General features: G+C 71.1%; 37 protein-coding genes and 2 riboswitches (1 of these 39 cut by a window edge). Of the genes, 27 read left to right on the plus strand and 10 right to left on the minus strand.

Going from position 1 to position 41,214, the window contains the following annotated elements; all coding sequences use genetic code 11:
- From ACIA6A_RS16570 to aztD, 3 genes are all read left to right on the plus strand, one after another.
- Positions 1 to 485: the end of a hypothetical protein gene (locus tag ACIA6A_RS16570; RefSeq protein WP_396098490.1), read on the plus strand. The gene continues 679 nt to the left of window position 1, outside the view; the window shows 485 of its 1,164 coding nt (coding positions 680–1,164); its start codon lies beyond the left edge, outside the window; it ends in the stop codon at positions 483 to 485.
- A complete protein-coding gene (gene aztC / locus ACIA6A_RS16575; RefSeq protein WP_396098491.1) occupies positions 482 to 1,387 on the plus strand; it encodes a zinc ABC transporter substrate-binding protein AztC in 906 nt (301 codons plus the stop codon). The genes ACIA6A_RS16570 and aztC overlap by 4 nt, the downstream gene beginning before the upstream one ends.
- A 78-nt stretch (positions 1,388 to 1,465) precedes the next feature.
- Positions 1,466 to 2,629 (plus strand): zinc metallochaperone AztD, encoded by a 1,164-nt coding sequence (aztD, locus tag ACIA6A_RS16580; RefSeq protein WP_396098492.1) that lies wholly within the window; start codon positions 1,466 to 1,468, stop codon positions 2,627 to 2,629.
- Positions 2,630 to 2,756: 127 nt separating this feature from the next.
- Here aztD and ACIA6A_RS16585 read toward each other — a convergent pair whose 3' ends face one another.
- Both ACIA6A_RS16585 and ACIA6A_RS16590 read right to left on the minus strand, forming a co-directional pair.
- A complete protein-coding gene (locus ACIA6A_RS16585; RefSeq protein WP_396098493.1) occupies positions 2,757 to 3,947 on the minus strand; it encodes an FAD-binding domain-containing protein in 1,191 nt (396 codons plus the stop codon).
- A gap of 153 nt (positions 3,948 to 4,100) precedes the next feature.
- A complete protein-coding gene (locus ACIA6A_RS16590) occupies positions 4,101 to 6,095 on the minus strand; it encodes a hypothetical protein (protein WP_396098494.1) in 1,995 nt (664 codons plus the stop codon).
- Between the two features lie 86 nt (positions 6,096 to 6,181).
- Between ACIA6A_RS16590 and ACIA6A_RS16595 the strand changes: the two genes are divergently transcribed.
- Positions 6,182 to 7,345 carry a sensor histidine kinase gene (locus ACIA6A_RS16595; RefSeq protein ID WP_396098495.1) on the plus strand — a complete coding sequence of 388 codons (1,164 nt, stop codon included), beginning with the start codon at positions 6,182 to 6,184 and terminating at the stop codon, positions 7,343 to 7,345.
- Entirely contained in the window at positions 7,342 to 7,998 is a 657-nt protein-coding gene (locus ACIA6A_RS16600) for a response regulator (protein ID WP_396098496.1), read from the plus strand. Before ACIA6A_RS16595 ends, ACIA6A_RS16600 begins: the two co-directional genes overlap by 4 nt.
- 34 nt (positions 7,999 to 8,032) lie before the next feature.
- On the opposite strand, the gene ACIA6A_RS16605 is transcribed toward ACIA6A_RS16600, so the two are convergent.
- The gene (locus tag ACIA6A_RS16605) at positions 8,033 to 9,058 is read right to left on the minus strand and encodes an RNA polymerase subunit sigma-70 (protein ID WP_396098497.1); all 1,026 of its coding nucleotides are present in this window, start codon (positions 9,056 to 9,058) and stop codon (positions 8,033 to 8,035) included.
- A gap of 147 nt (positions 9,059 to 9,205) precedes the next feature.
- Between ACIA6A_RS16605 and ACIA6A_RS16610 the strand changes: the two genes are divergently transcribed.
- From ACIA6A_RS16610 to ACIA6A_RS16635, 6 genes are all read left to right on the plus strand, one after another.
- Complete coding sequence (locus ACIA6A_RS16610) at positions 9,206 to 9,799, plus strand: dihydrofolate reductase family protein (RefSeq protein ID WP_396098498.1); 594 nt, start codon at positions 9,206 to 9,208, stop codon at positions 9,797 to 9,799.
- Positions 9,800 to 9,845: 46 nt separating this feature from the next.
- The gene (locus tag ACIA6A_RS16615) at positions 9,846 to 10,385 is read left to right on the plus strand and encodes a DM13 domain-containing protein (RefSeq protein ID WP_396098499.1); all 540 of its coding nucleotides are present in this window, start codon (positions 9,846 to 9,848) and stop codon (positions 10,383 to 10,385) included.
- An 83-nt stretch (positions 10,386 to 10,468) separates the two neighbouring features.
- The gene (locus ACIA6A_RS16620) at positions 10,469 to 11,122 is read left to right on the plus strand and encodes a fasciclin domain-containing protein (RefSeq protein WP_396098500.1); all 654 of its coding nucleotides are present in this window, start codon (positions 10,469 to 10,471) and stop codon (positions 11,120 to 11,122) included.
- Positions 11,123 to 11,317: 195 nt separating this feature from the next.
- On the plus strand, positions 11,318 to 11,734 hold the full coding sequence (locus tag ACIA6A_RS16625) for a hypothetical protein (protein ID WP_396098501.1): 417 nt from the start codon (positions 11,318 to 11,320) through the stop codon (positions 11,732 to 11,734).
- Positions 11,731 to 12,444: a GAF domain-containing protein gene (locus tag ACIA6A_RS16630; RefSeq protein WP_396098502.1), complete on the plus strand. Its 714-nt coding sequence runs from the start codon at positions 11,731 to 11,733 to the stop codon at positions 12,442 to 12,444. The genes ACIA6A_RS16625 and ACIA6A_RS16630 overlap by 4 nt, the downstream gene beginning before the upstream one ends.
- Positions 12,441 to 13,190: an ANTAR domain-containing protein gene (locus tag ACIA6A_RS16635; protein ID WP_396098503.1), complete on the plus strand. Its 750-nt coding sequence runs from the start codon at positions 12,441 to 12,443 to the stop codon at positions 13,188 to 13,190. The genes ACIA6A_RS16630 and ACIA6A_RS16635 overlap by 4 nt, the downstream gene beginning before the upstream one ends.
- A gap of 47 nt (positions 13,191 to 13,237) precedes the next feature.
- Here the strand turns inward: ACIA6A_RS16635 and ACIA6A_RS16640 are convergent, their stop codons facing one another.
- Positions 13,238 to 15,484 (minus strand): discoidin domain-containing protein, encoded by a 2,247-nt coding sequence (locus ACIA6A_RS16640; protein WP_396098504.1) that lies wholly within the window; start codon positions 15,482 to 15,484, stop codon positions 13,238 to 13,240.
- Positions 15,485 to 15,922: 438 nt separating this feature from the next.
- Between ACIA6A_RS16640 and ACIA6A_RS16645 the strand changes: the two genes are divergently transcribed.
- The 9 genes from ACIA6A_RS16645 (at position 15,923) to ACIA6A_RS16685 (ending at position 23,523) form a co-directional block, all read left to right on the plus strand.
- Positions 15,923 to 16,483, plus strand: coding sequence for a DUF3291 domain-containing protein (locus ACIA6A_RS16645; protein WP_396098505.1), 561 nt, complete (start codon positions 15,923 to 15,925; stop codon positions 16,481 to 16,483).
- Entirely contained in the window at positions 16,480 to 17,526 is a 1,047-nt protein-coding gene (locus ACIA6A_RS16650; protein WP_396098506.1) for a hypothetical protein, read from the plus strand. Before ACIA6A_RS16645 ends, ACIA6A_RS16650 begins: the two co-directional genes overlap by 4 nt.
- A gap of 25 nt (positions 17,527 to 17,551) precedes the next feature.
- Complete coding sequence (locus ACIA6A_RS16655; RefSeq protein WP_396098507.1) at positions 17,552 to 17,899, plus strand: cupin domain-containing protein; 348 nt, start codon at positions 17,552 to 17,554, stop codon at positions 17,897 to 17,899.
- Positions 17,896 to 19,548 (plus strand): class I tRNA ligase family protein, encoded by a 1,653-nt coding sequence (locus ACIA6A_RS16660; protein ID WP_396098508.1) that lies wholly within the window; start codon positions 17,896 to 17,898, stop codon positions 19,546 to 19,548. Before ACIA6A_RS16655 ends, ACIA6A_RS16660 begins: the two co-directional genes overlap by 4 nt.
- Positions 19,545 to 20,615: an NAD(P)/FAD-dependent oxidoreductase gene (locus ACIA6A_RS16665; RefSeq protein ID WP_396098509.1), complete on the plus strand. Its 1,071-nt coding sequence runs from the start codon at positions 19,545 to 19,547 to the stop codon at positions 20,613 to 20,615. The genes ACIA6A_RS16660 and ACIA6A_RS16665 overlap by 4 nt, the downstream gene beginning before the upstream one ends.
- Positions 20,612 to 21,103: a DUF4178 domain-containing protein gene (locus ACIA6A_RS16670; protein WP_396098510.1), complete on the plus strand. Its 492-nt coding sequence runs from the start codon at positions 20,612 to 20,614 to the stop codon at positions 21,101 to 21,103. The genes ACIA6A_RS16665 and ACIA6A_RS16670 overlap by 4 nt, the downstream gene beginning before the upstream one ends.
- A gap of 189 nt (positions 21,104 to 21,292) precedes the next feature.
- The gene (locus tag ACIA6A_RS16675; RefSeq protein ID WP_396098511.1) at positions 21,293 to 22,282 is read left to right on the plus strand and encodes a hypothetical protein; all 990 of its coding nucleotides are present in this window, start codon (positions 21,293 to 21,295) and stop codon (positions 22,280 to 22,282) included.
- Positions 22,279 to 23,178, plus strand: coding sequence for a DMT family transporter (locus tag ACIA6A_RS16680; protein WP_396098512.1), 900 nt, complete (start codon positions 22,279 to 22,281; stop codon positions 23,176 to 23,178). Before ACIA6A_RS16675 ends, ACIA6A_RS16680 begins: the two co-directional genes overlap by 4 nt.
- A 15-nt stretch (positions 23,179 to 23,193) precedes the next feature.
- A complete protein-coding gene (locus tag ACIA6A_RS16685) occupies positions 23,194 to 23,523 on the plus strand; it encodes a cupin domain-containing protein (RefSeq protein ID WP_396098513.1) in 330 nt (109 codons plus the stop codon).
- A gap of 40 nt (positions 23,524 to 23,563) precedes the next feature.
- Here ACIA6A_RS16685 and metE read toward each other — a convergent pair whose 3' ends face one another.
- From metE to ACIA6A_RS16700, 3 genes are all read right to left on the minus strand, one after another.
- Positions 23,564 to 25,642: a 5-methyltetrahydropteroyltriglutamate--homocysteine S-methyltransferase gene (gene metE, locus ACIA6A_RS16690; RefSeq protein WP_396098514.1), complete on the minus strand. Its 2,079-nt coding sequence runs from the start codon at positions 25,640 to 25,642 to the stop codon at positions 23,564 to 23,566.
- A gap of 53 nt (positions 25,643 to 25,695) precedes the next feature.
- Positions 25,696 to 25,911, minus strand: a riboswitch (cobalamin riboswitch).
- Positions 25,912 to 25,916: 5 nt separating this feature from the next.
- Entirely contained in the window at positions 25,917 to 26,912 is a 996-nt protein-coding gene (locus tag ACIA6A_RS16695) for a ribonucleotide-diphosphate reductase subunit beta (protein ID WP_396098515.1), read from the minus strand.
- Positions 26,912 to 29,221, minus strand: a complete 2,310-nt coding sequence (locus ACIA6A_RS16700; RefSeq protein ID WP_396098559.1) for a ribonucleoside-diphosphate reductase subunit alpha — start codon at positions 29,219 to 29,221, stop codon at positions 26,912 to 26,914. Before ACIA6A_RS16700 ends, ACIA6A_RS16695 begins: the two co-directional genes overlap by 1 nt.
- A gap of 165 nt (positions 29,222 to 29,386) precedes the next feature.
- A riboswitch (cobalamin riboswitch) is annotated at positions 29,387 to 29,596 on the minus strand.
- Between the two features lie 280 nt (positions 29,597 to 29,876).
- Here ACIA6A_RS16700 and ACIA6A_RS16705 point away from each other — a divergent pair.
- The 4 genes from ACIA6A_RS16705 to ACIA6A_RS16720 are packed head-to-tail and all read left to right on the plus strand — an operon-like array spanning position 29,877 to position 33,341.
- Positions 29,877 to 30,938, plus strand: a complete 1,062-nt coding sequence (locus ACIA6A_RS16705) for a FecCD family ABC transporter permease (protein ID WP_396098516.1) — start codon at positions 29,877 to 29,879, stop codon at positions 30,936 to 30,938.
- Entirely contained in the window at positions 30,935 to 31,903 is a 969-nt protein-coding gene (locus ACIA6A_RS16710) for an ABC transporter substrate-binding protein (RefSeq protein ID WP_396098517.1), read from the plus strand. The genes ACIA6A_RS16705 and ACIA6A_RS16710 overlap by 4 nt, the downstream gene beginning before the upstream one ends.
- Positions 31,900 to 32,655 carry an ABC transporter ATP-binding protein gene (locus ACIA6A_RS16715; protein ID WP_396098518.1) on the plus strand — a complete coding sequence of 252 codons (756 nt, stop codon included), beginning with the start codon at positions 31,900 to 31,902 and terminating at the stop codon, positions 32,653 to 32,655. Before ACIA6A_RS16710 ends, ACIA6A_RS16715 begins: the two co-directional genes overlap by 4 nt.
- Complete coding sequence (locus ACIA6A_RS16720; RefSeq protein WP_396098519.1) at positions 32,652 to 33,341, plus strand: class I SAM-dependent methyltransferase; 690 nt, start codon at positions 32,652 to 32,654, stop codon at positions 33,339 to 33,341. The genes ACIA6A_RS16715 and ACIA6A_RS16720 overlap by 4 nt, the downstream gene beginning before the upstream one ends.
- Here ACIA6A_RS16720 and ACIA6A_RS16725 read toward each other — a convergent pair.
- Positions 33,334 to 34,074 (minus strand): class I SAM-dependent methyltransferase, encoded by a 741-nt coding sequence (locus tag ACIA6A_RS16725; RefSeq protein ID WP_396098520.1) that lies wholly within the window; start codon positions 34,072 to 34,074, stop codon positions 33,334 to 33,336. The genes ACIA6A_RS16720 and ACIA6A_RS16725 overlap by 8 nt on opposite strands.
- Positions 34,075 to 34,247: 173 nt before the next feature.
- On the opposite strand from ACIA6A_RS16725, the gene ACIA6A_RS16730 reads away from it, so the two are divergent.
- Positions 34,248 to 35,072 (plus strand): MucR family transcriptional regulator, encoded by an 825-nt coding sequence (locus ACIA6A_RS16730; protein WP_396098521.1) that lies wholly within the window; start codon positions 34,248 to 34,250, stop codon positions 35,070 to 35,072.
- 5 nt (positions 35,073 to 35,077) lie between these two features.
- Here ACIA6A_RS16730 and ACIA6A_RS16735 read toward each other — a convergent pair whose 3' ends face one another.
- Complete coding sequence (locus ACIA6A_RS16735) at positions 35,078 to 35,560, minus strand: hypothetical protein (RefSeq protein WP_396098522.1); 483 nt, start codon at positions 35,558 to 35,560, stop codon at positions 35,078 to 35,080.
- Between the two features lie 158 nt (positions 35,561 to 35,718).
- Positions 35,719 to 36,942 carry a pectate lyase gene (locus ACIA6A_RS16740; protein WP_396098523.1) on the minus strand — a complete coding sequence of 408 codons (1,224 nt, stop codon included), beginning with the start codon at positions 36,940 to 36,942 and terminating at the stop codon, positions 35,719 to 35,721.
- 196 nt (positions 36,943 to 37,138) lie between these two features.
- Between ACIA6A_RS16740 and ACIA6A_RS16745 the strand changes: the two genes are divergently transcribed.
- Both ACIA6A_RS16745 and ACIA6A_RS16750 read left to right on the plus strand, forming a co-directional pair.
- Positions 37,139 to 39,484: a glycoside hydrolase family 9 protein gene (locus ACIA6A_RS16745; protein ID WP_396098524.1), complete on the plus strand. Its 2,346-nt coding sequence runs from the start codon at positions 37,139 to 37,141 to the stop codon at positions 39,482 to 39,484.
- A gap of 13 nt (positions 39,485 to 39,497) precedes the next feature.
- Positions 39,498 to 41,099 carry a cellulase family glycosylhydrolase gene (locus ACIA6A_RS16750; protein ID WP_396098525.1) on the plus strand — a complete coding sequence of 534 codons (1,602 nt, stop codon included), beginning with the start codon at positions 39,498 to 39,500 and terminating at the stop codon, positions 41,097 to 41,099.
- Positions 41,100 to 41,214: the final 115 nt, after the last annotated feature.

The raw sequence follows: 41,214 nt of genomic DNA on the forward strand, positions 1-41,214 counted from the left end.
CGGTCATCGCCTGCGAGAAATCCCTGATCCGCGTGAAGCTCGAGAAGGACGTGCTGACCACCGAGGTCCTCGACTCGCCCGTCACCCCGGTCGCGCGGACCGCGTTCGGTCACCGTCCGCGCAGCAACGAGGCCGCGCTGGCCGGCCGTACCGGCATCTGGTCGGTGAACGCCGCCAAGGCGACGCTGCATCACCTGCCCGTGGACGGCCGGGATCTGGTCGCCGCCGCCTCGCCGGCCGACGACAGCACCGTGCTCGCCCTCGACGCCGCCGGCACGGTGATCAGCTACGACCTGCGCGGCGGCCGGAAGCTCGCCGAGGCCCCGCTGAAGGCCACGACGCTGACGCTCGACATCAACCGGGCGTACGCGGCCGCGCCGCAGGCCGGGGTCATCTACGAACTCGACTATCGGGACAAGCTGCGCACCGCCCGTACGTTGCGCGCCTCGCAGCAGCCCGATCTGGTCGTGGAGGTGGGCCGGTGAGAAGGCTCCTGGCAGTCGTGGCCACCGCGGCGGCTCTGCTCTCCGGCGCCGCCTGTGCGACGACCGGCGAGGCCCGCATCGTGGTGACCACCAACATTCTCGGTGACGTGGTCAGGCAGATCGTCGGCGACCAGGCGACGGTGACCGTGCTGATGAAGCCGGGCGCCGACCCGCACTCGTTCGCGATCTCGGCCCGGGAGGCGAACACCATGCGGACCGCCGATCTGGTCGTCTACAACGGTCTGGGTCTCGAGGAGGGAGTGCTGCACCACGTCGGGGCGGCGCGGGAGGAGGGCGTGCCGGCCGTCGAGGTGGGCGCGCTGATCAAGCCGATGCAGTATCGCGACGGCGACGCGGCGGGGCAGTCCGACCCGCACTTCTGGACCGATCCGGCGCGGATGGGCGTGGCGGTTCGGCTGCTCGCCGCCGAGATCGTGGCCACCGTGGACGGTGTGGACCCGGCGGTCGTCCGTGCGGGCGCACAGGCGTACGCGCAGCAGGTGAGCGACCTCGACGCGGACCTGGCGGCGCGTTTCGCGACGATCCCCGACCGGCGTCGCGTGCTCGTCACCAACCACCACGTGTTCGGCTATCTCGCCGAGCGCTACGAGCTGCGGGTGATCGGCGCTGTTCTGCCGAGCGGGACGACGCTGGCCTCGCCGAGCGCCTCCGACCTCGCATCGCTGGTCACCGCGATCGAGGAGCACCGGGTCCGGGCCATCTTCGCCGACACAGCCCAGCCCGCACGCCTGGCCGAGGTGCTGGCGGCGGAGGCGGGCCTGGACGTACGGGTGGTCGGGCTGTACTCCGAGTCGCTCGGCGAGGCGGGCGGCGAGGCGGCGAGCTACCTCGCGATGATGCGCTTCAACGCCGACGCGATCATCGGCGGTCTGTCCGCCTGACCCGCTCAGCGGTGATCCCGGGCTCTCTAGGTCTGTTTTACTGAAAATGATTGTCATTCAAGGTATGAGGAGAAAGTTGTGCATCGACGCGGAACAAGAACACTGGCCGTCCTGGCCGCGGGCTCCCTGGCCCTGACCGCCTGCGGCGAGCCGGAGGCGTCCTCGGCACCGGCGGCACCGGCCGTCGCCGAGCCGATCGCGGTCACCTACGACGGCGGGATCTACGTCCTCGACGGCAGGACGCTGACCGTGGAGCGCACCATCGCGCTGGAGGGCTTCAACCGGATCAACCCGGCCGGCGACGACAGCCACATCGTCGTCTCCACCGCCACGGGCTTCCAGGTGCTCGACGCCGCCGCCGGCGAGCTGACCGACATCACCTACCCCGGCGAGAAGCCCGGCCACGTGGTCCGGCACGGCGAGCGCACCATCCTGTTCACCGACGGCACCGGCGAGGTCAACAGCTTCGACCCGAAGGGACTGGCGAACGGCAAACCACCGGGCCGGCAGTACCGGGCCGCCGTACCCCACCACGGCGTGGCCGTCGAGCTGGCCGACGGCACCATGATCGTCACCCTGGGCACCGAGGAGTCCCGGACCGGCGCGATCGCCCTCGACCGCAGCGGCAAGGAGATCGCCCGTAACGAGAAGTGCCCCGGTGTGCACGGCGAGGCCGTCGCCCGGGGCGACGTCGTCGGACTCGGCTGCGAGGACGGCGTGCTGCTCTTCAAGAACGGCGCGTTCGTGAAGGTGCAGAGCGACCTGGCGTACAGCCGCATCGGCAACCAGGCGGGCAGCGATGCCTCGTCCGTCCTGCTCGGCGACTACAAGACCGAACCCGACGCGGAACTCGAGCGGCCCGGCCGGTTCTCGCTGATCGACACCGCCACGGACGAGCTCACCGTGGTGCCGCTGCCGAAGGGCGTCAGCTACAGCTTCCGCTCGCTCAACCGCGGCCCCGGTGGCGAGGGCCTCATCCTCGGCACCGACGGCAGGATGCACGTCGTCGACCCGGCCACCGCCACGATCACCAGGTCGTGGCCGGTCGTCGCCGCCTGGCAGGAGCCGATCGAGTGGCAGCAGCCGCGCCCGGCGATGTTCGTCCGCGGCGACCTCGCCTACGTCACCGAGCCGGCCGCCCGCAAGGTGCACCAGCTCGACCTGACCAGCGGTGCGATCGTCGCCTCCGTCACCCTCGAGGCCGCCCCCAACGAGATCAGCGGAACGCTCGCGAGCCACTGAGCGTCGGTGACCGCGACGCCGGGTCCGGCAGGCCGGGCAGTGTGCTGGTGCAGGTGGGTGACCACGGCACCGGCGCACCCCGGCTGGCCTTCCTTCGATCCGGGCCGGCCGGACCGTCGTGCGGGAATCACCCGTGATCGTCCGGCGCCACGCCGAGGCCCTTGCGCCACGCCGAGTATGATCCGATCGCTCCCGCGTGCGGCCGGTAGAGCCAGCGCCAGGGATACACCATGGCGGGCGAGAGAGCTTCGGCGCGGCGACGAAATCCAGGCACCGGAGCGTAGGTGACGGCCACCGTGCGGCCGGACAGTTCGTCGGCCACCGGTCCTCGGCGGATCTCGACGGCACGCCGGGTGGCCAGGTCGGTGAGGGTTTCGGCGAGGAAGATCAGCCGTTTGCCCGACAGTTGCAGTCGTCTCAGCAGCGGCTCGTCAAAAACGAACACCACGGGTAGCCCGGAGTGGGCGGCCAGCGCGGGATCGGCGTCGCCGAGGGACTCGGCGGTGAGCCACACCGCCGACGGTTCGCCCCGGCCGACGGGGACACGGGGTCCACCGGTGGATTCCGGGTCGGGGTCGTGGCGCAGCAGCGGTTCGGGCTCCGGTGTCCCGGCCGAGGGGGTGGTGTCCGGCCAATCCTCGATCGGGCAGTTCGCGTTCAGGGCGCAGTCGCGGCACAGCTGCGGCGCCCGCTTGAGCACCTGCCGCCGGGAGAAGCCGTACGGTCTGCCGGTCCCCGCACCGATCGTCCATTGCCAGCCCAGGCGGTTGGCGGCGCGGGAGCCGTCGAGCAGGTGAGTGAAGAATCGGTCCTCGCCGCTGGTCCATTCCGCGCCGGCCCGTACGGTCCACTGCGACGACAGCCACATCCGGGTCTGGTTGACCAGCCAGCCGTCCTCCTCCAGTTCCCTGACACACGACGTCACACAGTTCATCGTCTCCGGCCACGGCCGGTCCCAGCGGTGAGCCGGGTGGGCCGGTGCGGCGCGTAGGGCCGCTGCGTTGCGTCGTCCGATCCGCGCGTAGAGGTGCCGGGCGTATTCCTGCCAGGTGAGCTCGTCGCGGAACTTGGTGCGATCGCGCGGCGGCGCGGTGGCTGCGGCCTGCCATGCCGCAGGCAGATCGATCAGACCGTGCCGGACGTACGGTGAGATCCGGCTGGCGCCGCGCCGGGAGCGGGGCAGGACGTCGTTGCGGCGTGCGGCGTACCCGGTGAGATCGAGACCGGCAAGGACGACATCTGCTGCCGCCTGCCCACCCCGGAACTCCGGAGACGCGACAGGGACGTCACCACAAAGGTCACCGAGGTGCTCGCGCACCCACGCTGCGGCCGCATCAGGTCCCGGGCCGGGTTGGGGAAGCATCACCACCCGAGTCTGCCGGGTCAGCCGGTATCCCCGCAGGACAAAGCACCATCGGGGGTACGGGCGGGCCCGGCCGCTCGCCCGCGACGCCCGCGGCACCGAGTTCGATCAGACGCTCACCGGCACGTGACCCTCCGGGGTCCCGGCCGTGCTCCGGAGGGGCCGGCGGAGGTCAAGGATCACCAGGGCGAGGTTCACCGCCGCGGCGGCTCCGGCGATCGCGGTCAGCGGGGCGGTCAACACGGCACCGGCGGCGTGGCCGAGCAGGGCGCCGCCGACGGCCGCGCCGAGCACCACGGCCAGGGCGCGGCGGTGCGGACGGTCGCCCCGGGTCCAGGTCGCGTAAGCGCCGAGGCCGACGAACACGCTGACGGCCGGGACCACCACGGTGGTCCCGGCCACGAAAGTGTCGAGGCCCAGGGTCCAGACCAGCAGGGTGGCCAGGAACCAGCCGCCGAGCCCGAGCGGAATCGGGGTCAGGATCCGCAGCCACATACCGGTCCGCGGCCGGTAGCCACCCCGGCGGGCCCGGCGGATCAGGGCGGCGAGCAGCGCCAGGGCGATCAGTGAGCCGCCGACGGTGAGGCCGGCCAGGACCGCGGCGATGGTGGACATGCTCAGCGGTCCGGGGTCGAAGGTGACCGGGCGGGTGCCGAACGTCGAGTCGTCGGCCGTGCCGGTGTTGTAGAAAGTGGTCAACAGCTGGCGGCTCGCGTCGGCGTCGCCCCAGAAGTCGGCGGTGTGGCCGAGTTCGGGCAGGATCACCTGGCGGCCGTTGGGCAGCAGCGGCAGCAGGTCGCCGGTGGCCAGCTCGGCCGGGGTGGAGAAGTCGACGCTGCCGCTGACCAGCAGCGTCTCGACGGAGCTGGACCGCGGGGTCCGGTACTCCGCGTTGTCCGGGCTGTCCGGCCAGACCGTGGCGTATCCGGACGGGCCGCCCCAGAGGAAGTTGGTGCCGTCGCTGCGCAGGATCGAACCGGGGTCGCCGCCGGCCTTGTAGAAGGCGTCCGCGGCGGGGGCGTCGAGCATGGCGAACGAGGCGAACTCGCCCCAGACGATCGAACCGGGGAGTTGCAGGTCGCCGAGCACGGACATGGCCCACAGCGAGCCCGGCCCGCTGAGGTAGGCGTCGATGACGGTGGGCGCGTTGAGCGGGGCGGAGCTGCGGCCGTTGTGGTGCATGGCGAACATGCTGGCGGCCCGCACGGTTCCGGCGTGGATGGTGAACGGGCCCCACCGGTCCGGGACGTCGGCGGCGTCGCGCATCGAGGCGGCCAGGTCGCCGGTCCGGGCGGCGCATCCGGCGTCCGCGGTGCACAGTTCGGCGTACCGGGAGATCTGCTTGTCGGTGATCGCCGGGTCCCAGACCATGTGGCCGGGCGGGTTCACCGAGACCATGGCCGAGCGGAACAGCGAGCCGGGATGCCGCCAGGAATAGACCATCGCGGTACGGGTGCCCGCGCTCGAGCTGAGCAGGTTGATCCGGGGGTAGCCGAGCGCGGTGCGGGCAGCCTCGATGTCGTCGACGCGCTGGGCGGCGGAGTATCCCGTGAGGTCGACACCGTCGCCGGTCAGGCGCTTGGCGCAGGCGGTGAACGCCAGCGTGGTGGCCCGCTGGGACTCCGCACCGGTGAGGTCCCCCTTGGCGTACCTCATCCCGGTGACCTCGGGGCAGTCGAGCCGCCGTGATCCGTCGACGCCCCGGTAGCCGACGAGCACCACGTCACGGTCGGCGGTGAGCCGGCCGGCCTGGGGGAACGTCATGTTCGTGGAGCCGGGGCCACCGCCGAGCCGGAAGACGGGCTCGCGGGGCTGCTCCGTGGCGGCGGGGATCCGGACCACCGGCAGGGCGATCAGCTCGGACGCCGGGTCACTGCGGTTCTCCGGGACGACCAGGGTGCCGCACTCCGCCCGTACCGTGCCTGATTCGGTCTTGTAGTCGCACTTGTGCATCGAGAGCTCACCGGCCCGCGCGCCGTCCGGCACGGCCATGGTGCCGTGCGGCCACAGGGCCAGGACGGCCAGTGTGATGATGATGCCCGCGGTGACGACCAGGGCGATCGTCCGGGGCAGGGTGAGGCGTCGAGGGCCGATGTCTTCCATGACAGCCGAAGGTAGGTGCTCGCGTGGCCGGTAACCTCCCTCACGCGGGGGAGGCGCGGAGCACGGGGACCGGCCATGATCACCCGGTGAGTCGTTCCGAGCGGGCCCGCCGCTTCCTGGCCGGCCAGTCGCTGCTGGTGGCCGGTGCGTGCGGGGTCGTCGACGTGCTGACCTTCGGCCTGCAGAGCCGTTCGCACCTCGGCACCGTCGCGTGGTTCGTGGCGCTGGCCGGTGTCGTCCTGGCCGACGCGCTGCTCGCCACCCGGGCCCGATGGGCCGGCTGGGTCGCCGCGGCCGCGGTGGCGATCAACGCCGGCTGCGGCCTGCTGCTGGGCGGGCCGTCGAGCCTGCGGTTCAACGAGGCCGGCATCTTCGTCGCCTCCTATCGGGCCGGCGCGTGCCTGCGGGGGATCCCCGCCGTCGTCTCCCTCGTGGTCGTGATCGCGGGTCTTGTGCCGGCGTTCCTCGCCCGGCGGTACCCGCTCGACGCGAACCTCGCCCTCGCCGCGATCAAGACCGGCCTCGTGTCCTGGGTGGTGGGCCGCTACACCACCGCCCGGCGGGAATACCTCGACGAGGTGCGACGGCAGAGCGAGCAGGAGGAGCGTGACGCCCGCGAGGCGGTGCGGAGCGCCATCGCCGCCGACCGTGCGGCGATCGCGCGCGACCTGCACGACGTGGTCACCCACCACGTCAGCGCGATCAGCGCGCACGCCGGTGCCGCCCGGTTGCGGCTGACAAAACCGGGCACCGATCCGTCCGCGCTCACGTCGCTGCGCTCGGTGGAGGAGGCCAGCCGCTCCGCGCTCGGCGACCTGCGCGACATGCTGGACGTGCTGCACGGCCGGGGCCCCGCCGGCCACCTCGGCCTGGCCGACATCGACAACCTGCTGCACGGCTTCCGCACGGCCGCCATCCCGGTCCGGCTGGACATCACCGGGAAGCCGTTCGTCCTGCCCGTCGCGGTCGACACCGCGCTCTACCGCGTCGTCCAGGAGATGCTCACCAACGCGCTGCGCCACGGCGACGGCGGCGTCATCACCGTCACCGTCCGCTACGCGGTCACCACGGTCGAGGTGGGGACGCTCAACCCGTACCGGCCGTCGCTGCCGGTGAGCCGCGGCGGCCGGGGACTGACCGGCATCCGCAACCGCGTCCACGCCCTCGGCGGGCGGGTGCACGCCGGCCCCGGGGCGGACGACCACACCTGGAACACCACGGTCTGCTTCGATCTGCGGGAGCGCACATGACGATCTCGGTGCTGATCGCCGACGACCATGACGGGTTCCGCTCCGGGTTCCGGGCGATCCTCGACACCCAGGACGACATCGCCTGCGTGGCCGAGGCCCGCGACGGCGAACAGGCCGTCACCGAGGTCCAGCGGCTGCGACCGGACGTGGCGGTCCTCGACATCCGCATGCCGCGCCGCGACGGTCTGGGCGCGGCGCAGGCGATCCTCGCCCTGCCCGGCAACCGCACCCAGGTCGTCGTGCTGACGACCCACGACACCGACGAGTACGTCCACCGCGCCGTCAACGCCGGTGCCCGCGGCTTCCTGCTGAAATCGATGCCCCCGGAAGAGGTCATCGCGGCCATCCGTATCGCGGCCCGCGGTGACGTCCTGATCGATCCCTCCATCGTGCGCCGGCACCTGACCCGGTTCGCCGACGCCCTGGGCCCGGTGGTCCTGCCCGTGGAGCTGGAACAGCTGACCGCGCGCGAACGGGAGGTGCTGCAGTCGCTGTCGCGGGCCTGCAGCAACGCCGAGATAGCCCGCCAGCTCCACATCGGCGAGCAGACCGTCAAGACCCACATCTCCAACATCCTGCACAAGCTGCAGCTGCGCGACCGGACCCACGCGGTCGCGTACGCCCACCTGACCGGATTCGCCGAGCGACCCTGATCTGCCGACGGTTCACCCGGGCCTGCCGAACGGTTCACCCGGGCGACGACCCGGCGACGATCGAAGCGGGAAGTCCGAACGACGGCAGAACGGTGTGTTCGAAGCGGGTCAGGGCACGGATCCGATCGCCGTCGACGGCCAGGACGTACAGGCCCGCGCCGTGACTGATCCCGCCGGGACGACGCAGGTAGGCGCCGAACGCCGGTTGGCCGTTGGCCCGGGTCGCGACCAGGTCGAAACGGCGGCCGGCGTCGACGATGCGGGCGAAGAAGCGGGCCACGACGTCGCGACCCTCGTACTCGAACGGCATCGGTGGCATCGAGATGAAGACGTCATCGGTCAGCAGGGACACCAGCAGGCCGATGTCGGCCGACTCCCAGGCTTGTACGAACCGTGCCACGACCGCGTCCTCGGATCGCCGGCCGGGCGGGGCCGGCGAGCCGTGGTGAGCAGCCGGAAGCCCTCGGTGCCGCAGTCCGGCACGCGCCCGGGCGAGGGCGCTCTTGACCGACTCGACGCTGGTGCTCAGCATGGTGGCGACCTCGTCCGCCCGGAATCCGAGGACGTCCCGGAGGACCAGCACCGCGACCTGTCGCGGCGGCAGTGTCTGCAGAGCGGTCACGAACGCCAGGGAGATCGACTCCCGCTGCTCGTACCGGGCCTCGGGGCCGAGCGGGGTGACGGCGCCGCCGAGGACGGAGTCGGGGAGCGGCTCGAGCCACGGGACCTCGCCGAGCCGGGTCGGGGTGGGCGGTGCGACCCCGTCGATGTCCCACTCCCCGGCCCGGCGCCGGCCGGCCGACCGCCGGGCATTGAGGCACCGGTTGGTGGCGATCCGGTACAGCCAGGTCCGTAACGACGAGCGTCCCTCGAATCCCGCGAGGCCCTGCCACGCGGCCAGGAGGGTGTCCTGCAGGATGTCCTCGGCATCGTGCAGCGAGCCGAGCATGCGGTAGCAGTGCACCCACAGTTCACCGCGGAACGGCTCGGTGAGATCCCGGAACGCGTCGCCGTCCCCGGCGCGCGCCCGCGAGAGCAGCGGTGCTGCCGGTTCGCCCATCCTCGTCATCCTCTCCATCAGCCCCTTCACGCCCACCGTGTTCAGACACCGGCCGGCCCGTGAAGGAGCCGGTCGGCGGACGATCCCTTCATCGGCGGGCCGGTGTCGGTATCGGTGACAACTCCGAGCTTCGACAGGGGAACAGCGATGGGAAAGATCGTCATCAGTACGAACATGTCGCTCGACGGCGTCGTCCAGGACCCGGACGGCGCGGAGGGCTTCGACCGGGGTGGCTGGTTCGGCCGTTTCGGGGGTGCGGACCTGCCGGCCTGGACGAAGGTCGCGTTCGACGAGGCACTGGATGCCGGAGCGTTGTTGCTGGGCCGGCGCAGCGACGAGTGGTTCGCCGCGCGGTGGCTGTCGCGCGGCGGCGAGTTCGCGGACCGGCTCAACGGCATCCCCAAGTATGTCGTTTCCGGGAGTCGCCGAGGGCCCGCCTGGAGCAACGCGACGCTGCTGGAAGGAACACTGACCGACGCCGTCATCCAGCTGAAACGCGATGTTCCCGGCGATGTTCTCGTGTTCGCCAGCTACCGGCTCGGCCGGGCGCTACTGGAGCATGACCTCGTCGACGAGCTTCGGCTGGTGGTCTTCCCGGTCGTGCTCGGGGCCGGTGAGCGCCTCTTCGGCGAGACGAGCGGCAGCAAGCCCCTCAGCCTGATCGACGTGCGGACCCTCGGAGCGGGCCTGACCCACCTCACGTACGCGACGGCCGGGACCGGCGCGTCAGTCAAGCGGTAAGTGGTTCGTAAGACCCGGACATCTGTCGCCGGGCGCCAGGACGTCGTTGACTTCTCAGGTGTCCCGCAGACCTCGCCTCAAACCTGTCCTCGCCGCCTTCTGTGCTCTCGTCGTCCTGGGGGTGTCGTTCGGGTTGTACTGGTTCCAGCCCTGGCGGCTGCTGACCGACACCACGGTGACCGAGGAACTGGCGGTGGTCCCGACGGCGGGCCCGGGCTCACCCGTGGCGCGTGGGCCGGTGGTCCTGGCGCAGGGCTCGTTCGTCACCCACGAGCACGCGACCACCGGCGTCGCCCGGGTGGTGCGTGCCTCCGACGGCACCCGCCGGCTCGAGCTGGTCGGGCTGGACACCAGCGACGGCCCTGACCTGCGGGTGTGGCTGTCGGACCAGGAGGTCCGCCCGGACGTCGCCGGGTGGCGGGTCTTCGACGACGGCGTCCATGCCGAGCTGGGCCGGCTCAAGGGCAATCGCGGCGACCAGACCTACCGTATCGGTGCGGAAGTGGACCTCGACGAGATCCGTAGCGTCAGCATCTGGTGCAAGCGTTTCTCGGTGTCGTTCGGCGCGGCGGCCCTGTCCGCGTGACCGAGGTGCATCCGTGCGGCCCTGTCCCGACGAATGACGAGGTGGTGGTGCTCCCGCCATCTCGTGATCGAAAGGATGTCCTCATGAGGTTCACCCGATTCGGTAAGCGGACGGCCGCTGTCGTGGCCGCCGCGGTTGTCGCCGTGCCCCTGGCCGCCGGTCCGGCCGGCGCGACCGGCCGGACCAAGCCGCTCGGCACCAGGTCGCTGGCCGCGGTGCTGACCGCGGACACCGGCGGATTCGACCGCAACGGCTGGGACTACGACATCGTGACCGCCGCGGTGCTGGCTGTCCTCAAGGCCAAGCCGGGGAGTGCGGTCGGCGTCCTGACCGACGGCACCACCGCGCTGACCGCGTTCCTGCCCGACGACACGGCGTTCAAGAAGCTGGTCGCCGACCTTCAGCACAGCCGGCGGCTGCCGAGTGAGAAGGCGGCGTTCACGGCGGTCGCCGGTCTCGGCATCGACACCGTCGAGACGGTGCTGCTCTATCACGTCGTCCCCGGCGCCACGATCGACCGCAGGGCGGCGCTCAAGTCTGACCACGCAGCCCTGACGACCGCCGCCGGCGCTGCCGTCACGGTGGACGTCTACGGGTGGCGCCGGAATTCCGTCAAGCTGATCGACGCCGACCGGAGCGACCGTGACCCCCGGGTCGTCCGGTTCGACCTGAACAAGGGCAACCGGCAGATCGCCCACCGTATCGACCGGGTGCTGCGCCCCGTCGACCTGCCCTGACGTACGGAACGGCCATCGGTGCACCCGCACCGGTGGCCATTGCGTCAGCCGCACTAAAGAGTGAGTGAACTCGCGGACGCGGCGATGTGCCATAAGGTGTCATGGCGGTGGTTCGTCCGCCGTCGCTTGCTGCCCCAGACCCCCGGTAGCGCACACGAAGTTCGCACCAGGTGCCTCATGGGGAGCAGCGATGCCATGTCTTTTCTTCTGCAGCCAAGCCTCGCCCTGCCGGGATACCCGGGTGGGGAAGCAGCGGAACCGGTGGCCGAGGTCGCGGTGCACGGCAGATGGTCGCGCCGCCTCGGCCTGGACGTGTCGGCAATGGTGCGTGACCGCCTTTCCCGTCGGCCCGCCGCGGTCATCATCGACCTGTACGGACTGATCGATGAGGACGCTGCCAGCCTTCCCCTGTGGCTCGCGGTCCGCCGTGCCGCGGCCGCGGTCCGGCCGCCGATCCACGTGGCCCTGTGCCTGCCCACCACCGCCGCGCTGGACCGCCGGCTGCGGCGGATCGGCGCTCGCCGGCTGCCGATGTTCGCCACCATGGCGCAGGCTCGCGCGGCGATGACGGACCGTGCGTGTGCCGTGCCCGGCGAACGGGGGCGGGTATGAGCTCGTCACCGGAGCACATGTCCCGGCCCGGCGACGTCGCCGGGCTGGTGGCCCGGCTGCGCGCCGGGGGTGGCACGGCGGCGATCTGCGCCGACTGCCACGCCCAGCTCCCCTCGGTCTCGGGAGTCGGCCTGACGGCGTTCGACGCCGCCGGCCGCCGTTTCGTGCTGGGCACCTCGGGACGGCTGATCGACCGGATCGAGGACCTGCAGATCCGCCTCGATCAGGGGCCGTGCCTGACCGCGCTCGCCGTCCAGGCGCCGGTGCTGGTCGAGTGCCTCGCCGATCCTGAGGCCCGGCGCACCTGGCCACGATTCACCGAGGAAGCGCGCCGGGTCGGCGTCGCGGCGGTGTTCGCCTTTCCCGTGCTGGCCGGCCCGGATCCCGTCGCCGTGCTGAACCTGTGCCGCGACACCCCCGGTCCGCTTCCGGACGACGCCTACCGAAGCGCGGTGACCTTCGCGGCCGCGGCGATGACATTGCTGGTGGACGACCTGCATCTCGGCGGCAGTGCCGGCACGGCGGTGTCGATACCGGCGGCCCGGGCTCAGCAGGCGACCGGGATGGTGATGGGCCAGGCCACCATCGGCGCCGTCGACGCGCTGCATCGGCTGCGCGGGGATGCTTTCGGCCGTGACGTGCCGTTGTCGGATGTCGTCGACGAGGTGCTGGACGGCACGTTGCGCTACGGCCCCGGCCTCGAAGCGTGAGCCCTTCCTCCGCGCCGACCCGGAGGCCGCCCCGGGAGGAGCGCGTCGCCCAGGCGTTCGTCTTCCTGGCCGACACCCTGGTGGACGACTTCGACCTGCCCGACTTCCTGCACGACTTCACCGCGTACTGCACCGATCTGCTCGACGCCGACGGCGCCGGGGTGATGCTCGCCGACAAGGACGGGCGGATGCGGCTGCTCGCGTCCTCCGACGAGACCGCAAGGCTGCTGGAGCTGTTCGAGATCGACGGCGACCAGGGGCCGTGTCTCACCGCTTTCCGGACCGGTGAGACCATCGAGCACTGTCATCTCGCCACCGCTGACACCCGGTGGAGCTTGTTCGCCGAACGTGCCTACCGGGACGGTTACCGCTCCGCTCATGCCATCCCGATGCGGCTACGGGGGCAGGTCATCGGTGTCCTCAACCTCTTCAGCCGCAACCCGGATCCGCTCACCGGGCCCCACCAGAAACTCGGTCGTGCCCTCGCCGACGTCGTCACCATCGCCCTGGTGCAGCACCGCATCATCAACGATCACCGGACCCTGGCCGAACAGCTGCAGACCGCGTTCGCCACGCGCCTCGACATCGAACAGGCCAAGGGGCTGCTCGCCGAACGCCATCGCATCGATGCCGCCGAGGCGTTCCAGCGCATGCGCCGGCACGCCCGCCGCACCAACCGGAAGCTCTCCGAGCTCGCTGCCGACATCACCGCCGGCCGGGCCACCCTGCCCGATCCCGAACCGTAGACGGGCCGTCACCCCGGTGAGCACCGGGGTGACGGCCCGTCAGCACGTCAGGGGTAGGACACCACGTTGCGCGGGGTGGTGTTGCCGGCCGGGTTGGGCACGGAGCCGCCGGTGTCGTTGACGACGTTGGCGATGGTGCCGACGTCACCGAGCGAGACGGTGAGCACGCTGTGCAGCCGGACGCCGCTCCGGTTGGGCACCTCGAACGCCCGGTCCACCCGGACGCTGGGGTTGGCGTTGAAGAAGGCGTAGGAGCCGCCGCCCCAGAGCTCGTGGTCGGTGACGGTGTCGGCGACCTTGTAGGCGGCGTAACCGTTACCGCGGGGCCCGATCCAGGCCGCCTGGTTGGGTACGTCGTACGGCTTCTCGTTCTGGAAGAAGATCGTCTTGCCGCGGTTGCCGTTCCAGATCACTTCGTACTTCTGGTAGTGCTCGACAAACAGGCCGGTGGCGAGCACGTCGTCGCCGTTGACCAGCACGCCGGTGTCGCCGGTGTTCACCGCCCAGCCGGTGGGTGCGCCGCCGTGGTCGGCCCGCCAGGCCCAGATGTGGTCGACGAGCGTGTCGTCGCTGTGCACGGCGAGGGTGGTGGTGGCCTTGCCCTGGACGCTGCTGCCGATGCGGAAGAAGACGTCCTGCAGGCTGGTCGGGTTGGCGGCGTGGTCGGTGTGGACCCCGGCCTGGCCGACGCTCAGCAGCGTCGGGCTGTTGGTCGTGCCGGCGTCGAAGGTCAGACCGCTGACCTTGACCCCGTCGACGTCGGCGATGCTCAGGGCCTCGACCCCGTTGTTCGGGATCAGGGTCGGGAAGCCGATGCCGGTCACCACCGTGTTGGGGCGGGTGACCCGGATCGTCTGGTCCAGCGAGTAGGTGCCGGGCGTGAAGAACAGGTTCAGGCCCTGCGCGAGCGCGGAGTTGATCCGGGCGGCGCTGTCACCGGGCTTGGCGACGTAGAACTCCCGCATCGGGATCGAGGAGCCGGCGGTGTTCGGCCAGCTGGCGCCGGTGGAGTTGCGCCGCACCGCGGGCACGAAGACCCGGTAGAGGCCGGCGCTGTCGACGTACAGGTAGGGCTTCTCCCGGGTGACCGGGGTGGTCGCCAGCGTGGTGTGCGGCGGGTTCGGGAACGCGTTGGCCGGGGCGCCCTGGACACCGGAGTAGACCATGTTCCAGACGCCGCCCTCCCAACGGCCGATCCGGCTGTCGCGGGTGTACCACTGCTGCTGGGAGCCGGAGGACACGGTGCCGTCGACCACGGAGTCGGCCAGGTAGCCACCGCTGGAGTAACCCTGCCCGTTGTCCTGGTTGGAGGGCGCCAGCGTCAGGTTGCCCTTGATGTGCACCCGGCGCATCGGGGCGGCCTGGGAGACGGCCCAGCGGTTGGTGCCGCCCTCGGGCACGATGGACAGGTTCTCCATGCTGCGCCAGAAGTTCTGGGTCGCGTTGGACTCGTCGCCGTAGTTCCAGCCGGAGTCGACGTTGACCGCGCCGTTGATCGTCACGTCGTCGGGGTTGAGGCCCAGGCCGGCCAGCGAGGTGTAGAAACCGACGTTGGCCCAGATCCGCCCGTACGTGCCGGGCTTGAAGAGAAACACGTTGCGCTGGGTGCCGAACTGCGCGGTCGGGCTGCGCAGCTGCGCGTTGAACGCCTGGTCGACCGCGGCCTGGATGGTCGCCGCGGGCGTGGACGGGTCGTAAATCTTGACGTTCGCGCCCAGGTCCGGGGTGTCCGAGGTCGGCAGCGCCGGTCCGGTGGGGGTGGGCGTCGTCGGGTTGGTGCCGCCGCCGGCGAAGACCTGGAATTCCCAGAGCGAGTAGCCGTACGGGGTGGCCCGGGTGGTGCCGTTCATCCGCACGTACCGGCCGCTGCCGGTGACGTTCAGGGTCTGGACGCCGGCCTGGCCGGTGGTGACCGGGGTGATGGCCGTCCAGGTGGTGCCGTTCGGCGAGGTCTGGATGGTGAAGGCCGAGGCGTACGCCGCCTCCCAGTTCAGCACGACCTTGCTGATCGACTGGGTGCTGCCCAGGTCGACCTGCAGCCACTGCGGGTCGGCGAACGCGCTGGACCAGCGGGTGCCGGCGTCGCCGTCGACCGCGGCGGCCGCGGTGAAGCCGTTCTCGACCGACGAGGCGGTGGCCGTCTTACCCTGCGACACCGGGGTGTCCGCGGCGCTGGCGGCGGTGGTCACGGAGACGACGGTGAGGCCGAGGGCCGCGGCGAGGACGGCGCCCAGCACGCCCCGGCGGCGCCGGCGTTTCTGCGGGGGTGGGGAGGTCAGTGTCGGAGGTGTCATGTTCCTGCCTGTCAACTGGTTGCCGGGTCTGTGGGGACAGACGCGTGGCGGGCGGGGGTGACCGTGCGGCACGAGCGGAGAGCGCTCTCTGGGATTGTTACTTCGCTGTTGCTGCACGTCAATGTCCTGGCAACAAAGGATGGGCGGGTGAGCGAGATCTTGCCCCTTTTGCCGCGCTCACGGCCGTCAATTTTGATGGTGTGAACGAAAATTCGCGAAATGCTTCACCAAAAGTGTTATTGCGTACGAACGGTGCCGCCCGGCCCCGTTCCCCGTGCGTGACCCTAGGCTTCCGGCCATCGATCGTTGTAAAGTGACGCGCAGTCCAATCACGACGGAATCCTTGTCCATCGGCCCCTTCGCACGTGTTTCCGGTGATTTCCCCGGTCGGGGACACGGAAACCCGCGTCTGGATGGCCGGCCCGCTGAGAGGGACCCGTGCGACGTCTCGCGTTCTCGACCTGCGCCGTTCTGAAAGAGCCGTACGACCATCCGGCCACCGCACCGTTCGACGAGCTGACCCCGCAGGTCTACGCCACGGCGGAGCGGCATCCGGCGTTCGTGTGCCGGGCCGACTACGCCGATGACCGCGACGACCTCGAGGAGTCCGAACGGGACTGGGGCTCCTGGGGGCCGCTGGCCCTGCCGTCCCGCTATCGCACCGAGTTCGGCGACGGGCCGTACCGTGCCGCGCAGACGCTGTCGGTGTGGACGGACCTCCAGGGGGTCCGTGACTTCGTCTACTCCGGTCTGCACCTGAGCACCCTCAAGCGGCGCGACGAGTGGTTCCAGCCGGTGAGCTGGCCGACCTATGTGGTGTGGTGGATCGGCGACGAGCTGCCCACCTGGCAGGACGCCGCCGACCGGCTCGACCTGCTGGCCGACCTCGGCCCCACGCCGCGCGCCTTCGACCTGCGTCACGCGTTCGACTCCCGGGGCCCGGTGACCGCGTCCGGGCGGCCCCGGCGCGATCCGGACCCGGCGGACGTGCCGCGGTGAGCTTGCCCGGCCTGATCGCCGGTCTGCGACCGCTGCCGGACGGGGCGACCTTCGGTGCCGACATCGACGAGACCCACCGCGTCCTGCTGGATCCCGGCGCCGACCCGGAGTCGCGTACGACCGCGCTGAACCGGTGGCTCGCCCGGTCGCAGCCGTGCCTGTTCGGCCGGCTCGCCGCCCGGCAGCACCTGGGCGTCGGCGCGGCCAAGGGACTGGGATACCGCATCGTCTGGGTGCACGAGGACGAGGTGGTCGCGGACCCGGGCACCGTGGCCACCCGGATCCGGCAGGCCCGGCGGCAGTGGAAGGACCAGGCCGAGTACGGCGAGGTCAGCGCGTTCCTGGTGGTGTTCCACGGCCCCCGGCTGGCCGCCGCGAAACCCGGGCCGGACCTGCTGGACATCTGCCGTGGACTGGCCGGGCTGTACCTGGTCGAGTTCGGTGGCATCGAGGCCGACGTCGTCTACACCGAGTCGGTGCCGCTGCGCGACGCCGCGGGCCGGCTCGCCCTCTACAAGGCCAGCACGCAGCTCTTCTACACCGGCGCCCACCTGATGCGTAACCACGACCGGCGGTTCCCGGGCGGGATCGCCGTCGTCACGAACGGCCCGGGGCACTTCGCCCGGTCGCTGGTGCGCCGCGAGCTGCAGGACGAGCCGGGCGCGCTGCGGTTCACGCGGGAGACCGCCTACCGGTCGGTGGGCAACGGCGGGATCGGGCATCCGCACCGGCTGGGCAGCAGCTGGCACCACCATGACGGGCGCCCGGACCCCGGCGCCGACCTGGGCCGGTTCTCCGCGACCTATCAGGTGGACGTGCTGGTGCAGAGCGATGTCGTCACCGACGGCCGGCCGCGCCTGGACGCGCACGAGGACAAGGACGTCTGGCCCGACCTGCACCTGGAGTACATCAGCGACCGGGCCACGCCGGCCGGTGATCCCGATCTCGGCTGGTACAACGGCCTGCCGGTGGACGACGCCGCGAAATACCACAACCCGTGGACCCCGCGCCGTGCCGAGAACTCACCCGACTTCAACTACTGATCACGACGGCCCGAAGGAGTTCGCCATGCTCGTCCGCGACCTCGGCGAGAGTCAGCTCGCCCCGGCGTACGGAATCCTCTTCCAGCAGCTCTACCCGCACGGCGGGGAGGACGCCGCGGACTGGGGCATCGGCCGGTCGGTGATCGAGGCCGGCGGCAGCACCGAGGCGCACGCCCACGAGGAACACGAGATCTTCATCTTCACGTCGGGCACCGCGCGGGTGCTGGTGGACGGCGAGACCCGGGAGGTACGCGCCGGACAGGCGGTCCTCGTGCCGATCGGGTCGCACCACCAGATCACCAACGCCGGTGCCGGCCGGCTGGAGTTCCTCAACGTCTACTGGCCGGCGCCGTTCGGCCCGATCGACCTGTGACCACAATCGTCTCCGGGTCCCCGCCCACCCCCAACGGCGACCTGCACCTGGGCCACCTGTCCGGCCCCTATTCCGGGGCCGACATCCTGGCCCGGGCCCGCCGCCTGACCGGTGAGGAGTCGATCTACCTCGTCGGGTCGGACATCCACCAGAGCTACGTGCCGGAGAAGGCCCGCGAGCGCCGGGTCGACGCCATGGCGCTGGCCACGTCCTTCGACGACGAGATCAGCCGCCTCTTCACCACCATGGGGTTCAGCAACGCCGGCTACGTACGGCCCCGCGAGTCGGACCTGCACGCCGCGGCGGTCGCCGACTTCATCGGGGTGCTGCACGCCTCGGGGAAACTGGAGGAGCGCACCGAGGACTGCCTGTACTGCGCGCCGTGCGACCGGTATCTGTTCGAGGCGCACGTCACCGGCACCTGCCCGTTCTGCGGGGACGACGACTGCGACGCCAACCTGTGTGAGAAGTGTGCGTGGCCGAACGTCGGGACGGACCTGCTGGAGCCGCGGTGCAACCACTGCGGCACGCCGCCGGTCCTGCGGCCGTTCACCCGGCTGATCTTTCCGCTGTCCCGGTACGCCGACCGGTTGCGGGGGTATCACCGCACCGTGGTCATGAGCCCGCAACTCGAGAGCCTCGCCGGTGAGCTGCTCGAGCACGGGCTGCCGGACATCGCGGTCAGTCATGTCACCGACTGGGGTGTCCCGGTCCCGGTCGACGGGTTCCCCGGCCAGTGCGTCTATGTGTGGGCGGAGATGGTGCCCGGCTACTTCGCCGAACTCGCCGAGGCGCTGCGGGCCGCCGGCCGGGACCCGGGCGACTGGCGCCGGGTCTGGGACGAGGCCCGCGTGGTGCAGTTCTTCGGCTGGGACAACGGCTACTTCCACACGCTGCTGTTCCCGGCGCTGATGATGGCCTACGACCCGGGGCTGCGCCTGCCGGCGGCGTGGTGCGCCAACGAGTTCTTCCTGCTGGACGACGAGAAGTTCTCCACCAGCCGGGAGCACGCGATCTGGGGCAGCGAGCTGCTCGAGCTGGTGCCGGCCGACGTGGTGCGCTTCGCGCTGGCCCACGACCGGCCGCAGTTCCGCCGCACCAACTTCACGCTGCGCCGCTTCCACGACCTGGTCGACGGCGTGCTGGCCGGCCGGTGGCAGGGGTGGCTGGCGGGGCTGTTCACCGCGCTCGAGGAGCAGGCCGGCGGCCGGATCCCCGGCGCGGCGCCCACCACCGCCCAGCGGTTGTTCGTCGCCGGGCTCGGCACGATCGCCGCGGACGGCCTGGCGGCGTACACCGTCGAGCAGTTCTCGCCCCGCCGGGCCGCGCGGACCCTGCGGGAGCTGGTGGAACGCGCCACGGACTTCGCCGACGGGCAGAGCCGGCTGCGGCGCCGCGCCCCGGGCTCGCCGGCGGCGCTCGCCGGGCTGGCCGCCGAGGCGCAGGCGGCGAAGCTGCTCGCCCAGCTCGCCGCCCCGATCATGCCCGGCTTCGCGCAACGGCTGTGGACGGCGCTCGGTTGCACCGGCGCCCCGGTGTGGGACGACCTGGCGCCGCTGCGCGCCGGCACCCCGTACGGGACGGACCGGCAGTTCTTCCTGCCGCTGCCGCCGGACCTGGCGAGCCGGTTGGGACGCGACACCCGATGACCCGGCGGGCGGTGGTCGTCGGCGCCGGGGTCCTGGGCGCCTGCACGGCGCTCGAACTGCTCGACCGGGGCTGGTCCGTCGACGTCGTCGACCGCGGGGATCCGGGTACGCCGTCGCGAGCGGACACCCGGATCCTGCGCTTCTCCCACGGGGCCGACGAGTGGCTGACCCGCTCCGCCGTCGCCGGCATCCGGGGCTGGCACGACCTGGAACGGCGCTCCGGAGCCGGCTTCATCGAGACGCGCGGGGTCCTGGTGCTGGCCGGCGACCGCGCTCCCGGCGATTGGGAACGGGACAGCGTCGCGCAGGTGCGGCGATGCGGCGTACCCGTGCGGGAACTGGACCCGGCGGCCACCGCGCGCCGGTTCCCGTACCTCGATCCCCGCGGGCTTGCCTTCGCCGTCTGGGAGCCGACCGCCGGGGTGATCCGCGCCGGGGAAGCGCTGCGCGCGTTGCACGAACTGCTGGCCGGCCACGGCGGCAAGGTGCACCGCGCCGGGTGCCGCCCCGGCCCGGACGACACTGTCCTGGTGGACGGGACACCGCTCGGCGCCGACGCGGTGATCTGGGCGGTCGGCGCGCAGGCCGGGCAGCTGTTCCCCGGGCGGGTCCGGATCCGGGCCGCCCACCAGGACAGTTACCGGCTGGCCGGCGACCCGGCGGCGGACACCCGGCCGGCCTGGCTGGACGTCGGCGCCGAGCTGTACGGCATCCCCGGCGCCCCCGGCCGCACCACCAAGGTTGTGCTCGACGTCGAGGCCACGACGGCACCCGCCCCGGGCCTGCTGCCCTCGCGGCTGGACGAATACCTGCACCGGCGCTTCCCGGACCTGGATCACACCGTCCGGGACCAGGAGCGCTGCACGTACGCGGCGACCGACGACGACGTCCCGGTGCTCGGCCGGCTGCCCGGCACCGGCACGCACTGGCTCATCGGCGGGGACGGCGGCATCGCCTTCAAACACGCGCCGGCCTGGGCGGGAATCCTCGCCGACGCCCTCGACGGACGCCGCGCCCCGCCGCGCCGGCTCGCCGTCGACCGCCCCTCGCCGAAAGGACCAGCATGACCGCACCGGCGCACGTTTCCGGCCCGCACGGGCTCGCCGAGCACGCCGGCGACTTCGCTCCCGGCACCACCGTGATCGTCGACGGCCGGGTCAGCCGGGTCCTCGGCCGCATCGTCGCCACCGACCACGTCGAGACCTGGCTGGAATGCCTGCTCGAGCACGACGGCGAGGAACGCTGGCTGGCGGTCGAGGCGCCCACCGGACCGGTCCGCTACACCCTCTGGCGGCGCGACACCGCGGAGCGGGCCGGGCTCGACCCGCAGGACGGCACGCTGCACGGCGTCGCGCTCACCACGACGGAGCGGGGCACCGCGACGTTCTCCGCGACCGGCCGGTTCGGACGGTTCGCCATCCCGGCCGCCGGTTGTCTCGAGTACGTCGAGTTCACCCACGCCGGCGGCCGGGTGGCCGCCGCGCGTTTCGACCCCGGCCGGCCGTGGCTCGTGGGCCAGGGCACCGGCCTGCCGGTCGCCGTCCGCCGTCCCTGATCGCCCGCACCCGTACCTGATCGCCCGCACCCGTACCTGATCGCCCGCACCCGTACCTGATCGCCCGCACCCGTACCTGCTCGCCCGCACCCGTACCTACTCGCCCGCACCCGTACCTGCTCGCCCGCACCCGTACCTGCTCGCCCGCACCCGTACCTGCTCGCCCGCACCCGTACCAGGAGCTCTCCGATGACGACCGCACTCGACACGATGATCGCGGCGCAGCCCGCCGCCATCGAGGCCCTCGCCGACCCCGCACCGGCCGCCGCGGCGGCGAGCCGGCTCGACGGGGTCCGCCGGCTCTGGCTGATCGGCACCGGCACCAGCCAGCACGCCGCCGAACTCGCCGCCGCCGACCTGCTCACCCTGGGCGTGGACGCGCGCTGGATCTCCGCGTACGCGTTCACGCACGCCCACCGCCCGGTGCGGCCCGGGGACGGGGCCGTTGTCATCACGCACACCGCGAGCACCTCGTACGCCCAGCGCAGCCGGCAGCTGATCCTCGAGGCCGGCCTGCCGCTGGTGTCGATCACCGGCCCGGACTGCGCCTGGCCGGAGGCCGTGCGCACGCCGGTCACCGAGACCTCGGAGACCTACACCGTCAGCTACACCACCGCCCTGACCGTGCTCAGCCAGATCGCCTCCCACCTGGGCGGCCGGGACACCGGCCCGGAGTCCGTCCGGGCCGCCGCCGCGCAGGTGCGGGCGGTGCTCGCCGATCCCGGCATCGACGGCGTCCCGATCCCCGGCCGGGCCATGGCCGTCGTCGGTCCCGGTGCCTGGTCGGTGACCGCCCGCGAGGGGGCGCTGAAGATCCGCGAAGGCGCCCGGGTGCTCTGCGAGGGTTTCGACCCGGACCGGCTGCTGCACGGCGCCGCGGTGCCGTACGGCTCGGCGGACACACTGCTGGTCCTGCAACCCGGGGACGATCCGGACGGCCTCACCGCCGCCCTGGCCGGCGCGGCGGGCCGGGAGGGACTCCAGGTGGCCACGCTGACCAGCCCCGGCGGCACCGGCTCGGCGCTGCTGGATCAGATCCCCATGACCGTACGGCTGCAGCGGCTCGCCGCCCGCTTCGCCGCCCAGCGCGTCCGCGACCCCGACCTGGTGATCACCGGCGCGTGGGGGGATGCCGACCTGTGGCGCCGGGGTGCACCGGGCCGGACGGACACCCCGTGAGCCCACGCGCCGTCCGGCCGCTGGCCGCCCTGGTGACCGCCGCGCTGTTCTGGGGCAGCGCGGGAACGTTCATCAAGTTCGCCCTCGACAGCTGGCAGCCGATGACCCTGCTGACCGTCCAGCTGCTCGGGGCCAACCTGGTGCTGTGGCCGTTGCTGCTGATCCGGGGCTACCACCGCCCGCGGCAGCTCGGCCGGCTGGCCCTGATCGGCGTGCTCGAACCCGGGGTGTGCTACGCCCTGATCACCATCGGGCTGCAGCACACCACCGCCGCGAACGCCGCGGTGATCTCCGGTCTGGAGTCCTGTCTGGTCGTCGTGCTCGCGGCGATCTTCCTCCGCGAGCGGCTGGCCGCCCGCGGGGTGCTGGGTCTGCTGCTGGCCGTCGTCGGCGTGCTGGTGCTGGGCGGCGCCGCACCGGACTCGTCGCTCAACATCGGCGACATCCTGACCTTCGGCGGCATCCTGGCGGCCGCGGTCTATGTGCTCATCGCCCGGGGCATCGCCGACAGCGTCGACCCGCTCACCATGACCGCCCACCAGTTCGGGTTCGGGATGGCGGTGATCCTGCCGTTCGGCATCGGCGAGGCGGCCGTGCGGGGCGCCGGGGTGTACACCGGTCACTCCGCCGGCGACTGGCTGGTCGCGCTCGCGATCGGGGTGGTCGGTTTCGCCGGCAGCTTCCTGCTCTACAACTACGCGCTGGCTCACGTCCGGGCCGCCCGCGCCGGTATCGTGCTCAACCTGTTGCCGGTTTTCGGGCTGGTCTCCGCGATCGTCGTCCTCGGTGAGCGGCCGGGCATCGCCCAGGTGGCCGGCGCCGGCCTCATCGTCGCATCGATCTTCGTCTTCCCGTCCGATGCCGACGCCGAACCGGAAGTCCCTGCATACCGATGAGGCGGTAATCCACCCATGCGGATCCTCGCGGACGCCACCCGTTTCACCTCGCCCACCGACGGCGCGACCCACTGGGTCGAGCATCTGCGCACGGCGGACCTGAGCGTCGGCACCTACTGTGTCGCCGCCGGTGGTGCCGACGACCAGACCCCGCACACCGAGGACGAGATCTACGTGGTCACGGCCGGGCGGGCGGTGCTCGAGGCCGGCGGCGCGCGGGCCGAGGTGACGGCCGGCTCGGTGATCTTCGTGCCGGCGGGGGAGGAACACCGGTTCACCCGGATCACCGAGGACCTGGCCCTGCTCGTGATCTTCGGTCCGGCCGAGTTCACACGTACGGCCTGAGGGCCCCGCCGGGTGACGGCCACCCGGCGGGGCGGTGCGATCAGGTGCCGCGGACCTCGGCGGCGGCCGCGACCAGCCGCTTCAGGGACGCCTCGACCTCGGCGTAGCCCCGGGTCTTGAGGCCGCAGTCCGGGTTGACCCAGAGCCGCTGGGCCGGGACGGCGGTGACCGCACGCCGCAGCGCCGACACGATCTCGTCGTGCGACGGTACGCGGGGGGAGTGGATGTCCCACACGCCCGGGCCGACGCCGCGGCGGTAACCGATCGCGGCGAGGTCGTCGAGGACCTCCATCCGCGAACGGGACGCCTCGATGCTGGTCACGTCCGCGTCGAGGGCGTCGATCGCGGTGATGACCGCACCGAACTCGGAATAGCACAGGTGCGTGTGGATCTGCGTGCTGTCCGCGACGCCGCTGGTGGCGAGCCGGAACGCACCGACCGCCCAGTCCAGGTACGCCTTCTGCTCCGCCCGGCGCAGCGGCAGCGTCTCGCGCAGGGCGGGCTCGTCGACCTGGATCACCGTGACGCCGGCCGCCTCGAGGTCGTGGCACTCGTCGCGCAGGGCCGGCGCGACCTGGTCGGCGGTGTCGGCGAGCGGCTGGTCGGTGCGTACGAACGACCAGGCCAGGATCGTGACCGGGCCGGTGAGCATGCCCTTGACCGGCTTGTCCGTGAGCGACTGCGCGTACGTCGACCAGGCCACCGTCATCGGCGCCCTGCGGGCCACGTCACCGTGGATGATCGGCGGGCGTACGCAGCGGGAGCCGTACGACTGCACCCATCCGTTGCCGGTGGCGGCGAAGCCGTCGAGTTGTTCGCCGAAGTACTGGACCATGTCGTTGCGCTCGGGTTCGCCGTGCACGAGCACGTCCAGACCCAGCTCCTCCTGCAGCCGGATCACCCGGGCGACCTCGTCGCGCATCAGCTGCTCGTAGCCGGCCTCGTCGAGGGCGCCGCTGCGGAAAGCGGCGCGGGCCCTGCGCAGTTCGGCGGTCTGCGGGAACGAACCGATCGTCGTCGTCGGGAGTTCCGGCAGGTGCAGCCGTTCCTGCTGGGCGGCGGCCCGGGTCGGGTACGGCCCGCGCCGGCGGTCCGCGGGAGTGGCCGCGGCGAGCCGGGTCCGGACCTCGTCGTGGTGCCAGGCGGCGGGCACGGCGGGCAGCGGGCCGGGCAGGCTGGCCACACCGTTGCGCAGCGCCAGGCCGAGCAGGACGACCTCGTCGACCTTCTGCCGGGCGAACGCCAGGCGTTCCCGCAGCGCCGGGTCCAGGGCCGTCTCGGCGTCGAGGTCGACCGGGACGTGCAGCAGCGAGCACGAGGAGGACACCGCGACGTTGTCGGCGAGGCCGGTGAGCGTGGCGCCGGTGGTGACGGCGGCGTGCAGGTCGGTGCGCCAGATGTTGTGACCGTCGACGAGCCCGGCCACGATCGTCCGGCCCCGCAGCGGGCCGGCCGCGGCGAGCCGGTGCAGGTTGCCCGGACCGGCCACCAGGTCGAGGCCGAGCGCCTCGACCGGCGTGTCCAGCAGGGCGGGCAGCGCGTCGCCGAGCTCACCGAAGTAGGTCGCGACGAACAGTCCCGGCCGTCGCGGGAGACCTCCCAGCCGGGTGTACGCGGCCCGCAGCGCCTCGATCTCCTCGGCCGACCGGTCGGCGACGTACGCGGGTTCGTCGAACTGCACCCACGGCACGCCGGCCTTGCCGAGCGCGGTGAGGATGTCGGCGTAGACCGTGACCAGGTCGTCGAGCCGGTCGAACGGCCGGAACCCGGCCGGGGCGTCCGCGGTGGCCTTGGCCAGCAGCAGGAACGTGGCCGGGCCGACGAGCACCGGACGGGTGGTGATACCGAGCTCACGGGCCTGGTGATACTCGGCCCGGGCCTTGGCCGGCAGGGCCGCGAACACGGTGTCCGGGCCGATCTCCGGCACCAGGTAGTGGTAGTTGGTGCCGAACCACTTCGTCAGTTCCAGGGCCGGTTCGGCGTCCACCCCGCGGGCCATGGCGAAATATGTGTCCAGCTCGGACAGCCCGAGCCGGGTGAACCGGTCCGGGACCGCGCGGTGCCCTTCCCTCGAAGTGCCCGGCGGCACCCGCGAGGGCAGGAGGGAAGGCGCGGACACAGCTCCGCGCTTCCGCCCTGACCCTCCCGAGAGGCCGTCGGCGGCGCGCACAGGACTGTGCGCGCGGTGTGGGCAGGTCTTCGGACTCGCGGGCACGACCGGTCTCCCGGTCTCCTACCGGCCGTCGCTTCCCAGGCCTCGCGGCCCAGTGCTTGATGACGGCTTTCGTTCCTGCTCACCGCTGCGGGGCAGTCCCGGAATCACACCGGGTTCCCTCTTACGACGCCCCGATCTCACGACCGGGGCGAACCAGCACCACCGACCATCTTAGAGCCTAGAAATCGTCGTCGAAACTCACGCTTCCGGTCACACCGACCTGGTACGCCGACACGCGGCGCTCGAAGAAGTTCGACAACTCCTGCACGTCCTGCAGTTCCATGAACGCGAACGGGTTCTTGCTGCCGTACATGGGATCGATGCCCAGCACCGCGAGCCGGCGGTCGGCGACGTGCTGCAGGTATTCCCGCATGTCGGTCAGCGACATGCCGGAGACACCCTGCTCCAGCAGGTCGGCGGCGAACTGCACCTCGCACTCGACGGCCTCGGCCAGCATGTCGCGGACCTGCTGCTCCATGTCGGCGTCGAACAGGTCCGGCTCCTCGGCGCGGACGGCGTCGACCACGTCGAACGCGAACGCCATGTGCATCGACTCGTCGCGGAACACCCAGTTGGTGCCCGAGGCGAGGCCCTGCAGGACACCGCGGGAGCGCAGGAAATACACGTACGCGAAAGCGCCGTAGAAGAACAGCCCCTCGATGCACGCGGCGAAGCAGATGACGTTGAGCAGGAACGCCCGCCGGTCCTCCTTGGTCTTGAGTTCCCGGAGTTCGTAGACCGAGTCGATCCATTTGAAACAGAACTCGGCCTTACGGGCGATCGAGGGGATGTTCTCGATCGCGTCGAACGCCTCGAACCGTTCCTTCTCGTCGGGCACATAGGTGTCGAGCAGGTTCAGATAGAACTGGACGTGCACGGCCTCCTCGAACAGCTGCCGCGACAGATAGAGCCGGCCCTCGGGCGAATTCACGTGCTGGTACAGGTTGAGCACCAGGTTGTTGGCCACGATCGTGTCGCCGGTGGCGAAGAACGCGACCAGCCGGGACACCAGGTGCTGCTCGGACGGGGAGAGCCGGGCCAGGTCGGCGAGGTCGCCGTGCAGGTCGACCTCCTCGACGGTCCAGGTGTTCTTGATGGCGTCCTTGAACCGGTCGAAGAAGTGCGGGTACTTCATCGGGCGCAGGGTCAGATCCATACCGGGTTCGAGCAGCATTACTGGCAGGCCTCACATGATTCGGGGTTCTCCAGGGAACAGGCGACGGCGTCCTCGGCGGACACCACCGGCGTGACGGCGACCGTCGCCTGCTGAATGCGTGTCGCGGGGCGCGAACGCAGGTAATAGGTCGTCTTCAGCCCGGCTTTCCAGGCGTAGAGGTACATCGAGGAGACCTTGCCGATGGTCGGCGCGCTCATGAACAGGTTCAACGACTGCGACTGATCGATGTACGCGGCCCGCGCGGCGGCCAGGTCGATGAGCGCCTTCTGCGGCAGTTCCCACGCGGTACGGAACAGCTCGCGCACCTCGGCGGGCAGCTCGGCGATGCCCTGCACGGAACCCTCGGCGCGCTTGATCTGCTCGCGGATCGGGGCCGTCCACAGGTTCCGCGACTTGAGTTCGCGTACCAGATAGGTGTTGATCTGCAGGAACTCGCCCGACATGGTCTCGCGCTTGAACAGGTTGGAGACCTGCGGCTCGATGCACTCGTAGCAGCCCGCGATCGACGCGATGGTCGCCGTCGGCGCGATCGCGATCAGCAGCGAGTTGCGCAGGCCGGTCGCCGCGACGCGCTCCTTGAGAGCCGCCCAGCGCTCGGTCTGGGTGACGGTCGCGCCCCACAGATCGGGGTGCAGGTCACCGCCGGCGGCGCGGGTCTGCTGGTACGCCGGGTGCGGCCCGAACTGCTCGGCGAGCCCGGCCGAGGCCTCCAGCGCGGTCAGGTAGATGTCCTCCTGCACGCGGGTGGACAGCTCCTTGGCCTGCGCCGAGTCGAACGGCAGACCGAGGGTGAAGAACGCGTCCTGCAGGCCCATCAGGCCCAGCCCGACCGGTCGCCAGCGCGGGTTCGACGCCGCCGCCTGCTCCGCCGGGTAGTAGTTGATGTCGATGACCCGGTCCAGGAAGACCACCGCGGTACGCACGGTCGCGCGCAGCTTGTCCCAGTCCACCGCACCGTCGCGCAGGTGTGCGCCGAGGTTGATCGAGCCCAGGTTGCAGACCGCGGTCTCGTCGTTGTTGTTGACCTCGAGGATCTCGGTGCACAGGTTCGACAGGTGGATGGTGTTGCCGGGCTTGCCGGTCTGGTTGGACATCCGGTTCGACGGGTCCTTGAACGTCATCCAGCCGTTGCCGGTCTGCGCGAGCGTGCGCATCATCCGCCCGTACAGATCGCGGGCCTTGACGGTCTTGATCGCCTTCTTCTCCGCCGCCCGGTAGGCCTCGTCGAACTCGGCACCGAACAGATCCGGCAGCTCGGGGGCGTCGGACGGGTCGATCAAGGACCAGTCGCCGTCGGCCTCCACCCGGCGCATGAACTCGTCCGGGATCCAGTTGGCCAGATTCAGATTGTGGGTACGCCGGGAGTCCTCGCCTGTGTTGTCCCGCAGATCGAGGAACTCCTCGATGTCCGGGTGCCACGGCTCGAGGTACACGCAGGCCGCACCCTTGCGCCGGCCGCCCTGGTTGACCGCGGCCACGCCGGCGTCGAGCGTCTTGAGGAACGGCACGATGCCGTTGGACTGCCCGTTCGTGCCCCGGATCAGCGCGCCCCGGCCGCGGACCCGCGACCAGGCGATGCCGATGCCACCGGAGAACTTCGACAGCTTCGCGACCTGGTGGTAGCGCTCGTAGATCGAGTCGAGCTCGTCCTTGGGCGAGTCGACCAGGAAGCACGAGGACATCTGGGTGTGCCGGGTGCCGGAGTTGAACAGCGTGGGGGAGCTGGGCAGGTAGGCCAGCGACGACATCAGCTTGTAGAAGCCGATCGCCTCGTTCGCGGTCTGCGACAGGCCGCACGCGACGCGCAGCAGCCAGTACTGCGGTGTCTCCACGACCTCGCGCGACTGCGGGTGACGCAGCAGGTAACGGTCGGCGACCGTGCGCAGCCCGAAATACTCGAACCGCAGGTCACCGGTGAGGTCGACGGCGACGTCGAGCTTGCGGGCGTTGGCGGCCACGAACGCGGCGGTCTCGTCACCGATCAGGCCCTGCTGGTGCGCGTACCGGATGGACTGGCTGAAGCTCGCCACGCCCTGGTTGCGGACCTCCTTGTCGACGAACGCGGCCAGCAGCCGGGCCGCGAGCCGCGAATACTGCGGCTCCTCGCTGATCAGCTCGGCCGAGGTCTGGATCGACAGCTTGTCCAGCTCCGCGGTGGTCGCGCCGTCGTACAGCCCGCTGATGGTCTTGGTCGCCACCCGCAACGGATCGACCTCGTCCAGGTCGGCGACCCACAGCTCCACGGCCTTGACGATCTTGTTGACGTCGACCGGCTCGGTTTCACCGTTGCGTTTGCGGACCTGCATGGGAATGCGGCGCTGCTCCGCCTGCGTGATTGACACGAAAACTCTCTCCTCGCGAGCCCGTAGGTCTCCGGACGCGCAGGAGGACGCCGCCGGCCACCCTCGGGTGAGGACGGTGCACCGGCTGATGGCGTCGGCCGTCCCACGCGGCCTTCGACCGCCGCACACGGTGGTGTGCGGCGCGCTGGCAGGTCTTCGGACTCGTGGGCGTGCTGCTCGCTGCCTACCGGCCGTCGCTTCCCAGGCCGGTCACGGCCCAGTGCTGATGACGACTTTCGTTCCCACTCACCGCTGCGGGGCAGTCCCGGTTTTGCACCGGGTTCCCTGTTGCCTCGACCACCCACCAGGGACGGCCGAACCAGCTGCGAGCACCACCATATATGGGTGCGACCCTCGGAAGGCAACACCAGATGGTGTGCCCCGGCGTGTCGCCGCACAGCGTCACCCGAGCCTCGCGCCGAGTAGCTCCCGGCGCGGTGTCCTCCCATGGGGCGGTCCTGGCCAGGTCCGGTGGGTGAACGCCGAACCGGACCTTTTTCGCCTGTGGCGCGAAACGGGCCGACGGATCATGGCCCTGCCGGGGCTCTGTCGCGAGCTGATAGCTTCTGCACATCAATGGCAACAGCCTTGGTGTGGCATCTAGTGGTGAGAGGCCGTCGTGACCGACCTTCTCGGCGTGCGCGCACGCCGCCGCAGGACAGCCGCGTGGCTCCTCGCTCTGGTGGCCGGGCTCGTCCTGACCGGCATCGTGGCGGTGGGCTCCGGTGCGGTCGGTATCGCCCCGCTGACCGTGGCGCGGATCATCACCCATCATCTGACCGGCTGGCCGGGCGACGTCTCGTGGAGCCTGCCGCAGGACGCGATCGTCTGGCAGGTCCGCCTGCCCCGGGTGCTGCTCGGCATGCTCGTCGGCGCCGGCCTCGCGGCGTCCGGTGTGGCGCTGCAGGCCATGGTCCGCAACGTGCTGGCCGACCCGTACCTGCTCGGGGTGAACTCCGGGGCCTCCAGCGGCGCGGCGGCGGCGATCCTGTTCGGAGTCGGCGCCGGGTTCGGTCAGTACGCGTTGCCGTTCAGTGCCTTCCTCGGCGCGCTCGCCGCATCGCTGCTGGTGTTCGTGATCGCCCGCACCGGCGGCCGGGTCACCTCGATCCGGCTGCTGCTCTCCGGTGTCGCCGTCGGCTACGCCCTGTACGCGACGACCAGCTTCCTGATCTTCGCCTCCGGATCGGCCGAGGGCGCCCGGTCGGTGATGTTCTGGCTGCTCGGCTCGCTGGGCCTGGCCCGCTGGGACGGCCCGCTCGCCGTCGCGGCCGTGGTCGTCGTGCTCACGATCGTGCTGCTCACCGTGCAGGGCCGGCGCCTCGACGCGCTGGCCATCGGCGACGAGACCGCCCACACCCTCGGCGTCTCACCGGAGCGGTTCCGGACCGGGATGCTGGTCGTCGTCGCGCTCTGCGTCGGTGTGCTGGTCTCCGCGTCGGGCAGCATCGGCTTCGTCGGGCTCGTCGTCCCGCACCTGGCCCGGCGCATCGTCGGTGCCACCCACGTCCGCGTCGTGCCGGTCGCCGCGCTGCTCGGCGCGATCCTGCTGGTCTGGGCCGACGTCATCGCCCGCGTGCTGCTGGCCCCGCAGGAGATCCCGATCGGCATCATCACGTCGCTGCTCGGCGCCCCGTTCCTCATCGTCCTGATCCGCCGCCTCCACCAGGGAGAATCATGAAGCCATATCGTTTCGCGGCCGCGTCCGCCCTGGTGCTGCTGACCGCCGCGTGCGGCACCGGCGCCACCGGGGATGCGGCCGCGTCGACGGGGGACTACCCCGTCACCGTCGCCAACTGCGGTGTGGACGTCACGTTCGACGCCGAACCGGAGCGGGTGGTCCTGCTCAAGAGCGCGGCCGTGCCGTTCCTGCACGACCTCGGCGTGCTGGACCGGGTCACCGCCCGGGCGGGGCAGTACCCGGACGCGTACTACGACGCCGCGACGATCGCCGAGCTCACGGCGATCCCGCTGCTCACCGACAAGACCGACACCAGCGGGCACCTGCAGATCTCCAAGGAGGTCGTGATCAGCCAGCAACCCGACCTGGTACTCGGCGAGGTCGACAACCTGTCGCGCGACACGCTCTCCGCGGTGGACATCCCGCTGATGGAGGAGCCCGCGCTGTGCGAGCAGGGCGTCCCGGACCCGTCGTTCGACGACATCTACGAGCAGATGCAGACGTACGGCAAAGTGTTCGACCGTCCCGCCGAGGCCACGGCCGCCGTGGCGAAGCTCAAGGAACGGATGGCCGGCATCACCACGGCGGCCGCGTCCGGGCGGACGGCCGCGGTGCTGTACCCGACCGTGGGCGGTGGGGTGACGTACGCGTACGGGAAGAAGAGCATGGCCCACCCGCAGCTGGAGGCGGCGGGTCTCAAGGACGTGTTCGGTGACACCGACGAGCGGGTCTTCGAGGTCACGATGGAGGAGTTGCTCGGGCGCAACCCCGACGTGCTGATCCTGCTGTACAGCGACGGCGACCCGAAGGCCGTTGAGCAGGCGGTGACCGCGCTGCCCGGCGCGGCGAACCTGACCGCGGTGAAGAACGGCGACCTCATGCCGCAGCTGTTCAATTTCACCGAGCCGCCGAGCCCGCTGTCCATCGACGGACTGGAGAAGATCGTCCAGCGCTTCGGATCATGATCGCGGCCGAGGACGTCTCCTGGAGTTACGGCGCGAACCCGGTCATCGGCGGGGTCAGCGTCGAGGCCCGCCCGGGACGGGTGCTCGGGCTGATCGGGCCGAACGGCAGCGGCAAGACCACCCTGCTGCGCCTGCTGTACGGCGCGTTGCGCAGCCGCACCGGCCGGATCACCGTCGACGGTCTTCCGCTGGCGTCGTCGCGGGAGATGGCGCGCCGCCTCGCCGTGGTGGTGCAGGAGACCGGCGGCGAGACCGCCCTGACGGTGGGGGAGATGGTGCTGCTCGGGCGCGGCCCGCACCTGTCCACCTTCCAGCGCACCGGGCCGCAGGACCACGCGATCGCCGCCCGCTGCCTGGCCCGGGTCGGCGCCGCGCACCTCGGGGCCCGCTCGTTCGCGGGACTGTCCGGCGGCGAACGCCAACGGGTCCTGATCGCCCGGGCGCTGGCGCAGCAGGCCACCCACCTGCTGCTCGACGAGCCCACCAACCACCTTGACATCCGTTACCAGCACGAGGTGCTCGGCCTGGTCCGCGATCTGGGCACCTGCTCGATCGTGGTGCTGCACGACCTGAACCTGGCCGCCCGCTACTGCGACGACCTGGTGCTGCTCGGCGCCGGCGGCGTCAAAGCCGCGGGCACCGTCGACGAGGTCCTCGACCCGGCGATCCTCGAACCGGTCTACGGCATCGGGATCCAGCGCCTCGAACTCGGCGGATCCATCCACCTGCTGTTCCACCCGGGAGAATCATGAGCGTGCAGGACCGCATCAACGGCTACTGGACCGGCCGTGCCCCCGCGTACGACGACTACCAGCAACGCCCGGAACGCGTCGCGGCCGACACCGCGGCGTGGTCGCGGGTCTGGTCGCAGGCTCTGCCCGTGGCCCCGGCGGACGTGCTCGACGTCGGCACCGGCAGCGGTCAGGTGGCGATGGTGCTCGCCGGCCTCGGTCACCGGGTCACCGGCATCGACCTCGCCGACGGCATGCTCGACCGGGCCCGCGCCCACGCCGCGACCGTGGACAACCCGCCGGACATCCGGCGCGGTGACGCGGTGCACCCGGACTTCCCGCCCGCCGGCTTCGACGCGGTGGTCAGCCGGTACCTGATGTGGACCCTCCGGGAACCACGGGTCGCCCTGGAGAACTGGATCCGCCTGCTCCGGCCCGGCGGCACGATCGCCGTCGTCGACAGCACCTGGTTCCCGCGGGGCGTCGACATCTACGACGACGCGGTCCGCGCGGCCCTGCCGCTGGCCGCCGCCACGTCGATCCAGCAGACCGTCACCGTGCTGGAGCAAGCCGGCCTCACCGAGGTCACGCTCACCCCGCTGACCACGATCCTCGACCTCGACCGGGAGTACGGGGTGGCGGACAACCACGACGTCCAGCTGCAGTACCTGGTGAAAGGCCACCGCGGACCGGCGGAACTCACCTGACAGCGGCCAGCACCCGTTCCTCGAGGTCCTGCCAGACGACATCGACCTCGGTGAAGCCGGCCGCGGTGAGTGCCGCGCGGTGGAAGTCGAGGCCGGCGCCGTTCCAGTCGCGGGAACCCGCCGGCCACAGCGTCCGGCGCTCGGCGACCGCGCCGGCCAGCTCCGGTTGCGCCTCGACGGCGGCCCACCAGGCGTCCCACGGTTCGGCGCCGGCCGCGACCGCGGCCTGCTGACGTCCCGCGTCGATGGCTTCGCAGGCCGTACGCAGGCGGCTTCCGGCCGGCAGCGGCAGATGATCGGCGTTGATGAGCACGCCACCGGGCCGGAGGAGATCCGCGGCGGCTTTGTACGCGGCGGACAGGTCGGGCGGGGAGAGCCAGTGCAGGGCGGTGCTGGACAGCACGGCGTCGACGGTGGTGCCGACCTGCCCGGGCCACGACGGGTCACGCAGGTCGGCCCGGACCCAGCGCAGCCGGCCGCCCCGGTCGCCGAGCGCGTCCTGCCCGATGGCCAGCAGGACGGGGTCGACGTCCAGTGCCACGACGCGGCCGGCCGGGAATCGGTGCAGGAACCGCCGGCTGATGGCACCGGGTCCGCAGGCCAGGTCGAGCACGGTCAGCTCGGGGCCGGGGCACACCTGCTCGAGGACGTCGAACATCACGTCGAACACCGGTTCGCGGTGCTCGATGTAGACGTTCTGCTGGGCGTCCCAGCGGCGCAGCAGGTCGGACATGGATCCTCCGGTGTCGTGCGAGACAGGTGAGCCGTACCTCGCAGAGCCTATCGGCTTGTTGCAAGATGTTGGCAAGAGCCAGTTCGAGGCAAAGGAGGGGGCATTGGTCCGGGGAGGGCGATCTTATTGCCAATATCTGGCAATAGCGGCGCTGTCGCATTATGGTTCCGGTCATGGGTCGTACGCACGAGACGCACGGCCATCTCTGGCGGCTGCCCGACGGCACCGGCCTGCACGCCCCTCCCGGTGAACTGGCGGTCGAGGAGTCCACCGGCCGGCTCTGTTGCCATCTCTGCGGCCGCTGGTACACCTCGCTCGGCTCCCATGTCCGCGCCCACGGTCACACCGCCGGCAGCTACCGCGCCGCCATGGGATTGTGCCGGCGGGAGCCGCTCGTGGCCGCTGCCCTGTCCACCGCGATCCGGGTCCGGCAGGCCCGCCGCTTCGACCGTGACGAAGCGCTGCGGGCGGCGTTCGTAGCCGGCGCCGATCGGCTGCGCCGGGCCGGGCCGGTACGCCCCCGGGCTGAGGCCGAACCGCCGCAGCGTGTCGCCCGGCGCCGCGCCGCGCTACAGGCCGGCCGGGACACCGTCGCCGTTCGCCGCGACCGTGATCTCGCCGGCCGGCTGGCCCGGCTCGGCCATGGCAGTCTCGGCGGTTACCTGCGGACGGCGTATGCCGGCGGGGCCTCCCTGGACGCCCTGGCCGCGTCGACCGGCCTGGGCCGGGCCCGGCTCCGCGCCGCCCTCGATCAAGCCGGTGTCGTCCTGCGCCCCTCCGGGGTCAACACCCCGGCGGGACGGCGTTCCCGGGCCGTCGCCGCGGAACGTGTCGCCGCCGAGCGGGTCGGCACCGATGACCTGCACGGCTGGCTACGGGATCGGTATGCCGCGGGGTGGTCCCTGGTACGCCTGGCGGCGGCGGTCGCGCACAGCACCCACTGGGTGCGCTGGCGGCTCGACGCCCCTTCCGGCAGGATGCCGGGACGGGCCGGCTGACGCCACTATTCCCCGATGATCGGGGCGACGGTGTGGTCACCGTCGCGGCAGATCCACACCGCGGCGCCGGAGCGTACCGCCGGGTGCAGCCCTCGCCCGTGGACCGGGCAGGCCGGCCAGATGGCCTGGCGTTCGCGCGCTATGTAGCCCTGGACGCCTTCGGCCGCCTCGGCGATGACGCCGGCCCGGTCGAGGGAGAGGATCGTCTCGACGCCGACCCGCACCGCGCCCGCCGGCTCGTCGTCGCCGGGCTCGACCGTGCGGACCTCGAGTGCCCACAAGGCCCCCACCTCGGGTGCGGCCTCCCGGGCGAGCGCCCGGACCGTCAGCCGGGCCAGGTCACGGCGGCGCTCGAACACCAGGGAATCGAGCCGGCGCGCGTCCAGCTCGCCGTTGTCGCGGAACACTGCGGCGAGCCACTCGCGGACGTCGTCGCCGACGTCGTCCAGGTCGGCGCCGAGGTGGGGATCACGCGTGATCCCGGCCAACCAGGATTCGAACGCCGGCTCCCTAGACGGTCGCGACATCTCACACCGCCACATCGGCGGCGATGCCGGCCTGCGCCGGCTGAGTGACCATGGCCCGATGGTACGGCCGGTGGCGAACGAGCTGCGGGCCGGCTGTGAGAGGCCGGCCCGCAGCTGTCCTACTTGTACGTGATGTCGCTCTGGGTGACCTTGCAGTTGGTGGTGTTCCAGCCGGCGCCGAGATAGGACGGCTCGCTGCCCTTGGGGACGCCCTTGTACATGCCGCAGACCGTGGCGCTGGAGCTGTTGGTCAGGGTGACGCGGGTGATGGTGGCGATGTCGCCCCAGTTGGTGTTGATGCCGGCGACCATGTCGATGTCGTTGAGCAGCACGTTGTCGATCTTGACATTGCGCTGGTAGGAGTTGGTGCAGTTGCCACAGCCGCGGTACAGCTTGCCGGAGCCGCTGAGGTAGAAGCCGGAGATGTTGACGGTGCCGTTGCCGTTGTGCTGGAACGTCTTGTCGCTGCCGTTGCGGGCGCCGCCGCCGATGACGTAACTGGTGCCGCCGTTGGTGCCCAGGAACGTCGCGGCGTCCTCGCCGATGTCGTTCCACCACACGTTGCGGATGGTGCAGGTGCCCAGGCAGTGCACGCCGTCACCGGCGGGGGAGCCGAGGATGACATTCTGCAGTGTGCCGCCGTTGGCGATCTCGAACATCGGGTCCTGGGACTCGCTCTGCGAGCCGTCGCCGATGCAGCAGTACGTCTTCATCCCGCCGTCGAACGTGCCCGAGACGGAGACCGTGCCGGAGATCGACACCGAGCCGGCCGAGCTCGGCCACGCGCCGGTCGGGGTGCCGCCGCTCGGAGGCGGGGTGGTGGTGGGCGGCGTGGTGGTGGGCGGGGTGGTCGCGGGCGGGGTGGTCGGGGTCGTGCTGCCGCCGGCGTACGTCTCGAACTCGGCGATCCGTGGCGCGGCGGACGCGCTGCTGATCTCGAACGTGAGCTTCTTGAGTGAGGTCGACGCGAAGGTGATGGTGCCCGGGCTGCCGCTGCCGCTGGCCAGCACGCCGCTGGTGTCGGCGTTGAGCACCCGCCAGGAGTTGATCGATCCACCGCCGGAGGCCTGCGTGATGACGGCCGAGGACACCGTCGTGGCGCTGGTCCACTTGATCGAGACGTACCCGGTCGAGCCGTTCGGTGACCAGTAGGTGCCGGTGCTGGCGTCCTTGACGTTGCCGTAGCTGGTGCCGCTGGCTTTGCTGGAACCGTCGGCGCCGGCGCCGATGCTCAGGTTGTCGGCGGCCAGGGCGTACGGCGTCGGCAACATCAGCATGATCGCGGCGCTCGTGGCCGCGGTGGCTCCCGCGGCTACCCACCGTAGTGCGACTGATCTTTTCATCGGTGCCCCACTTTCATCGTCGAGCCGCCCACCTGAGGGAAAGCGCTTACCAGCCGACGATAGATACGCTTCGATCCGGTGACAAGGAGTTGCAGTGTTTGCAGTCTTCACAAATCTGAAACACGCCGGTTATGGTGTGGGAGCGCTTCCATAATCGGTGGGCGTCGATCGATCTCCGGATGACAAGGCGGGCCTCATGCGGTCGTTCCCCTGGTATCGCCGCGCCGCCGTAGCGGCCGTGGCCCTCACGCTCACCGCCGCGGCCCTCGTCGTCGGCAACGGCGCGCGCCCGGCCGTGGCGGCTCCCGCGTTCGCCTACGGCGAGGCGCTGCAGAAGTCGATGTTCTTCTACCAGGCCCAGATCGCCGGCAAGAAGCCCGCGTGGAGCCAGGTGTCGTGGCGCGGCGACGCGGCCATGGCGGACGGCTCCGATGTGGGACTCGACCTCACCGGCGGCTGGTTCGACGCCGGCGACCACGTCAAGTTCGGCTTCCCGATGGCGTTCAGCACCACGATGCTGGCCTGGGGCGCGGTCGAGAACCGGGCCGCGTATGCCGCGTCCGGGCAGCTCACCACTTTGCTCAACAACCTGCGGGTGTCCAACGACTACTTCGTCAAGGCGCATCCGTCGCCCAATGTGCTGTACGGGCAGGTGGGCCGGGGCGACGACGACCACAAGTGGTGGGGGCCGGCCGAGGTGATGCCGATGGCGCGGCCCGCGTACAAGATCGATGCGACCTGTGGTGGCTCGGACCTCGCCGGTGAGACGGCGGCCGCGATGGCCGCCAGCTCGATGGTCTTCCGGCCCACCGACGCGGCCTATGCCGACAAGCTGCTCACCCACGCCCGGCAGCTCTACACCTTTGCCGACACGGTACGGAAGGTGTACAGCGACTGCATCACCGACGCCGCCGCCTACTACAAGTCCTGGAGCGGCTACCAGGACGAGCTGGTGTGGGGCGCCATCTGGCTGCACCGCGCGACCGGCGAGGCGGCCTACCTGACCAAGGCGGAGAGCGAGTACGACGCCCTCGGCACCGAACCGCAGACCACGACCCACTCGTACAAGTGGACGCTGGCCTGGGACAACAAGCAGTTCGGAGCGTACGTGCTGCTGGCCGGACTGACCGGGAAGCAGAAGTATGCCGACGACGCGAACCGCTGGCTGGACTGGTGGACCGTCGGCGTCAACGGCGAGAAGGTGCGGTACTCCCCGGGCGGCGAGGCCGTGCTGGACAGCTGGGGATCGCTGCGGTACGCGGCCAACACCGCGTTCGCCGCGCTGGTCTACAGCGACCGGATCACCGATCCGGTCCGTAAGGCCCGATACCACGACTTCGCGGTCCGCCAGATCAACTATGCGCTCGGCGACAACCCGCGCGGGTCCAGCTATCTGATCGGGTTCGGCGCGAACTCACCGAAGAACCCGCACCACCGTACGGCCCACGGGTCCTGGTGGGACAACAGTGGCACGCCCGCGAACACCCGGCACGTGCTGTACGGCGCGTTGGTCGGCGGCCCGTCCGCGCCGGACGACGCGTACCAGGACGTGCGCACCGACTACGTGATGAACGAGGTGGCCACCGACTACAACGCCGGTTTCACGTCCGCGCTGGCCCGGCTCTACGGGGAGTACGGCGGCCCGCCCTCGGCGACGTTCCCGGTGGCCGAGCGGCCGGACATGGACGAGGTCACGGTGGAGACGACGGTGATGCAGAACGAGACGCGGGGCACCGCCCTCAAGGTGATGATCTACAACAAGTCGGCGTTCCCGGCACGGGCGCTCACCCAGGCGTCGTACCGGTACTACTTCCGCCGGGAGGGCACCGCGGCGCTCCAGGTCACCCCGGGTTACACGCAGGGCTGCCCGGCGCCGGCCACCGCGAAGCAGTATTCCGGTGACATCTGGTACGTCGAGGTGAACTGCACCGGGTACAGGATCGCTCCGGCAGGCCAGTCGGCGTATCGCATGGAGGTGCAGTTCAAGGTCGGCGTGGCGGACGGCGGGACGTGGGACCCGGCCAACGACCCGTCCTATCTGCCGGGCACCGCGGTCAACCCCAGGGTCCCGCTGTACGAAGCGGGCACCCGGATCTGGGGCCAGGAACCCGACGCGACCACGCCCACCCCCACGCCCACCACGCCTGCCCCGACCACGCCTGCTCCGACCACGCCTGCCCCGACCACGCCGGCTCCCACCACGCCTGCCCCGACCACGCCGGCTCCGACCGCCGGGTGCCGGGTCGTGTACAGCACCGACGACTGGGGTGCCGGCTTCAGTGGCACGGTCGCCATCACCAACACCGGCGCGACGGCGTGGCCGAACTGGACCCTCGCCTTCGACTTCCCGGGCAACCAGCAGGTCACCCAGGGCTGGACCGGTCAGTGGAGCCAGAGCGGCACCCGGGTCACCGTGACCAACCAGTCCTGGAACGGGGCCGTGGCCCCCGGCGCCACGGTCAGCCCGGGCTTCAACGGGTCGTACAGCGGCAGCAACCCGAGACCGTCCGCGTTCACCGTCAACGGCGCCGTGTGCGCGTAAGAGAGGAATTCTGATGAGATCGAGAACCAGGAAGGCCGGGCTGGCGCTGTTCGCCGCCGCCCTCACCTTCGCCGGAGCCGCCTACGGCGTGACGAGACCGGCCCCGGCCGAGGCCGCGACCGCCTCTCAGCTGGTCGCCGACATGGGTGCCGGCTGGAACCTGGGCAACTCGCTCGAAGCCAGCAACAACGGTATCCCCAGTGAGACGGCCTGGGGGAACCCGGTGGTGACGCAGGCCCTGATCAACCGCGTGAAGGCGGCGGGCTTCAAGACGATCCGCATCCCGGTCTCCTACCTGGGCACCATTGGGGCGGCCCCGAACTACACGGTCAGCGCCGCCTGGCTGACCCGGATCGCCGAGGTCGTCACCTACGCCCACAGCCAGGGTCTGTACGTGGTGATCAACATGCACGGCGACGGCTACAAGACCGTCGGTGGGTCCTGGCTGATCTGCGACGCGTCTGACCAGACGACGGTCAAGGACAGGTACCAGAAGGTCTGGGCCCAGGTCGCGACGAAGTTCCAGAGCTTCAACGACCACCTGATCTTCGAGTCCATGAACGAGGAGTTCGACGGGCAGTACGGCAACCCCACCCAGCCGTGCTACTCGAACATCAACGCGTACAACCAGATCTTCGTGGACACCGTGCGCCGCACCGGCGGGAACAACGCCTCCCGCTGGCTGCTGGTGCCCGGCTGGAACACGAACATCGACTACACCGTGGGCAGCTACGGCTTCGCGATCCCCACCGACCAGTACCGGTCCTCCACCGTTCCGGCGGCCGAGCAGCGGATCATGATCTCCGTCCACTACTACGACCCCTGGGACTTCACGGGGCAGGAGGACGGCGTCATCACGCAGTGGGGGCCGAACGCGACCAACCCGGCGAAGACGTCGACCTGGGGGCAGGCAGACTATCTGGACGCCCAGTTGAAGAAGACGTACGACACCTTCGTCACGCGCGGCTACCCGGTGTTCGTCGGTGAGTACGGCGCGATCGACAAGACGACGTACGACGCGACGAACAACAGATACCGGGCGGACTTCGCGCGGACGCTGGTCGCCGCCGCCAAGAAGTACGGTGCGGCCACCGCGTACTGGGACAACGGCTACAACGGGCAGCACGGTTTCGGGTTGTTCGACCGGAGCTCCGCCACGGTGACGCAGCAGGGCATCATCGACGCCATCATGAGCGGTGCCGGCGGCAGCCAGCCGACCACCCCGCCGGCCACCACCCCTCCGGTCACCACTCCGCCGGCCACTACACCTCCGGCCACGACCCCGCCGCCGGGTGGCACCGGCACCTGCCGGGTCGCCAGCACGGTCAGCGCGTGGAACACCGGCCTGACCAACAGCATCACCATCACCAACACCGGCACCGCCGCCATCAACGGCTGGAGCCTGGCGTTCACGCTGGCCACCGGGCAGACCATCGTCTCAGGCTGGAGTGCGAGCTACTCCCCGTCCAGCGGTGCGGTGACCGCGACCAACGCCACCTACAACGGCACCCTCGCGGCCGGCGGTTCGACCACCATCGGCTACCAGGCCAACCACACCGGTAACGCCGCCGCCCCCACCGGGTTCAAACTCAACGGCGCCACCTGCGCCGCGTAGAAGGACGATGTTCGTCTAGCTGTGATGTCCCCAGACGTTGGTCGAGGGGTTGTGACCACTCGATCTGAGGATCTTGGATCGATCTGGTGAACAGATGAAGGCCTCCAACGCTGCA

Origin of the sequence: Actinoplanes sp. NPDC051494 (assembly GCF_044454705.1) — a bacterium.
Lineage (GTDB): Bacteria > Actinomycetota > Actinomycetes > Mycobacteriales > Micromonosporaceae > Actinoplanes.

Excerpts from the sequence above, each read along its gene's own strand:
- ACIA6A_RS16590 (WP_396098494.1), bottom strand. The coding sequence starts at position 6,095 with ATGGAAGACATCGGCCCTCGACGCCTCACCCTGCCCCGGACGATCGCC.
- ACIA6A_RS16600 (WP_396098496.1), top strand. The coding sequence starts at position 7,342 with ATGACGATCTCGGTGCTGATCGCCGACGACCATGACGGGTTCCGCTCC.
- ACIA6A_RS16605 (WP_396098497.1), bottom strand. The coding sequence starts at position 9,058 with ATGGGCGAACCGGCAGCACCGCTGCTCTCGCGGGCGCGCGCCGGGGAC.
- ACIA6A_RS16610 (WP_396098498.1), top strand. The coding sequence starts at position 9,206 with ATGGGAAAGATCGTCATCAGTACGAACATGTCGCTCGACGGCGTCGTC.
- ACIA6A_RS16620 (WP_396098500.1), top strand. The coding sequence starts at position 10,469 with ATGAGGTTCACCCGATTCGGTAAGCGGACGGCCGCTGTCGTGGCCGCC.
- ACIA6A_RS16625 (WP_396098501.1), top strand. The coding sequence starts at position 11,318 with ATGTCTTTTCTTCTGCAGCCAAGCCTCGCCCTGCCGGGATACCCGGGT.
- ACIA6A_RS16630 (WP_396098502.1), top strand. The coding sequence starts at position 11,731 with ATGAGCTCGTCACCGGAGCACATGTCCCGGCCCGGCGACGTCGCCGGG.
- ACIA6A_RS16640 (WP_396098504.1), bottom strand. The coding sequence starts at position 15,484 with ATGACACCTCCGACACTGACCTCCCCACCCCCGCAGAAACGCCGGCGC.
- ACIA6A_RS16655 (WP_396098507.1), top strand. The coding sequence starts at position 17,552 with ATGCTCGTCCGCGACCTCGGCGAGAGTCAGCTCGCCCCGGCGTACGGA.
- ACIA6A_RS16665 (WP_396098509.1), top strand. The coding sequence starts at position 19,545 with ATGACCCGGCGGGCGGTGGTCGTCGGCGCCGGGGTCCTGGGCGCCTGC.
- ACIA6A_RS16670 (WP_396098510.1), top strand. The coding sequence starts at position 20,612 with ATGACCGCACCGGCGCACGTTTCCGGCCCGCACGGGCTCGCCGAGCAC.
- ACIA6A_RS16675 (WP_396098511.1), top strand. The coding sequence starts at position 21,293 with ATGACGACCGCACTCGACACGATGATCGCGGCGCAGCCCGCCGCCATC.
- ACIA6A_RS16685 (WP_396098513.1), top strand. The coding sequence starts at position 23,194 with ATGCGGATCCTCGCGGACGCCACCCGTTTCACCTCGCCCACCGACGGC.
- ACIA6A_RS16695 (WP_396098515.1), bottom strand. The coding sequence starts at position 26,912 with ATGCTGCTCGAACCCGGTATGGATCTGACCCTGCGCCCGATGAAGTAC.
- ACIA6A_RS16700 (WP_396098559.1), bottom strand. The coding sequence starts at position 29,221 with ATGCAGGTCCGCAAACGCAACGGTGAAACCGAGCCGGTCGACGTCAAC.
- ACIA6A_RS16710 (WP_396098517.1), top strand. The coding sequence starts at position 30,935 with ATGAAGCCATATCGTTTCGCGGCCGCGTCCGCCCTGGTGCTGCTGACC.
- ACIA6A_RS16715 (WP_396098518.1), top strand. The coding sequence starts at position 31,900 with ATGATCGCGGCCGAGGACGTCTCCTGGAGTTACGGCGCGAACCCGGTC.
- ACIA6A_RS16720 (WP_396098519.1), top strand. The coding sequence starts at position 32,652 with ATGAGCGTGCAGGACCGCATCAACGGCTACTGGACCGGCCGTGCCCCC.
- ACIA6A_RS16725 (WP_396098520.1), bottom strand. The coding sequence starts at position 34,074 with ATGTCCGACCTGCTGCGCCGCTGGGACGCCCAGCAGAACGTCTACATC.
- ACIA6A_RS16730 (WP_396098521.1), top strand. The coding sequence starts at position 34,248 with ATGGGTCGTACGCACGAGACGCACGGCCATCTCTGGCGGCTGCCCGAC.
- ACIA6A_RS16740 (WP_396098523.1), bottom strand. The coding sequence starts at position 36,942 with ATGAAAAGATCAGTCGCACTACGGTGGGTAGCCGCGGGAGCCACCGCG.
- ACIA6A_RS16745 (WP_396098524.1), top strand. The coding sequence starts at position 37,139 with ATGCGGTCGTTCCCCTGGTATCGCCGCGCCGCCGTAGCGGCCGTGGCC.
- ACIA6A_RS16750 (WP_396098525.1), top strand. The coding sequence starts at position 39,498 with ATGAGATCGAGAACCAGGAAGGCCGGGCTGGCGCTGTTCGCCGCCGCC.